This window comes from Amycolatopsis antarctica (assembly GCF_002262875.1).
GTDB lineage: Bacteria > Actinomycetota > Actinomycetes > Mycobacteriales > Pseudonocardiaceae > Amycolatopsis > Amycolatopsis antarctica.
Genome location: NZ_NKYE01000013.1, coordinates 56497 through 112234, shown reverse-complemented (window position 1 = coordinate 112234; position 55738 = coordinate 56497). Strand labels below are relative to the sequence as shown.

Annotated in this window: 57 protein-coding genes and 3 pseudogenes (1 of these 60 cut by a window edge); 27 read left to right on the top strand and 33 right to left on the bottom strand. The window is 70.8% G+C overall.

The features are described from left to right. The first annotated feature begins 173 nt into the window (after nucleotides 1-173). The 3 genes from CFN78_RS20130 to CFN78_RS20120 all read left to right on the top strand — a co-directional run bounded on the left by CFN78_RS20130 (nucleotide 174) and on the right by CFN78_RS20120 (nucleotide 1484). A complete protein-coding gene (locus tag CFN78_RS20130) occupies nucleotides 174-1064 on the top strand; it encodes a DUF5753 domain-containing protein (RefSeq protein WP_094864402.1) in 891 nt (296 codons plus the stop codon). Then, entirely contained in the window at nucleotides 1039-1215 is a 177-nt protein-coding gene (locus CFN78_RS20125; protein ID WP_094864401.1) for a DUF397 domain-containing protein, read from the top strand. The genes CFN78_RS20130 and CFN78_RS20125 overlap by 26 nt, the downstream gene beginning before the upstream one ends. Nucleotides 1216-1307: 92 nt before the next feature. Beyond that, the gene (locus CFN78_RS20120; RefSeq protein WP_094864400.1) at nucleotides 1308-1484 is read left to right on the top strand and encodes a DUF397 domain-containing protein; all 177 of its coding nucleotides are present in this window, start codon (nucleotides 1308-1310) and stop codon (nucleotides 1482-1484) included. A gap of 183 nt (nucleotides 1485-1667) precedes the next feature. Here the strand turns inward: CFN78_RS20120 and CFN78_RS20115 are convergent, their stop codons facing one another. Then, complete coding sequence (locus tag CFN78_RS20115; RefSeq protein ID WP_094864399.1) at nucleotides 1668-2585, bottom strand: sulfite exporter TauE/SafE family protein; 918 nt, start codon at nucleotides 2583-2585, stop codon at nucleotides 1668-1670. Between the two features lie 87 nt (nucleotides 2586-2672). Further along, nucleotides 2673-2771, bottom strand: a complete 99-nt coding sequence (locus tag CFN78_RS30225; RefSeq protein WP_338065544.1) for a putative leader peptide — start codon at nucleotides 2769-2771, stop codon at nucleotides 2673-2675. A 6-nt stretch (nucleotides 2772-2777) separates the two neighbouring features. Here CFN78_RS30225 and CFN78_RS20110 point away from each other — a divergent pair. Continuing rightward, nucleotides 2778-3548, top strand: a pseudogene (locus tag CFN78_RS20110) (SAM hydrolase/SAM-dependent halogenase family protein); the annotation flags it as partial. A 50-nt stretch (nucleotides 3549-3598) separates the two neighbouring features. On the opposite strand, the gene CFN78_RS29890 reads toward CFN78_RS20110, so the two are convergent. The 5 genes from CFN78_RS29890 to CFN78_RS20085 form a co-directional block, all read right to left on the bottom strand. After that, complete coding sequence (locus CFN78_RS29890) at nucleotides 3599-4426, bottom strand: MOSC domain-containing protein (protein WP_094864398.1); 828 nt, start codon at nucleotides 4424-4426, stop codon at nucleotides 3599-3601. Between the two features lie 30 nt (nucleotides 4427-4456). After that, on the bottom strand, nucleotides 4457-5890 hold the full coding sequence (gene purB / locus CFN78_RS20100; RefSeq protein WP_094864397.1) for an adenylosuccinate lyase: 1434 nt from the start codon (nucleotides 5888-5890) through the stop codon (nucleotides 4457-4459). Nucleotides 5891-5934: 44 nt separating this feature from the next. Beyond that, on the bottom strand, nucleotides 5935-6534 hold the full coding sequence (locus CFN78_RS20095) for a TetR/AcrR family transcriptional regulator (RefSeq protein ID WP_094864396.1): 600 nt from the start codon (nucleotides 6532-6534) through the stop codon (nucleotides 5935-5937). Between the two features lie 86 nt (nucleotides 6535-6620). Continuing rightward, the gene (locus CFN78_RS20090) at nucleotides 6621-7358 is read right to left on the bottom strand and encodes a hypothetical protein (RefSeq protein WP_094864395.1); all 738 of its coding nucleotides are present in this window, start codon (nucleotides 7356-7358) and stop codon (nucleotides 6621-6623) included. Between the two features lie 96 nt (nucleotides 7359-7454). Continuing rightward, on the bottom strand, nucleotides 7455-7976 hold the full coding sequence (locus CFN78_RS20085) for a SigE family RNA polymerase sigma factor (RefSeq protein WP_094864394.1): 522 nt from the start codon (nucleotides 7974-7976) through the stop codon (nucleotides 7455-7457). Between the two features lie 267 nt (nucleotides 7977-8243). Between CFN78_RS20085 and CFN78_RS20080 the strand changes: the two genes are divergently transcribed. Beyond that, the gene (locus tag CFN78_RS20080) at nucleotides 8244-9275 is read left to right on the top strand and encodes a threonine aldolase family protein (protein ID WP_094864393.1); all 1032 of its coding nucleotides are present in this window, start codon (nucleotides 8244-8246) and stop codon (nucleotides 9273-9275) included. An 18-nt stretch (nucleotides 9276-9293) separates the two neighbouring features. Here the strand turns inward: CFN78_RS20080 and CFN78_RS29255 are convergent, their stop codons facing one another. The 9 genes from CFN78_RS29255 to purD form a co-directional block, all read right to left on the bottom strand. Continuing rightward, nucleotides 9294-9467: a hypothetical protein gene (locus CFN78_RS29255; protein WP_165777631.1), complete on the bottom strand. Its 174-nt coding sequence runs from the start codon at nucleotides 9465-9467 to the stop codon at nucleotides 9294-9296. A gap of 161 nt (nucleotides 9468-9628) precedes the next feature. After that, the gene (locus CFN78_RS20075) at nucleotides 9629-10795 is read right to left on the bottom strand and encodes a pyridoxal phosphate-dependent aminotransferase (protein WP_094864392.1); all 1167 of its coding nucleotides are present in this window, start codon (nucleotides 10793-10795) and stop codon (nucleotides 9629-9631) included. Nucleotides 10796-10874: 79 nt separating this feature from the next. Continuing rightward, nucleotides 10875-12029, bottom strand: coding sequence for a WXG100 family type VII secretion target (locus CFN78_RS20070; RefSeq protein ID WP_094864391.1), 1155 nt, complete (start codon nucleotides 12027-12029; stop codon nucleotides 10875-10877). Nucleotides 12030-12063: 34 nt separating this feature from the next. Then, nucleotides 12064-12414 (bottom strand): hypothetical protein, encoded by a 351-nt coding sequence (locus tag CFN78_RS20065; protein ID WP_338065543.1) that lies wholly within the window; start codon nucleotides 12412-12414, stop codon nucleotides 12064-12066. 129 nt (nucleotides 12415-12543) lie between these two features. Then, nucleotides 12544-13317: an ESX secretion-associated protein EspG gene (locus CFN78_RS20060; protein WP_094864390.1), complete on the bottom strand. Its 774-nt coding sequence runs from the start codon at nucleotides 13315-13317 to the stop codon at nucleotides 12544-12546. 15 nt (nucleotides 13318-13332) lie between these two features. Beyond that, nucleotides 13333-15117, bottom strand: coding sequence for a hypothetical protein (locus CFN78_RS20055; RefSeq protein WP_094864389.1), 1785 nt, complete (start codon nucleotides 15115-15117; stop codon nucleotides 13333-13335). Nucleotides 15118-15126: 9 nt separating this feature from the next. Further along, nucleotides 15127-15738: a DUF3558 domain-containing protein gene (locus CFN78_RS20050; RefSeq protein WP_240519568.1), complete on the bottom strand. Its 612-nt coding sequence runs from the start codon at nucleotides 15736-15738 to the stop codon at nucleotides 15127-15129. Then, on the bottom strand, nucleotides 15722-16186 hold the full coding sequence (locus tag CFN78_RS20045) for a PE domain-containing protein (protein ID WP_110495015.1): 465 nt from the start codon (nucleotides 16184-16186) through the stop codon (nucleotides 15722-15724). The genes CFN78_RS20050 and CFN78_RS20045 overlap by 17 nt, the downstream gene beginning before the upstream one ends. 131 nt (nucleotides 16187-16317) lie before the next feature. Next, nucleotides 16318-17592 (bottom strand): phosphoribosylamine--glycine ligase, encoded by a 1275-nt coding sequence (gene purD / locus CFN78_RS20040; RefSeq protein ID WP_094864388.1) that lies wholly within the window; start codon nucleotides 17590-17592, stop codon nucleotides 16318-16320. Between the two features lie 253 nt (nucleotides 17593-17845). Between purD and CFN78_RS20035 the strand changes: the two genes are divergently transcribed. Next, the gene (locus CFN78_RS20035; protein WP_094864387.1) at nucleotides 17846-18973 is read left to right on the top strand and encodes a glycerophosphodiester phosphodiesterase; all 1128 of its coding nucleotides are present in this window, start codon (nucleotides 17846-17848) and stop codon (nucleotides 18971-18973) included. A gap of 140 nt (nucleotides 18974-19113) precedes the next feature. Beyond that, the gene (locus tag CFN78_RS20030; protein ID WP_205660587.1) at nucleotides 19114-19944 is read left to right on the top strand and encodes a S1 family peptidase; all 831 of its coding nucleotides are present in this window, start codon (nucleotides 19114-19116) and stop codon (nucleotides 19942-19944) included. 3 nt (nucleotides 19945-19947) lie between these two features. On the opposite strand, the gene CFN78_RS20025 is transcribed toward CFN78_RS20030, so the two are convergent. Beyond that, nucleotides 19948-20874 carry a TIGR03564 family F420-dependent LLM class oxidoreductase gene (locus CFN78_RS20025; RefSeq protein ID WP_094864386.1) on the bottom strand — a complete coding sequence of 309 codons (927 nt, stop codon included), beginning with the start codon at nucleotides 20872-20874 and terminating at the stop codon, nucleotides 19948-19950. A gap of 125 nt (nucleotides 20875-20999) precedes the next feature. Here CFN78_RS20025 and CFN78_RS20020 point away from each other — a divergent pair, with 125 nt between their 5' ends. The 3 genes from CFN78_RS20020 to CFN78_RS20010 all read left to right on the top strand — a co-directional run bounded on the left by CFN78_RS20020 (nucleotide 21000) and on the right by CFN78_RS20010 (nucleotide 24693). Further along, nucleotides 21000-22652 (top strand): Na+/H+ antiporter, encoded by a 1653-nt coding sequence (locus CFN78_RS20020; protein ID WP_094864385.1) that lies wholly within the window; start codon nucleotides 21000-21002, stop codon nucleotides 22650-22652. 187 nt (nucleotides 22653-22839) lie between these two features. Further along, on the top strand, nucleotides 22840-23340 hold the full coding sequence (locus tag CFN78_RS20015; protein ID WP_094864384.1) for an OsmC family protein: 501 nt from the start codon (nucleotides 22840-22842) through the stop codon (nucleotides 23338-23340). A gap of 72 nt (nucleotides 23341-23412) precedes the next feature. Continuing rightward, nucleotides 23413-24693, top strand: coding sequence for a hypothetical protein (locus tag CFN78_RS20010; protein ID WP_133116394.1), 1281 nt, complete (start codon nucleotides 23413-23415; stop codon nucleotides 24691-24693). Between the two features lie 25 nt (nucleotides 24694-24718). Here the strand turns inward: CFN78_RS20010 and CFN78_RS20005 are convergent, their stop codons facing one another. Further along, the gene (locus CFN78_RS20005; protein WP_094864382.1) at nucleotides 24719-26014 is read right to left on the bottom strand and encodes an adenylosuccinate synthase; all 1296 of its coding nucleotides are present in this window, start codon (nucleotides 26012-26014) and stop codon (nucleotides 24719-24721) included. A gap of 117 nt (nucleotides 26015-26131) precedes the next feature. On the opposite strand from CFN78_RS20005, the gene CFN78_RS20000 reads away from it, so the two are divergent. From CFN78_RS20000 to CFN78_RS19985, 3 genes are all read left to right on the top strand, one after another. After that, nucleotides 26132-26797 carry a hypothetical protein gene (locus tag CFN78_RS20000; protein WP_094864381.1) on the top strand — a complete coding sequence of 222 codons (666 nt, stop codon included), beginning with the start codon at nucleotides 26132-26134 and terminating at the stop codon, nucleotides 26795-26797. 186 nt (nucleotides 26798-26983) lie between these two features. Then, nucleotides 26984-27619, top strand: a complete 636-nt coding sequence (locus CFN78_RS19995) for an HNH endonuclease family protein (protein ID WP_094864380.1) — start codon at nucleotides 26984-26986, stop codon at nucleotides 27617-27619. A gap of 742 nt (nucleotides 27620-28361) precedes the next feature. Continuing rightward, complete coding sequence (locus CFN78_RS19985; RefSeq protein WP_133116393.1) at nucleotides 28362-29084, top strand: helix-turn-helix domain-containing protein; 723 nt, start codon at nucleotides 28362-28364, stop codon at nucleotides 29082-29084. A gap of 416 nt (nucleotides 29085-29500) precedes the next feature. Here the strand turns inward: CFN78_RS19985 and CFN78_RS19975 are convergent, their stop codons facing one another. Together CFN78_RS19975 and CFN78_RS19970 are read right to left on the bottom strand one after the other, a co-directional pair. Continuing rightward, nucleotides 29501-30523: a fatty acid desaturase family protein gene (locus CFN78_RS19975; RefSeq protein WP_094864377.1), complete on the bottom strand. Its 1023-nt coding sequence runs from the start codon at nucleotides 30521-30523 to the stop codon at nucleotides 29501-29503. 110 nt (nucleotides 30524-30633) lie between these two features. Continuing rightward, nucleotides 30634-31296 carry a TetR/AcrR family transcriptional regulator gene (locus tag CFN78_RS19970; protein ID WP_165777630.1) on the bottom strand — a complete coding sequence of 221 codons (663 nt, stop codon included), beginning with the start codon at nucleotides 31294-31296 and terminating at the stop codon, nucleotides 30634-30636. A gap of 68 nt (nucleotides 31297-31364) precedes the next feature. On the opposite strand from CFN78_RS19970, the gene CFN78_RS19965 reads away from it, so the two are divergent. Then, nucleotides 31365-32582: a lipase family protein gene (locus CFN78_RS19965; protein WP_094864376.1), complete on the top strand. Its 1218-nt coding sequence runs from the start codon at nucleotides 31365-31367 to the stop codon at nucleotides 32580-32582. 55 nt (nucleotides 32583-32637) lie between these two features. Here the strand turns inward: CFN78_RS19965 and CFN78_RS19960 are convergent, their stop codons facing one another. Continuing rightward, nucleotides 32638-33060: a DUF3151 domain-containing protein gene (locus CFN78_RS19960; RefSeq protein WP_094864375.1), complete on the bottom strand. Its 423-nt coding sequence runs from the start codon at nucleotides 33058-33060 to the stop codon at nucleotides 32638-32640. Nucleotides 33061-33349: 289 nt separating this feature from the next. On the opposite strand from CFN78_RS19960, the gene CFN78_RS19955 reads away from it, so the two are divergent. Continuing rightward, entirely contained in the window at nucleotides 33350-34585 is a 1236-nt protein-coding gene (locus CFN78_RS19955; protein WP_420807907.1) for a hypothetical protein, read from the top strand. A gap of 139 nt (nucleotides 34586-34724) precedes the next feature. On the opposite strand, the gene fbaA is transcribed toward CFN78_RS19955, so the two are convergent. Further along, entirely contained in the window at nucleotides 34725-35756 is a 1032-nt protein-coding gene (gene fbaA, locus CFN78_RS19950) for a class II fructose-bisphosphate aldolase (RefSeq protein ID WP_094864374.1), read from the bottom strand. Between the two features lie 101 nt (nucleotides 35757-35857). Next, entirely contained in the window at nucleotides 35858-36688 is an 831-nt protein-coding gene (locus tag CFN78_RS19945) for an LLM class F420-dependent oxidoreductase (RefSeq protein ID WP_094864373.1), read from the bottom strand. 176 nt (nucleotides 36689-36864) lie between these two features. Between CFN78_RS19945 and CFN78_RS19940 the strand changes: the two genes are divergently transcribed. Continuing rightward, the gene (locus CFN78_RS19940; protein WP_094864372.1) at nucleotides 36865-37782 is read left to right on the top strand and encodes an SDR family oxidoreductase; all 918 of its coding nucleotides are present in this window, start codon (nucleotides 36865-36867) and stop codon (nucleotides 37780-37782) included. Nucleotides 37783-37797: 15 nt separating this feature from the next. Here the strand turns inward: CFN78_RS19940 and CFN78_RS19935 are convergent, their stop codons facing one another. Beyond that, a complete protein-coding gene (locus CFN78_RS19935; RefSeq protein WP_094864371.1) occupies nucleotides 37798-38082 on the bottom strand; it encodes a YciI family protein in 285 nt (94 codons plus the stop codon). Nucleotides 38083-38361: 279 nt separating this feature from the next. Here CFN78_RS19935 and CFN78_RS19930 point away from each other — a divergent pair, with 279 nt between their 5' ends. The 4 genes from CFN78_RS19930 (at nucleotide 38362) to CFN78_RS19915 (ending at nucleotide 41292) form a co-directional block, all read left to right on the top strand. Further along, nucleotides 38362-38952: a SigE family RNA polymerase sigma factor gene (locus CFN78_RS19930; protein ID WP_094864487.1), complete on the top strand. Its 591-nt coding sequence runs from the start codon at nucleotides 38362-38364 to the stop codon at nucleotides 38950-38952. A gap of 83 nt (nucleotides 38953-39035) precedes the next feature. Continuing rightward, a complete protein-coding gene (gene nagA, locus CFN78_RS19925; protein ID WP_094864486.1) occupies nucleotides 39036-40184 on the top strand; it encodes an N-acetylglucosamine-6-phosphate deacetylase in 1149 nt (382 codons plus the stop codon). A 44-nt stretch (nucleotides 40185-40228) separates the two neighbouring features. Then, nucleotides 40229-40573, top strand: a complete 345-nt coding sequence (locus CFN78_RS19920; RefSeq protein WP_094864370.1) for a hypothetical protein — start codon at nucleotides 40229-40231, stop codon at nucleotides 40571-40573. Nucleotides 40574-40629: 56 nt separating this feature from the next. Then, entirely contained in the window at nucleotides 40630-41292 is a 663-nt protein-coding gene (locus tag CFN78_RS19915; RefSeq protein ID WP_094864369.1) for a DedA family protein, read from the top strand. Nucleotides 41293-41444: 152 nt separating this feature from the next. Here the strand turns inward: CFN78_RS19915 and CFN78_RS19910 are convergent, their stop codons facing one another. After that, entirely contained in the window at nucleotides 41445-42833 is a 1389-nt protein-coding gene (locus tag CFN78_RS19910; protein WP_094864368.1) for an FAD-binding oxidoreductase, read from the bottom strand. Between the two features lie 50 nt (nucleotides 42834-42883). Then, a complete protein-coding gene (locus CFN78_RS19905; protein ID WP_094864367.1) occupies nucleotides 42884-44434 on the bottom strand; it encodes an MFS transporter in 1551 nt (516 codons plus the stop codon). 97 nt (nucleotides 44435-44531) lie between these two features. Here CFN78_RS19905 and CFN78_RS19900 point away from each other — a divergent pair, with 97 nt between their 5' ends. Further along, entirely contained in the window at nucleotides 44532-45062 is a 531-nt protein-coding gene (locus CFN78_RS19900) for a TetR/AcrR family transcriptional regulator (protein WP_094864366.1), read from the top strand. 9 nt (nucleotides 45063-45071) lie between these two features. Here the strand turns inward: CFN78_RS19900 and CFN78_RS19895 are convergent, their stop codons facing one another. After that, nucleotides 45072-45494, bottom strand: coding sequence for a PPOX class F420-dependent oxidoreductase (locus CFN78_RS19895; protein ID WP_094864365.1), 423 nt, complete (start codon nucleotides 45492-45494; stop codon nucleotides 45072-45074). Between the two features lie 153 nt (nucleotides 45495-45647). On the opposite strand from CFN78_RS19895, the gene CFN78_RS19890 reads away from it, so the two are divergent. Next, nucleotides 45648-46850, top strand: a complete 1203-nt coding sequence (locus CFN78_RS19890; RefSeq protein ID WP_094864364.1) for a cytochrome P450 — start codon at nucleotides 45648-45650, stop codon at nucleotides 46848-46850. After that, the gene (locus CFN78_RS19885; RefSeq protein ID WP_094864485.1) at nucleotides 46847-47029 is read left to right on the top strand and encodes a ferredoxin; all 183 of its coding nucleotides are present in this window, start codon (nucleotides 46847-46849) and stop codon (nucleotides 47027-47029) included. The genes CFN78_RS19890 and CFN78_RS19885 overlap by 4 nt, the downstream gene beginning before the upstream one ends. A 98-nt stretch (nucleotides 47030-47127) precedes the next feature. Here CFN78_RS19885 and CFN78_RS19880 read toward each other — a convergent pair whose 3' ends face one another. Then, a complete protein-coding gene (locus tag CFN78_RS19880; protein WP_094864363.1) occupies nucleotides 47128-47892 on the bottom strand; it encodes an esterase/lipase family protein in 765 nt (254 codons plus the stop codon). A gap of 243 nt (nucleotides 47893-48135) precedes the next feature. Between CFN78_RS19880 and CFN78_RS19875 the strand changes: the two genes are divergently transcribed. The 3 genes and pseudogenes from CFN78_RS19875 (at nucleotide 48136) to CFN78_RS19865 (ending at nucleotide 51291) form a co-directional block, all read left to right on the top strand. After that, a complete protein-coding gene (locus tag CFN78_RS19875) occupies nucleotides 48136-48663 on the top strand; it encodes a MarR family winged helix-turn-helix transcriptional regulator (RefSeq protein ID WP_094864362.1) in 528 nt (175 codons plus the stop codon). Further along, nucleotides 48660-50274, top strand: a pseudogene (locus CFN78_RS19870) (MDR family MFS transporter); the annotation flags it as partial. The gene CFN78_RS19875 and the pseudogene CFN78_RS19870, both read left to right, overlap by 4 nt. A 252-nt stretch (nucleotides 50275-50526) precedes the next feature. Continuing rightward, nucleotides 50527-51291: a DedA family protein gene (locus CFN78_RS19865; protein WP_094864361.1), complete on the top strand. Its 765-nt coding sequence runs from the start codon at nucleotides 50527-50529 to the stop codon at nucleotides 51289-51291. Between the two features lie 17 nt (nucleotides 51292-51308). Here the strand turns inward: CFN78_RS19865 and CFN78_RS19860 are convergent, their stop codons facing one another. Then, complete coding sequence (locus tag CFN78_RS19860; RefSeq protein WP_094864360.1) at nucleotides 51309-51761, bottom strand: VOC family protein; 453 nt, start codon at nucleotides 51759-51761, stop codon at nucleotides 51309-51311. Nucleotides 51762-51963: 202 nt separating this feature from the next. Here CFN78_RS19860 and CFN78_RS19855 point away from each other — a divergent pair, with 202 nt between their 5' ends. Then, the gene (locus CFN78_RS19855) at nucleotides 51964-52407 is read left to right on the top strand and encodes a hypothetical protein (protein WP_094864359.1); all 444 of its coding nucleotides are present in this window, start codon (nucleotides 51964-51966) and stop codon (nucleotides 52405-52407) included. Here the strand turns inward: CFN78_RS19855 and CFN78_RS19850 are convergent. From CFN78_RS19850 to CFN78_RS19835, 4 genes and pseudogenes are all read right to left on the bottom strand, one after another. Continuing rightward, complete coding sequence (locus CFN78_RS19850) at nucleotides 52391-53134, bottom strand: SDR family oxidoreductase (RefSeq protein WP_094864358.1); 744 nt, start codon at nucleotides 53132-53134, stop codon at nucleotides 52391-52393. The genes CFN78_RS19855 and CFN78_RS19850 overlap by 17 nt on opposite strands. Next, nucleotides 53131-53769: pseudogene (locus tag CFN78_RS19845) on the bottom strand (nucleoside/nucleotide kinase family protein); the annotation flags it as partial. The pseudogene CFN78_RS19845 and the gene CFN78_RS19850, both read right to left, overlap by 4 nt. 30 nt (nucleotides 53770-53799) lie before the next feature. After that, nucleotides 53800-54654 (bottom strand): PfkB family carbohydrate kinase, encoded by an 855-nt coding sequence (locus tag CFN78_RS19840; protein ID WP_165777636.1) that lies wholly within the window; start codon nucleotides 54652-54654, stop codon nucleotides 53800-53802. 229 nt (nucleotides 54655-54883) lie between these two features. Further along, a protein-coding gene (locus CFN78_RS19835) for a glycoside hydrolase family 76 protein (protein ID WP_420807910.1) crosses the window boundary here: on the bottom strand, nucleotides 54884-55738 show its 3' portion. 168 nt of this gene lie beyond the right edge of the window; the window shows 855 of its 1023 coding nt (coding positions 169-1023); the start codon falls outside the window, past its right edge — the gene reads right to left on this strand; its stop codon occupies nucleotides 54884-54886.

Here is a 55738-nt window from a genome sequence, read left to right as displayed (position 1 = left end):
CCGTTCTGTGTGGCCGGATTCGGCGCGGTGACCGGTGCGCCGACGGGGCCGTGGCGGCTTCCGGGCCCAACCATGACCCCGTCGACACTTCTGACCGTATCTGATGCATTCTGCATTCACGACTGACCGATTGAGTGAATCCGTGAGCGACCCGAACTCGCTAGAGTGGGCGCATGGCTCTGGAGAAGACTCGGCGCAAGGTGAAGCTCGGGCGGTACATGCTGGCCTTGCGCAAGGCCGTGGACCCGCCGCTGCGACCGGAGGACATCGCGCCGCACGTGCGGATCGCGGCCACCACCATCACCCGGATGGAAGGCGGTCTCACCCAGCCCGGTTTCACGCTGTTGCAGGCGCTGCTCGGCATCTACGGCGTGACCGAGGAGCAGCGCACCGAGGCGATCCGGCTCTGGGAGAACGCCAAGCAGGGCAGCACCAGCGTGGAGCACGCCGCAGATCTGCCGAACAAGTACCGCGCCTTCCGGCACGACGAGGCCGACGCCGCACTGGAACGCACCTTGGAGATGACGGCGATCCCCGGCCTGCTCCAGACCCCCCGATACGCGGCGGCGGTCGGCGAGGCAAGCCGAAGGCTTCACCGGACCGAGGGCTGGGAGCGGCGCGCTGCGGACGAGCGACACAGTCGTCAGCGATTGCTGGATGGCGAGGCACCACTGCACCTGCACGCGCTCATCGATGAGGCGTTGATTCGCCGGATCACCGGTGGGCGCGAGGTGATGATCGAGCAGTTGGAACACCTGCTCAAGGTAGGCAGGCAGCGGAACGTGACGATCCAGGTGATCCCGTTCAGCGCTGGGGCCTACGGCAACATGTCCGGTCCGGTCACGATCCTGAGCTTCCCCGACGGGGCCGATCCCGACCTGGCCTACCTCGAGTACGCCGCCGGTGGTGAAACGGTGGAGAATGTCCGCGACGTACAGGCATTCGTGGACACCTTCGAGGACGCCAGCCGTCATGCGGCACTGTCAGCGACCTCGTCCACGAGGCTGATCCGGGCAGCACTGGACGAATTGAGGAACGATGAACGAGCAGCGGACCTGGCGTAAGAGCAGCTACAGCGGCGCGGAGAACAACTGCGTGGAACTCGCCGTGACCCCGGCCGAGACCGCGATCCGCGACACCAAGGACCGCGAGGGCGGCACCCTCACCGTCCCCAGCACCGCCTTCGCCGCCCTACTCACCGATATCCGCGCATAGCAAATGAACACACAGGGTGGTGGTCCGGCACCGGGCCACCACCCTCGCGCGCTCTGGCCACGGACACACCCCGCTCCGGACAATCGACAACCATGACCCCACACCACACCTGGCGTAAGAGCAGCCACAGCGGAGCACAGAACAACTGCGTGGAACTCGCCGTAACCCCGGCCGAGACCGCGATCCGCGACACCAAGGACCGTGCGGGCGGCACCCTCACCCTCCCCACCACCGCCTTCACCGCCCTACTCACCACCCTCCGCCCCTGACCCCAGCTCAGCCCGGCCTCACCCACCGCAATATGTCGACGTATTGCGATACCTCGTGCACAAGGCATCGCAATATGTCGACGAATTGCGGTCCCGGCGAGCGCAATACGTCGACATATTGCGGCCTGGTGCCAGTCACGTACCGCAAGAGGGCGTACCCGCGGAGAGAGCAGCGCGCCCGGCTCAGGTGGTGGCGGGCTCCCGATCGTCGTCATCCCCGTCCGCCTGCGCACTGACCCGTTTGTCCTCGCGCACCGAACGGATCGCCACGGTCAGACCAGCCGCCCAGAGAACCACGATGACCGCGTAGACGACGGTGCTGAGCGCGTCGCTCGCATCGGCGGAGGACAGCAGCGTGCGGGCGTTGGTGAGCACGATCAGCCCGCCGGCCGCCGCACCGAGCACCCGCGGCGGCATGTGCCGGACCAGCCAGGCCGCGAACGGCGCCGCGATCACGCCACCGATCATCAGGCCAAGCACCACCGTGTAGTTGAGGTCGTGCTCGGAGGACAGCGAGAAGAAGAAGCCGATGCTGGCGGCGAGCGCGACGATGAACTCCGAGGTGTCCACCGAGCCGACGACCTTGCGCGGTTCGAGACGCCCCGAGGACAGCAGCGTGGTGGTGGCCACCGGACCCCAGCCACCGCCACCGGTCGCGTCGACGAACCCGGCGACCAGGCCGAGCGGGCCGAGGAACTTCGCCCCGGGACGCTTCGAGGTGATCAGCTTGCCGAGCCGGAGGAAGGCGAACCGGATCAGCACGTACAGCCCGAGGATCAGCAGGATCGTGGTGATCCAGACCTCGGCGAAGTCGGTGGACAGCGAGGTCAGCACGTACGCGCCGAGCACCGCGCCGATCGCACCGGGAACGGCCAGGATGCCGACCGTGCGCCAGTCGATGTTGCGGAAACGCCAGTGCGCCACACCGGAGGCCAGCGAGGTGCCGACCTCGGCCATGTGCACGGCCGCACTGGCCACCGCGGGCACGGTGCCGAGCGCGACCAGCGTGGTCGTCGAGGTGACGCCGAAGGCCATGCCCAGCGTTCCGTCGACGAGCTGGGCCAGGAACCCGGCGATTCCGAACAGGATCAGTGTCTGCATGAAGACCTCGGCTTCACGGGCCGGACGCGGACGTCGGCAGGTGGGGAGAGCAGGGAGGGGACCGCTGCGAGAGAGCGCTCGCGGAGATCAGCGAGTGCGGCAGAGTGCGGAACTGACGCGCAGCAGATCGACGTGCCTGCGCTGGACCAGCGCGACCCGATCGACGATCACCACTCGCGTCACCACGAGTCGATGCTTACAGACGTCCACCTCGTGGGCCAACGCTTCCCAGATGGTGAACCGGCGGAGAATGGCCGGGTGACGCCTCGCCGGATCGCCTTCACCACCGACTACGGCCTGCGCGACGGCTTCGTCGCCGCCTGCCACGGCGTCATCGGCCGCATCGGCCCTGACCTGCGGGTATCGGACGTCACACACCTGGTGCCGCCGCAGGACGTGCGGGCCGGGGCGCTCGTGCTGGCGCGCACCGTGCCATACCTGCCGTCCTCGGTGCACCTGGCCGTGGTCGATCCGGGCGTCGGGACCGCGCGCCGGGGCGTCGTGCTGGTCACGCCGGGCGGGCTGCTCGTCGGACCGGACAACGGGCTGCTGCCGCCCGCCGCCGAGGCGCTCGGCGGCGTCCAGGCCGCCTACCAGCTCACCTCGCCCCGGTTCCGGCTGCCGGAGGTGTCGGCGACCTTCCACGGCCGGGACGTGTTCGCCCCGGCCGCCGCACACCTGGCACTGGGCGTGCCCCCGGCCGAGTTCGGGGCCGGCGTCGACGAACTGGTGCGGCTGCCCGAGCCCGCGGTGTCCGTCCGGCCCGGTGAACTGACCGCCGAGGTGACCGATGTGGACACCTTCGGCAACATCGCGCTCGCCGCGAACCGCGAAGACCTCGACGCCGCAGGGCTTTCCAGATCGATGACCGTCCACTATGGACGTTCGGCGCTCGCGGCCACCCTCGGGCGGACCTTCGCCGACGCCGCACCGGGCGAGGCCGTGGTGTACGTGGACTCGGCAGGCGCGGTGGCCGTGGCGGTCAACCTCGGTTCGGCTGCGCGCGCACTCGGCTACAGCTCCGACTCGCCCCAGGAGCTGACGATCACCTCGTCGCCCACCGACAGCTTTCCCGGGCGCAGCACCGCGAACTTCACCCCGAACGCCACCCCGCCCTCGGCCGCCCGCCGGTAACCCGCCAGCGTCCGCAGGGGCTCGGGTCCGGCCTTGCGGCCGGTCTCCTGGTCCACGGTGGTCACCGCGCAGCGGATGTCGAGTTTCGCGTAACCCAGCTCGGCCTCGCCCAGCGTCATCGCGCGAATGGCGTCCTCACGGTGTGGCTCCGGCCAGCCGTCGATCACCACGTTCGGCCGGAACCTGTTGATCGGCAAGGCTTCCCCGCCCGGCTCGGCGATCCGCTCGTTCAACGCGTCCAATGAGGACAGTGCGGCGAGGGTGCAGGCGTGGCCGTCCGCATAGCCCGCGGTACCCGCCACCGCGCCCGCCGTGACCCGGTCGTGCTCGGGTGGCACCCGCATCAACCTGCTCGGTAAACCCAGCACCCCGGACAGCCACTCGGCGACCGCGTCCCCCTGGTCGATCCCCTGGTAGGGGCGGCCGAACAGGGTTACCGCGGAACGCGGCGCGGACGTCAGCACCTCGACGGTCACCGGGTCCACGCCCGGGGCGCGCAGGGTGAGCCTGCCCGGCCCGGCATCGATGTCGGGCCGGATCACCGCCATCGACGGGTCCTTGCGCTGACTGCGGAACGTGCCGTCCGGGTCGGTGACCATGAAGCTGCGATCGTGCTCCAGCCCGGCGGGGGTCAGCAGCGCACCGGAACGGGAGACACCGGCACAGCCCTTGACCGGGTACGTGACGAGTTCGACGATGCGCGCCACCGGGTCAGCCTCCGGTTCCGCGAGCCCGCATCACAGGATCGGCGACGGCGCGTAGTTCGCCGCCTCCGGGAAACGTTCCAGCAGCACCCCTACCCGCTGCGCGACCGCCCGGACCTGTGCCGGAGCCGTGCCGGTGAAGGAGATCCGGTCGGTGAGCAGCTTGTCCAGCGCCTCCCGGTCCAGCGGGATCCGGTCGTCGGCGGCCAGCCGGTCCAGCAGGTCGTTGCCGGCCAGGCCCTGCTCACGCATCTCCAGCGCCACCGCGACCGCGTTCTCCTTGATCGCCTCGTGCGCCGTCTCCCGGCCGACCCCCTCGCGCACCGAGGCCATCAGCACCTTGGTGGTGGCCAGGAACGGCAGGTAACGGTCCAGCTCGCGGTCGACGACGGCGGGGAACGCGCCGAACTCCGCCAGCACCGTCAGGAACGTCTCCAGCAGGCCGTCGAGGGCGAAGAAGGCGTCCGGCAGCGCGACCCTGCGCACCACCGAATCCGAGACGTCACCCTCGTTCCACTGGTCGCCGGCCAGCTCCCCGATCATCGACAGGTACCCGCGCAGCACCACGGCAAGGCCGTTCACCCGCTCGCAGGAGCGCGTGTTCATCTTGTGCGGCATGGCCGAGGAGCCGACCTGGCCGGGCTGGAAACCCTCGGTCACCAGCTCGTTGCCCGCCATCAGCCGGATCGTCTTCGCCAGCGAGGACGGCGCCGCCGCCACCTGCACCAGCGCGGAGAGCACGTCGAAGTCCAGCGACCTCGGATAGACCTGGCCGACGCTGGTGAACGTCCGCTCGATACCGAGGTGCTCGGCCACCTTCCGCTCCAGCGTGTCCAAAGTGGACGCATTACCGCCGAGCAGGTCGAGCATGTCCTGGGCGGTGCCCACCGGGCCCTTGATGCCACGCAGCGGATAGCGGCCGATCAGGTCGTCCATCCGCTCGAAGGCCACCAGCAGCTCGTCGGCGGCCGTGGCGAACCGCTTGCCCAACGTCGTCGCCTGCGCCGCCACGTTGTGCGAACGTCCGGCCATCACCAGGTCACCGTGCTGCACGGCGAGCGCGGCCAGCCGGGAGAGCACCGCCACCACCCGGGAGCGCACCAGCGCCAGCGAGTGGTGCACCTGCAACTGCTCGACGTTCTCCGTCAGATCCCGCGAGGTCATGCCCTTGTGCACGTGCTCGTGCCCGGCGAGGGCATTGAACTCCTCGATCCGCGCCTTCACGTCGTGCCTGGTGACCCGCTCACGCTCGGCGATCGAGGCCAGGTCCACCTCCGGCAGCACCCGCTCGTAGTCGGCGACCACCCCGTCCGGCACCGGCACGCCCAGCTCCGCCTGCGCCTTCAGCACGGCGAGCCACAGTTCCCGCTCCAGCGTCACCTTGCGCTCGGGCGACCACAGCGCCACCAGCTCGGGCGAGGCGTAACGACCTGCGAGTACGTTCGGAACGGCGGGCTTCTGAGTCACCAGGCCAGGCTAGCGGGTGGCGGTGACCGGCTCCGGGGGCCCGCTCAGCTCTCGGGGCGCAGGGCGGCGCGCAGCATCCGTCCGGCAACCGCACGCGGGTCGGGATCGATCGCGATCAGCGCGTTCACCACGGCGCCGTCCACCAGGGCGATCAGCCGTTCCAGCTCCGTCTCGTCGATCGGCATGCCGGAGCGGGCGAAGATCTCCCGCATCAGCTCGTGCAGCTCGCCGGACAGTTCGCGCATCAACGGCCGCAGGTACGCCCGGCGGCCGGTGGCCACCAGCCGCTCGTAGCGCAGCAGTACCGCCTCGGCGTCCGCCTCGCGCTCCGGCTGCCGAGGACCGAGCAGCAGCTCCAGGACCAGGTCGACCAGCGAGTCCACCCCACGGTTGCGGGTGGCCAGGTCCTCCAGGCACCGGCGGCCGAACGCCAGCTCCGCGCGGGAATGATGCTCGACGGCGGCACTGACCAGGTCGTCGAGCGAATCGAAGTAGTACGTCGTCGAGGCGAGCGGCAGTTCGGCCCGCTCGGCCACCGCACGGTGCCGCACCGCGTCGAAACCGCCCTCGCTGAGCAGCGCGGCAGCGGCCTCGGCCAGCGCGGCTCGACGTCGTTCGCCCTTCGGCGTGCTGGCGGCGGTCACCGGGCGTCCTGCTGACACGGGTGCATGGCAGGACATCCTTTCAGGTCCGTGCCCTGCGGCGACGCGGTACCTCGGCAGGCGGCCGGTCAGTACCTTGCGGCCAGGGCGGCGGCGATCCGCGCCACCTCGCCGCCGAACGGCGCCGCGGCGGAGCCCTGCCCAGGAACGCTGAAGACGACGACGACCTTGCCCGAGGCGGTCGGGCGCTGGTCGCTCACCGCTCCGCTGATCCGCGGCGGAAGGGCGGAACCCGCCTCGTACACCGAGGCCGTGAGCACGCCGGAAGCGTCCTGCGCCTGCACCGGGAGCCCCGCCGAGCGGGAACCCTCGGGGCAGAAACGGCCTGGGGTCGGCTGCGCCTCGACGGTGACCGGGAGCTCGCCAGCGAGGGCGGTGGCGAGCTCCCGGTCGACCTTGTCGCACCCGGAGGTGCCGGCCCGAGGGCCGTTCTCCCCGGAATCCTCGCCCCCCTGCTTGGGCGAGGCCGGGAAGTTCTGTGGTGTGTCCGCATTGGGAGGACGTGCGGGCACCTGGCCGGGTTGCCCCGGAACGGCGAGAACCGAACCTGAAGCGTCCGGGACCGGCGCGTTCTCCTGCGCCGCGGTGCTGGTGTCACCGGTTCCCCCGGAGTTCTCCAGGACTACACCGGTCACACCGAGTCCGGCAACCACGACCACCGCACAAGTACACGCCATGGTGACGGCGTTGCGCTTGCGCACGGTGGCTCGTCTGGAGGCGGCGGCCACGTCGCTCGCGTCGAACGTCGGCGTCGGCGGTTCTCCCGCCGCGCCACGGAACATGGTCTCGAGTTCGCGGTCATTCATGCGTGTCCACCTCCTCGTCGCACATCGCTGTCTCCGGGCACCCTGCTGTGCCCGGACGAGCTGTGACAGGGCACGCGGTCGGCCGGGACACGGCGATCACCGCGTTTCCCGCTGCTCGGCGAGCTCGCTGCCGCCGAGCACCTCGCGCAGTTTCGCGAGGCCGCGTGCCGTCTGGCTTTTCACGTTGCCCTCACTGCATCCCAGCGCCTTGGCGACGCCGCCGACATCCATGCCCTCGAAGTAGCGAAGTACCAGGACGGCACGCTGCTTCGGCGGCACCTGACGGAGTCCGGCCAGCAGGTCCTCGCGGTCGACGATGCGCTCGTCGAACCGCGTACCCGCCGCCACCGATTCCGGCAAGACGTCGACATTGCGCTCCCGTCGCCACGGCCGGCGCGACTCGTCGATCGAGGCTCGCACCAGCGTCTTCCGCACATAGGCATCTGTGGCCGACCGGTCCCGGATCTTCCGCCAGCGCCGGTGCAGCGCGACAAACGCCGTCTGCGCGAGGTCATCCGCCTTGTGCCAGTCACCGCAGAGCATGTACGCGGTCCTTCGCACGGAGTCTCGCTTCGCTGCGAAATACTCCGCGAACTCCTGCTCTTCGTGCTGGTCCACGCGGTTGGCTCTCCGCTTCTTCGTGTGTCCATGAGTAATGACGGAACCCGGAGCGTCCACGGTTGCATGAGGAATCCGATGGATCCAACCATGCGGCCCGCTTCCGCTGCGAAAGTGTGCCCCGGATCCCGGACGGCGCAATCGGCATACGCGATCCGTGCACGTCGGGGCACCGTCCGTCGGCGTTCCGGCCGAACGGATCGCTCGTACGGCGGCAGGCGGCGAACCGGTTTGTCCACGTAACGAACAATGTGATGTGATCGAACCGTGACCTCCGCTGCGAATCCGGCAATCGACTTCCGATCCGACACCGTGACCAGCCCGAGCGAGGCGATGCGCTCGGCGATGGCGTCGGCAGAGGTCGGCGACAACGTCATCGACACCGACCCGACGATGCGGGCGCTGGAGGAACGCGCGGCCGGACTGCTCGGAATGCCCGCCGCGCTGTGGACGCCGAGCGGGACGATGGCCAACCTGGTGGCGCTGAGCGTCCACCTTTCCCGCGGTGACCGGTTCCTCGCGCCCCGTGACGCGCACGTCCTGTCGAACGAACTCGGCTCCGCGGCCTGGCTCGCCGGCGGTATGCCGGACACGCTGGAACACGACGCCGGGCCGGGCAGGCCCAGCCACGGCAACCTGCGCGCGTCGATCGGCGCCCGGCAGGGTCCGTACTACGCGCTGCGTACCACCCTGCTCTGCCTGGAGAACACGCACAACGCCTCGGGCGGCTCGGTCACCCCGCCGCACGAGCACGCCCAACTCGTCGCCGCCGCCCGCGACGCCGGGCTGACCGTGCACCTGGACGGGGCTCGGCTGTGGAACGCGGCCGTATCGCTGGACCTGCCGCCCGCCGCGCTGACGGTGGGCGTGGACACCGTCTCGGCCTGCTTCAGCAAGGGGCTCGGCGCGCCGGTCGGCTCGGTCGTCGCGGGCAGCGAGGAGTTCGTCGCGCGGGCCCGGCGGATGCGGCAGATGCTCGGCGGCGGCGTCCGGCAGGGCGGCGTGCTCGCCGCGGCCTGCCTGACGGCACTGGACCAGATGGGCGACCTCGCCGTCGACCACGAGAACGCGCGCAGGCTGGCCACCGGGCTCGGCGAGTTCGGCTGGGAGGTCGACGAACCGGAGACCAACATCGTGCTAGCCAGGGTCGCCGACCTGAACGTCACGCTCGAATGGCTCGGCAAGCTGGGCATCGCCGCGCTGCCGATGGCGGGCAAGGTGCGCTTCGTGACGCACCGCGACGTCAGCGCCACCGAGGTCGACGAGGCGATCCGGCGGATCAAGGCGGGCGAACGCTGACCGTCCGTCCGCGGGTGGTCAGGACCGGAGACGCTTCGGGTCGCTCTTGCCCTTGATGGCCGCGTACCCGGCCGTGGCGAGGAACAGCACGCCACCGACGATGGCCAGCCAGAACAGCGACTTGACCACGAAACCGAGCACGGTGAAGGCCAGCCAGACGACGATCAGCGTGCCGACGATCTTCCAGAACATCGTTGTGCCCTTCCTTGGGTACTCACGTTCAGCGGGAAGGGGCGCGCGGCCCCTCGTACGCACACTCCCACGTCCGAGCCCGATTCGGCTCGTGTATTCGGCAACGTTCAGGGCAATCTCCGGGTTCCCCCGACCCGCCGGCGGCGACGTCGGAGGGGGTGTCAGGGAAGCCAGCCGGCGAGGCGTTCCAGGCCTTCGCGAAGTTCGGATTCCGCGCCGGCGAAGGAGAACCGGACGAACTTGCCGCCGTCGACCGGATCGAAGTCGATGCCGGGCGTGATCGCGACCCCGGTCTCGGCGAGCAGCCGCCCGCACCAGCTCAGGCTGTCCGAGGTGTACGCGGAAACGTCGACGTAGGCGTAGAACGCGCCGTCCACCGGGGCAACGCGATCGAGCCCCAGATCGGCCAGCCCGCCGACCAGCAGATCGCGGTTCGAGCGGTAACGGGCGACGTGGCCGTCCAGCTCGGCGTAGGCCTCCGGCTCGAACGCGGCCACCGCAGCACGTTGCGACAACGCGGGCGCGCAGATGTTGAAGTTTCCGGTCAGCACGTCCACCGCCCGGTGCAGCCGCGGCGGCACCAGCATCCAGCCCAGCCGCCAGCCGGTCATCGCGAAGTACTTCGAGAACGAGCCGAGCACCAGCGCCTCGCGTGAGGTCTGCCAGGCGCACGGCGTCTCCGCCTCGTACGCGATGCCGTGGTAGATCTCGTCGCTGACGAGCTGCACCCCGTGCGAGGCGCACCAGCCGGCGATCGCGGCGAACTCCCCCGGCGGCAGTGTCGTGCCGGTGGGGTTGCTCGGACTGGCGACGATCAGCCCGTCCACCGGCCCCAGCTCGTCCAGCAGGTCGCCGGTCGGCTGGAAGCGGGTGCTCTCGTCGGTGGCGAACTCGACGACCTCGCACCCCAGCGCGGCGAGCAGGTTGCGGTACGCCGGGTAGCCGGGGCGGGCCATCGCCACCCGGTCACCCGCCTCGAACGCCGACAGGAACGACAGCAGGAACCCACCGGACGAACCGGTCGTGACGATCACCTCGTCCGGGCTCACGTCGAGGGCGTACCGGCGCTCGTAGTGCCCGGCGATCGCCTCCCGCAGCTCCGGGATGCCGAGCTGCACGGTGTAGCCGAGGTCGCCGCCGTGCAGCGCGCGTTCCGCCGCCTCCCGCACCGGGGCGGGCGCGCCCGCGGTCGGCTGCCCCGCGGCGAGCGCGACGACGTCGCCGTGGCTGCGCTGCCGCGCTTGCGCCGCCGAGAGCACGTCCATGACGTGGAACGGCGGGACGTCCGAGCGGCGGGAGGGACCGGGGAACGTGGCGGGTTCGACCATGCGCCCAGGGTAGGTCCGGCCGACGCCGCAATACCGACCGCCGCGACAGCGGCCACCGGCACGCCGTCAGCGGGCCGGCTCAGTAACCCTGGTAACCGCCACCGCCGGACATCGCCTTCAGACCGGGGTGTCCCTCGAAGCCGCCGTAGCGGTCGAAGGTGTACCGGACACCGGCGATGATGTTGTCGACCGGGTTGTAGATGTCGTCGTGGCCGGGCAGCTTGTGCGCGTCGAAGGTCGGGTCGATGCACTGCATCAGGCCCTTGGACGGGGTGCCCTTCGCGGCGTTGGAATCCCAGTCGTTCAGCGCGTGCGGATCGCCGCCGGACTCCTTCTCGATGATCGTCCAGATCTCGTCGATGTTGTCCTCGGTGACCGGAATCCCGTTCTCCTGCAGGATCTTGATCGCCTCACGGATCCACGAGTCGACGTTGCCGGGGGGTGGGCCACTGGACGGCGGGCCGCCACTGGAACCGAGACCGCCACCGCCACCTCCGTCGCCGGAACCCCCACCGCCGCCGGACGAACCGCCACCACCGGAGGAACCACCACCGCCCGAGGAACCACCGCCGCCCGAGGAACCGGAACCGCCGTCGAGACCGCCGGTGCGGCCGGGCGGGGAACCGTTGCCGCCCGGTGCCGGAACCGAGGCGTAACCGCCATCCAGGTCCTGCTTCATCAGGTCCTGGGCCTTGCGGACGGCGTCGTCGGCCTGGGTCAGCAGGCCCTTGATCTGCTCGTCGGCGCCCTTCGCGATCTCGCTGGTCGCCGTCTTCGCGTCGGCGAGGATCGTCTCCGCGGGCACCGGGCCGGGCGTGCCCTCGTCTGCCAGCCGCCGCGCCTCGGCGGCGGCCGCCTCGGCCTCCTGGTTCCTGGTGTTGATCTGCGATTCGGCGTCCGACTTGATGGAGTTGACCTGGTCGCGGATGCTCTGCAACTGCTCCTGCAGGGCGGCCAGCTCGTCGGACACCTCGCCGAGCCGCTGCTGAACCTTCGATCCCGCCTGCTTTACCTGCTCGACGTAGCCGAAGAACTCCTGCGACGCCGGACCGTCCCAGATGCCCTCGTGCAGGGCGGCGGTCGCGTTGTTCAGCTCGGCGGACTGGTCGCCCGCACCGTCCGAGGCGGCCCGGAACTGGTCGGCCGCGGTCTGGATCTTCGCCGGGTCGACCTTCGCGACCTGATCGGCCTTCTCGGTGACACCCTGCCACTCCGGCGGCATCCCCAGGCTCATGTTCCCGCCCCCTCGCCCGCGGCGCGCGACGCTCTCACGCCTTGTCCTGCCTGTCGTAGTGGACCGTCAGGTTGTCCATGTGCACCTGCTCGGTCTCCTGGAGCAGTCCGGCCGCCCGGCGCAGGAAGTCGCTCGCCGCCGTCATGTGCCCGGCGGCGGCGTCGAACTCGGAGTTCATCCCGTTCTGGAACGAGCCGACCGCGCCCTTCGCCCCCTCGGACCCGCCGGTCTGGCTGCCCTCCGGCGGCGTCATGCTGCCGAACGGGTTCTCCCCCTCCATCGGCGTCATCTTCCGCTTGGTCTCCTCGATCCGCTCCAGGATCTTCTCCACCTGACCAGCGGCGATGCCCATCGATTCCGGGTCGTACACAGGCACGGTCGTCATCCCCTCTTGCGAACACGCATCCGCCCGTCGGACGCTGTGCGCGCCGAGGCGGTTCCCCAGCACACTGTAAGACTTCGGCCACCCGGCGTGGGCGCTGCCGCGCGAGGTTCCCCCGGCGGACGCCGAGGCTCACACCTCGTCGACGAGTTCCCGTACCCGCTGCGCGAGGAGCTGGTTGTCGGCCGGGGCGACGGTGGCCCAGGCCTGCCGGTCGGCACCACGGCCGAGCTGGAACAGGTAGCGCCCGGCGTCGGTGTCGTGGAAGGCGACCACCCGGTCGGCACGCCGGACGGAACCGTCCCGTGTGGACCGCTGCGCGCCGAACTGGCCACGCGCCGTCATGCCGAAGAGCATCCCGGCGATCTCCTGCGCCTGCCACAGCACCACGCCACGGTCCTCCAGCGCCGTCACCAGTGCCTTGGCGTCACCCCTCGCCTCGGCGTCGGCCTCGACGAGAACGCCGTGCGGGATGCTCACCGAACGGCCGACGCCAGGGCGAAGTTCGCCGGTGACCGAGACGACGGCCTCGGCGAGCGAGTCCGGGGCGGCGGGGATCAGCCACACTTCGTCGCCGTCGACGACGCCGAGCAGGGCCTGCCCGCCGACGCCGACCGCCAGGCCCTTGATCTCCCGGTCGGCCCACATCCACACGTCGACGGCCACCTTCGGCCCGGCGAACAGGTTGAGCATGTCGACCAGTTCACCGGAGGCACGGTGCCCGCGAGCAAGCCCGCGAGCGGCCAGCGAGTCCCACGCCTTCGCCACCAGGTCCGCCCGCTCGGTGTGCGTCGTCCCCGGGCTCGGTACCTCCAGCGCCGGGGGGCGGGCAGGCAGCCGCTCGGTCTCCCAGAGCATGTCGAACTCGAGCAGGGACAGCACGATGCTGCCGTTCGGCGACCCCATCAGCAGGTGTACCCCTCAGGCCCGTTCGGAGTCGTCGTCGTGGCCGAGCACCTCGGGCGAGACCATGCGCCGGTCGTTGAACAGGTCGGCGTCGTCGATGCCGTACCTGCGCACGTGTTCGGCGTCCTCCTCGTCCGGGGCGTTCTGCTGCGCCGCGCGTTCCAGGAAGGCCGACTGCGGCTTGCCCTGCTTGGCGCGGACCGACTCGGCGTTGCGGGTGCTGGCCTGCTCGTCCGGCAGGGCGCCCATCGGCAACGGCCGGGTGCCGCCCCGCTGGGAGCGGTTGGCGCGTTCCTGGTCGCCGCCGCCGAACCCGGCGGTGGCCCCGCCGGCGGCACCGGCGGCCATCGCCGCGGCACCCATACCGAGTCCGGTGCCGCCTGCCGCCATCTTCGGCGTCACCGCGGGCGGTGGCTGCGGCGCGGAGCCGCCGGGAGACGGCGTGCCGGAGCCCGTCATCGACCCCTTGCCGAGCGGGCCTTCGGACGGCCCGGAGCCCTGCACCGGGGAACCCTGCACCGGGGCGTTCCCGCCACCGCCGCCGGAACCGCCCGGCGAGCCCGGGGTGACCGGGACGCCGGGCGCGGACGGGGATCGCCCGCCCGGCTGCTCCGGCGCGGCAGAGAACCCGGCCTTGCCAGGAAGTCCTTGTGTGCCACCGGGAACGGGCGGTCCACCACCGGGCGTGCCGAAGCCTCCCGGCACACCACCCGGCCGTCCCGCGGGGGCGCCGCCGTTGCCGGAACCGCCGCCGACGACGCCACCGACCGGCGCCGGCCCGCCATGGGACGGCGGTACCGCGCCCGGCTGCGGAGCATTGGGGGCAACCGGAACGCCGGGAGTAGGGCCGTGACCGGAGGAGTGGCCGGGTGCGGGGCGCACGCTGCCGACGACCCCGGCGACCGGAGCCGGGGACGGAGCGTGGGCGGGCAGCGAGCTGGGAGACGTACCGCTGGGCGCGGTACGTCCGGGTGCGGAGTGCTCCGAACCGGTCGCCCTTCCGGGTGCCACCGGGGCCACGTACTGCGGGGCAGGCGGGTGGTAACCGGCACCGCTGGACGTCGTGGGCAGGGGGACCGGCGGCGGCGAACCGGGTGCGAGCGGTGCACCGGCCGAAGGGCGGGTGTCACCGGGGGCCTGCGACTCGGTGAACGCGGCGCCCATGACGGGATCGACGCCGCTGCCCGGGGCGCCGCCGTACGAGGCGTTCTGCACGCTGTCCGGCTGCGAGATCGACTCGATCCCGGCCAGGTTCTCGCCGCTGTCGACGGCGTACCCGTTCAGCGCGTCGACGGCCTGCTGCCGCGCTTCACGGGCCTGCCCGACGGCCTTCGAGTGGTCGGTCTCGAAACCGATCAGACTGGCCAGCGAGTCGCCGAGGGTGAGGCCGCCGGAACCGGCGCGCAGGGTGTGCGAGTCCGGCAGTTTGTGCAGCGTCCGGTTGAACGCCTCGCCCTGCGCGAAGATCATCTCGGCCGACCGGTTCACCTTCTGGTTCGCCTCGTCGGAGAAACGGGCCTTCTCGTCGATCCGGGCGCCTGCCTGTTGCCCGGCGTCGCTCTGCCACTCGACGCCCAGCTTGCCCAGTTCCTCGCGCAGCGTCGCGTCGGTGCGGGCGAGTTCGGCGGCTACGGCGCGCAGCGCGTCGACCGCCTCGCCAAGGCCGGCCGTGCCGACGCCCGCGCGGAAGCTGTCGATCTCGTCGGCGAGCGTGCCGTCGGCGTAACCGTCGAAGCGGTGGTTGCGGATGCGCTCCACCTCGGCACTCAGGTCGACGTCACTCACTTCGGAGCCGTCCATGTCCACTCCTCACTTTGCCTGCAGGTTCGCCACGGCGAGCGTGGCCACCCGCTCGGACATGTCGCAGAGCTGCCCCTGGTCGAAGACCTTCTGCGTCAACGGGTACATCTGCACGCGCATCGTCTGCCCCGGGGCGAGGGCGACCAGCGTCTCGCAGTCGGCGGGCGCCTCGCCCGCGCGGTAGTGGTCGATGGCGGGGAAGCCGCCCACGTCGAGGGGCTCGCGGGTCATGCTCGACTTGAACCGGTCGCCGGTGACCCAGGCTTCCAGATCCGCCGTGGCGATCAGCTCGACGGCGTAGGAGTAGTACGGCTCGGTCAGGTCGACGTCGAAGGCGCAGGTCGGCCCCTCGCGCGGCTCGGCGTCCAGACGCGGTTTGCTGTTCACCTTCAGCTCGTCGAGCTGCGGCTCGGTGAGCAGGGTGCACGGATCGACCCCGTCGACGCGAACCTCCTCGGTACGCGGCGGAAGCTGTCCCGCCTCGGCCTGCCGGGAGGCGGCGGTCATGCCGGCCCGGTCCGGCGTGGCGATGCCGGGTTCGTTCGCCGAGCAACCGGTCAGGGCGACCAGTACGGCCGCCGTCGCGGCGGCGCGGACGGCCACGTCAGACGTGGTAGACACCGCGGTCCCCGAGGCTGTCGGCCCTGTCCTGCTCGCCGTCCGTGTACTGCTCGCCCGCGCCACGGAGCTGCTGGGCGAGCTCGCGCAGGCCGGTGACGTACGCCCGGACGCGCTGCTCGTACGAGTCCTCGCCGTCGGAGACGATCTTGTTCCACGCCTCGATCGCGTGTGTACTCACCACGTCCTCGGACGGGGCGTCGATGTGCAGGTGGCCGAGCTGGTTGCGCAGCTTCTCGTGCAGCGCGTTCGCCTGGTCCTCGATCACCTTGGCGACGGCGGCGACCCGCTCCGGCTCCACCTCGATGTCGACCGCGCCGGGTACGCCCGGCACGCTGCCCGCCAGCGCCGAGACCGGCGCGGGCGGCGTGTACAGGGCGTTGTCGGCGACAACGGCCCCCGGTGCCCGAAAACTATCCTGGCCGCCACGGGACCCCGTGTCGTCTGCCATGTGCTGCACACCCCCACACCTACGGTCGGTAGCCGGCCCGTGTCACATCGCAGGCTACCAACGCTGATGTGACGACAGGCTGAACTTCGACGAAGAAACGTGGCCGCCGGTTCCGCCGGATCCGCGCGGGTTTACGGGACCCGTGCCGCGACCGGTACGGCCACCTCGCCGTCGACGGCTCGCAGTGCGATGTCGGTGCGGTGGTGCGCCCCGGCCAGGTGCACCCTCGCCACGCGGGCGTAGGCCTCCTCGCGGGCGGCGGCGAGATCCGGGCCGGTGCCCACCACCGACAGCACCCGTCCGCCGCTGGAGACCACGGCGCCGTCGTCCCGCCGCCGGGTGCCCGCGTGCAGCACGCCCTCGCTGTCGCCGCCGGTGATCACGTCGCCGGTGTGCGGCTTGCCGGGGTAGCCGTCGGCGGCCACGACGACGGTGACCGCCGCGCCGTCCGCCCAGTCCAGGGCGGGCTGCTCGGCGAGCGTGCCGTTCGCGGTGGCCAGCAGCAGCCCGGCCAGCGGGGTGCGCAGCAGCGCCAGCACGACCTGGGTCTCCGGGTCGCCGAAGCGGCAGTTGAACTCGATGACCTGAACGCCTTCGGAGGTCAGCGCCAGCCCGGCGTAGAGCAGGCCGGTGAACGAGGCGTCCCTGGCGACCAGTTCCTCGGCCACCGGGCGCACCACCTCGCGGACGATCTCCTCGGCCAGGTCGGCGGGTGCCCACGGCAGCGGGGCGTAGGCGCCCATCCCGCCGGTGTTCGGCCCGCAGTCGCCGTCGCCGACCCGCTTGAAGTCCTGCGCGGGCAGCAGCGGTACCACCGTGGCACCGTCGACCAGGCAGAACAGCGAGGCCTCCGGACCGTCCAGGAAGGACTCCAGCAACACCGGGTGCCCGCCGTCGAGCAGCATGATCGCGTGTTTGCGGGCGGCGTCGTAGTCGGTGGTGACGACGACGCCCTTGCCGGCGGCCAGCCCGTCGTCCTTGACCACCCAGGTGGGGCCGAAGCGGGCCAGTGCCGCGTCCAGGTGGGCGGGGTTGTCCACGGTCTCGCTGCGGGCGGTGCGCACACCGGCCGCGGCCATCACGTCCTTGGCGAAGGTCTTGGAGCCCTCGATGCGGGCGGCCGAGGCGGACGGCCCGAAGCACGGGACACCGGCGGCGCGCACGGCGTCGGCGACGCCGGCGACCAGCGGGACCTCCGGGCCGACGACGACCAGGTCGGCCTTCCAGCTCGTGGCGAGCGCGGCGACGGCGGCGGGGTCGACGGCGTCCACCCCGAGCGGCTCGGCGACGGCGGCGATCCCGGCATTGCCGGGAGCACAACCGATCGCGGTGACGGTGGGGTCCTCCGAGGCTGCGAGGACGAGGGCATGTTCACGGGCACCGGACCCGATTACCAGGACGCGCACGCAGGAAAGCGTAACCGGGACGCGGGCTTCCCCCGTCGCCCAGGGCGCGTGACCCGTCCGGGTGGCGGGCGTGAGCGGGGTGGCAGGTCCGAACGGGGGAAGCCGGACGCCCGGGATCGGGCTACGGTGACGACGCTCACAGGCGGTCCACGCGGCGTTCACCCGGTCGTCGGCCCGCGGCCCTCCGGGAGTCGCCGGGCGGACGCGGGGGTGGTGAAGGTTGCGCGTACACCCAGTCCCTAGGAGGTCGTCCATGGCGCGCAGTCGTCTCGCCGTACTCACCCTGTCCGGGCTCGCCGTGCTCGGCGTCGTCGCGGGCACCGGCCCGGCCGCCGCCACCGGGAACACCACCGCCGGGGACCGGGAGGCGGGCGTCTCGGCGAACGGGCACCATGGCCCGGTGATCGTCGGCCACCGCGGCGCCTCCGGCTACCGCCCGGAGCACACCCTCGCCGCCTACGAACTCGCCTACCGCCAGGGCGTCGACTGGGTCGACGTCGACCTGGTGCCCACAAAGGACGGACAGCTCGTCGCCCGGCACGAGAACGAGATCGGCACCACCACCGACGTCGCCGAGCACCCCGAGTTCGCCGACCGCAAGGCCACCAAGACGATCGACGGCGTCGAGCTGACCGGCTGGTTCACCGAGGACTTCACCCTCGCCGAACTGAAGACGCTGCGCGCGATCGAGCGCATCCCGGACATCCGGCCGGACAACACCGTCTACAACGGACGGTACGAGATCCCGACGTACCAGGAGGTCCTGGACCTGACCCGGCGACTGGGCAAGGAACTGCGCCGGGAACTGGGCACGTATCCGGAGATCAAGCACTCCACGTACTTCACCCAGATCGGCAACCCGACCGAGCCGAAGCTGGTGGACGTGCTCAAGCGCAACCGGCTGGACAAGCGGAACGCGCCGGTGATCGTCCAGTCCTTCGAGGTGGCGAACCTCAAGGCGCTGGACCGGAAGCTGAAGGTGCGACTGGTGCAGCTCACCTCGGCCACGGGCGCACCGGCCGACTTCGTCGCGGCGGGCGATCCGCGCACCTACGCCGACCTGGTGACCCCGGCGGGACTCGCCGAGGTCGCGGGGTACGCCGACATCCTCGGCCCGGAGAAGGCGCAGGTCGTCGCGCTGGACGAGGCCGGCAACCTCGGCGAGCCGACCAGCCTGGTCGCCGACGCGCACGCCGCGGACCTGACCGTGGTGCCCTACACCTTCCGCAACGAGAACAACTTCCTGCCCGCCGACCTGCGTTCCTCGGACGATCCCTCCGCCTGGGGTGACGTGTTCGCCGAGTACGCGGCCTACCTGGCCACCGGCATCGACGGCCTGTTCGCCGACCAACCGGACACCGCGCTGGAAGCCGTTCGCTGACACCTCGCACACGTGGACGGCCTCGGCCGGTCGACCGGATTCTTTCCGGCCGACCGGCCGTTGTGCTTACCGGGCAACGAAGTACGTTCGCCTCTGTCCACTGCGGACAAATGTGGTGACGGAGACGACCGGAGGCAACCTTGCGAACACCCGCCCGACTGCTCGGTACCGCACTGCTCGCCGCGGCCTGCGCCTGGTGCGCCGCCCCCGCGTCGGCCATGACCGGCGGTACGCCCGTGCCGGAGGCGGCCGAGGCGCCGTGGATGGCGACCTTCGCGGTGAAGGGCACCGGGCCGCTGCCGGAGCGGGCGTCCTGCGGCGGGGCGCTGGTGGCACCGAACCGGGTGCTCACGGCGGCGCACTGCCTGGACGGCGTGGACCCGGCCGGGGTCGAGGTACACCTCGGAGCGTCGGTGCTGTCACAGGACCCCGGCGAGGTGCGCGACATCGGCGCGGTGACCGTGGCGCCGGGGTACGAGATCCTGCCCTCGCCGGAGGCCCCGGAGCAGCCGAGCCTGTCCAGTGCCCGCAACGATCTCGCCGAGGTACGACTGGACCGGCCGATCGCCGGCGTGCCCGTGCTGCGCCCGGTCGACGCGCCGCCCGTCGCGGGCACGCCCGCCGCGTTGTACGGGCACGGCATCACCGGCCCGGACGCGGGCGTCAGCGACGTGCTGCGACGCGGCGGGCTCACGCTGACCACCGACGAGCACTGCGCCGCGCAGACCGCCGCGACGGTGGATGGTCCCTCGGTGCTGTGCGCCCAGGACCTGCGGGAGCCGGGACCGGCGCAGCGCGTGCAGGCCTGTTTCGGCGACAGCGGTGGCCCGCTGGTGGTCCGCGACGAGCACGAGGTGCCACGGCTGGCGGGGATCTTCAGCTTCGCCATGGAGACGACGGGCGCACCGTGTGGCACGGCGGGCTTCAACGCCTTCGCGGACGTCGCCGCCCTGGTACCCGTCTCGCGCTGACGTTCAGGCCAGCGAGCCGAGCAGTTCCCAGGTGCGATGCCGGTCGGCGTCGCCGGTGAGCCCGGTTTGGGTGCCGACGATCTCGGTGGCCCCCGCGTCGCGGTAGTCGCGCAGGGCCGCCGAAACGGTCCGCTCGTCACCGATCACCGCGAGTTCCCTGGCGTGCGCGTAACCGCCCTCGGCTATCACCCGCTGGTACGACGGGATCCGGTCGTACAAGGCGAACGCCTCGGCCACCCGTTCCCGCGCACCGTCCACATCGGAGGTGACGATCACCGGGACGAGCGCGATGATCCGGGGATCCGGACGCCCCGCCGCGGTGGCGGCCTCGGCCGTTTTCGGCACGATCCGGTCGGCCAGCACCCGTGGACCGGCGAGGAAGGGCAGGGTGCCGTCGGCGAGTTCGCCGGTCACCCGGACCGCTTTCGGTCCCATCGCGGCGACCAGCAGTGGCACCGGATCGGCCCCGGCGACGGCGGTGGAGAACGGCGGATGGGAACGCAGCGTGTGCCCGTCGAAAGCGAGTTCGCCGCCGTCGACGACGGTGCGCAACGCCGTCAGGTACTCGCGCAGGTGGGTGGCGAATGGCGGCACCGGCGTGCCGTACGCCTGGCTCAGCAGCGCGTCCGACCCGGCGCCCAGACCGAGGGCGAACCGTCCGCCGGTCGCCGCCTGCGCGGTCTGCGCCAGGCTCGCCAGCAGCAGCGGGTGCCGCGGATGCAGTGGCACCACCGCGGTGCCCACGGCGATCCCCGGCACCTCGCGCCCGGCGAGGGCGGCGACGGTGACCGCGTCCACGTCCAGCAGTTGCGGGAACCAGGCGGAGGTGAGGCCGTGCGCGGCGGCCTCCCCGGCCAGCCGGACGAGTACGTCCACGGCGTTCGGCCCGATGTCGCGCGGACCCGGCGGAAGAGCTACCCCGATCGTCATGCCCTGATGGAACCGTCCCCGAACCCGCCGCATTCCCGTCCCACATACCGGGAGCGCACACCAGGCACCGGGCGAGGTGCGCGCGGGCGCGGCTGCGGCGAGGATCTTCCACCAGGAGGTCACCGATGGAGATCCTGACGTTGACGGCCGTGCTCGCGGGCTCCCTCGGGCTGACCGCCGTCGCGCGCCGCTGCAACCTGTCCGCGCCGCTGCTGATCGTCGTGGTGGCGCTGGCCGTGTCGTTCGTTCCCAGGATGCCGGCGATCGAGTTCGATCCCGAGCTGATCCTGACGCTGGTACTGCCGCCGCTGCTGTACTCCACCTCGCTGGACAGTTCGGCTGCGCAGTTCCGGGCGGGACTGCGCCCGATCATCGCGCTCGGCGTGGTGCTGGTCGTCGTGACGGCCGTGGTCGTCGGCTTCACCGTGCACCTGCTGCTGCCACAGCTCCCGCTGGCCTCGGCGCTGGTGCTGGGTGCCGTGGTAGCGCCACCGGACGCGGTCACCGCGGCCGCGATCGGCAGGCGGCTCGGCCTGCCCCGGCGGCTGATGACGGTGCTGACCGGGGAGAGCCTGGTCAACGATGCCGCCGCGCTGACGCTGTACAAGATCGCCCTCGCCGCCGCGCTCGGCACGGCCGGCTCGATCGGGCAGGGCTTCGCCGTCTTCGCGGTGGCCGCCGTGCTGGGTATCGCCGTCGGGCTGGCGACGGGGATGCTGGTCAGCCTGGTGCGCCGGAAGCTGGACGATCCGCTGCTGGAATCGACGTTCGGCATCATCGTGCCGTTCGCCGTGTACGTGGTGGCCGAGGAACTGCACCCGTTCTCCGAGTCGTTCAGCGGTTCCGGGGTGCTGGCCGTGGTCGCCGCCGGGCTGTACCTGGGCAACCAGTCGCTGCGTGCGGGCCCGGCGACCCGGATACAGGACCGGTCGGTGTGGGCGTCGATCGACGTGCTGCTCGAAGCGCTGGTGTTCGCCTTGATGGGCCTGCAGTTGCCGACGGTGCTGGCCGGGATGGACAGCTCCGGGATCGACAACACGACGCTGATCGTCGCCGCCGGGGTGGTGCTGGCGGTGACGATCGTGGTGCGGATCCCGTACGTCTTCGTCAGCGCCTCGCTGCCGCAGGCGCTGCGCCTGTTCGGCCGGGAACGCGCGGCGCCGTCCTGGCGGTACCTCAGCGTGCTGTCCTGGACCGGAATGCGTGGGGTGGTCACCCTCGCCGCCGCGGCCGGGGTGCCGCTGACCACCGCGTCCGGGGCGCCGTTCCCCGGCCGGGAGGAGATCCAGCTCTTCGCGTTCACCGTCGCCGTCGGCACTCTGCTGCTGCAGGGGCTGACGCTGCCCGCGCTGATCCGGCGGCTGGGGGTGCGCGACGCGGGTGAGGCCGAGCGGGACGAGGCGGAGGAACTGGCCGCCCGCTCGGCGGCGATGGACGCGGCGCTGCGCAGGCTGGACGAGATCCTGCCGGAGATGCTGGCCGGCCTGGACGTCTCGCCGGAACGGGCGGAGAAGCTGGCAGCCCGGCTGCGTTCGCTGGTGGAGACGCGCTACCGGGGTGCGGTGGCCGCCATCTCGCTGACCGCCGAGGAACGGGAGACCAGTCCGCACGCGGCGTTCGCCAAGGCACGCAAGGAACTTCTCGTCACCCAGCGGGAGGCGCTGCTGATCGAACGGGCCGAGGGCAGGCTCGGCGACGAGGTGCTGCGCAAGGTGCTGCGAGAGCTGGACCTGGAGGAGATGGCACTCTCGCAGACCCTGACCTCCCGGCTGTCCTGACCGTTCCAGCAGCGACGACTTTCGTGCACGTTGAAATCAATGTCCACATCAGACAGATGACGTTCGCGCAAGCTTTCCCTTCGGTGACAAGGGTTTTGCCCACGATGCAGGACGCCCGGCACGAAGCCCGCGAACGGCGGCACACTGCGACCGGCAGAGCAGTACCGGCCCGACGAGCGGAGACAACGTGTCCCTGACAGACGTCATCGAAGGCACCCGGACAGCCGTCGACAACGACCCGCGCAAGGCCGCGGCGAGCTTCACCACCCACGCCACCCTCGTCCCACACACCCGGACCCGGGTGGACGTCCGGGTACGGGACCACAAGGTCACGGTGGACGAACCGGCGGCGCTGGGCGGCGAGGACACCGCCGCCAACCCGGTCGAGTACGCGCTCGCCTCGCTCGGTTCCTGCCAGGTGATCACCTACCAGTTCTGGGCCGCCCGGCTCGGCATCCCGCTGGACGCCGTCGAGGTCACCGTCGAGGGCGACCTGGACCTGCGCGGATTCCTCGGCTTCTCGTTCAGCGCCCGGCCCGGCTTCTCCGGCATCAGCGTGCGCGTCGAGCTGTCCGGTCCGGCGGACGCCGAGCAGTACGCCGAACTGCGCCGCCAGGTGGACGAGCACTGCCCGGTGCTCGACCTGTTCCGCAACGAGACGCCCGTGCGCACCGGGTTCGCAACGTAGGGCGCGAAGGGGTCCGGCCGAGGGACGGCAATCGCCCCATTCGGGTGATTCGGTTGTGGTTAGGTGACGCGCATGTCGACACCACCGCCGTATCCGCCCCCTCCCGGAGCGCACGGTCCCGGCCACGGCCCGTACCCCGGACAGCAGCCGTGGGCGGGCTACCCGGCCGGGCAGCAGCCTGGCCACGGCGCGCCTCCGCCGCCCCGGCGACGGCGAGGGCTGATGTGGACGGTGGTCGGTCTCGTGGTGGTGCTGTTCGCCGGGGGCGTCACGTTCCTGGTGGTCCGCGACTCCGGGAACGACGGCGGCGGCCCCGGCGGGGGTGCCCAGGCCGGGGAGTGCGCCGGTGACTACTGCGTCGGCGGGTACCCCTACGTCAACGCCTGCGGCGTCTTCGACCCGAGCAGCGTGGCGTCGCTGATCGGGACGGCCGGCTCTGGCCGGCTGAACGTGCAGGAGACCTACGCCGACCCCCTGCCACCGGTCGCCGAGGGTGAGCGCGCCTCGTGGATCCACGGTGTGAGCTCGAAGTGCCACGTCTCGCCGGAGGACCGTGCGGATGCGGCTTTCCGTGCCGTGAGCGTGGAACTGAAGCACACCCCCGGCGAGGCACCCGCGCCCAGTGCGGAGGGACGGCCGCTGGAGGGCGCCCCGGACGCCATCGTCGAGGAATCCGACGGCCGGGCGATCGTGGCATGGCGACACCGGAACGTGTCGGCGAAGCTCGATCTGAGCTGGGGCAACGACAAGGCCCCGATCCAGGACGTCACGATGGCCGGTGCCGTCGAGTCGATCACCACCGCCATGAAGAACCCGCCGGGCGAACCACGCGGGCTCGGCGAACTCTCCACGGGTGACAAGCGAATCGTCACCGACGCCTGCGCGGTCTTCACCGGCGAGGACTTCCAGTCGGCGACCAAGTACGCCGTCGACCCGACGAACATCGACCGCTCCTACAACACCACGGCGGGCTCGCCGGTGATCACCAAGTGCAGGCGGACCTCCGCCTCGGAGAACACCGGCCTCCCCGCCCCGGAGGGCACCACCTTCCTGGACGGCGACATGACCCCGAACGTCACGGTGACCGCGTTCCCCGACGCCGGTGCCGCCCAGGAGGAACTCAGGCGCAACCGCGAGCGGATCGCCGAGGCCGTCGACGTTCCGGGCATCGGCGACACCGCCGTGTTCGGCGTGGTCCGAGCCGGCGGCGCGTTCAGCCTTCAGTTCACCGCGGGCTTCCACCTGGTGACCGTCGACTGCGGCCTGTCCAACGGCAACGCCGAATGGACCGGCGCCGACATGCGCGCCCGGCTGGAACCGCTGGCCAAGGCGATCGCCGGGCGCGTGGGCTGAGGCCGGCGGGTTTCGCGGGAGCGGGTCAGGCGCCCTTCATCCAGTCGTGCCGGACGATGGTCTGCTCCCGGCCGGGGCCCACGCCGATCGCGGAGATCCGGGCGCCGGAGAGTTCCTCCAGCCGCTCGACATAGCGCTGCGCGTTCACCGGCAGGTCCTCGAACGAGCGGCACTCGGAGAGGTCCTCCCACCAGCCGGGCAGCTCCTCGTAGACCGGGACGGCGTGGTGCACGTCGGTCTGCGTCATCGGCATGTCCTCGGTGCGGAAGCCGTCCACCTCGTAGCCGACGCACACCGGCACCCGCTCCAGCCCGGACAGCACGTCCAGCTTGGTGAGGAAGTAGTCGGTGATGCCGTTGACGCGCACGGCGTAGCGGGCGATGACGGCGTCGAACCAGCCGGTGCGCCGGGAGCGGCCGGTGGTGACGCCGAACTCGCCGCCCTTCTTGCGCAGCGCCTCGCCGGCATCGTCGGTGAGCTCGGTCGGGAACGGGCCGGAGCCGACACGCGTGGTGTACGCCTTGAGGATGCCGAGCACGGTGCCGATGCGGCCCGGTCCGATACCGGAACCCGCGGACGCCCCGCCGGAGGTCGGGTTGGACGAGGTGACGAACGGGTACGTGCCGTGGTCGACGTCGAGCAGGGTGCCCTGCGAGCCCTCCAGCAGCACGGTCTCGCCGCGTTCCAGCGCCTTGTTCAACTCCAGCCGGGTGTCGGCGATGCGGTGGGCGAACTTCTCGCCCGCGGCCAGCACCTCGTCGGCGACCTGGTCGGCGTCGAGCGCCTTGCGGTTGTAGACCTTGACCAGGATCTGGTTCTTGAGTTCGAGCGCGGCCTCGACCTTCTGCCGGAAGATCTTCTCGTCCAGCAGGTCCTGCACACGCACGCCGACGCGGGCGAGCTTGTCCTGGTAACAGGGCCCGATCCCGCGGCCGGTGGTGCCGATCTTGCGGCTGCCCAGGTATCGCTCGGTGACTTTGTCGATGGCCACGTGGTACGGCATGATCAAGTGCGCGTCGGCGGAGATCAGCAGCCTGCTGGTGTCCACGTCGCGGGCTTCCAGGCCGGCCAGCTCGTCGAGCAGCACGCCCGGGTCCACGACGACGCCGTTGCCGATGACGTTGGTGGTGCCGGGGGTGAGGATGCCGGAGGGGATGAGGTGCAGCGCGAAGTTCTCCCCGCCCGGCAGCACGACGGTGTGCCCGGCGTTGTTGCCGCCCTGGTAGCGCACGACCCACTGGACGCGGTCGCCCATCAGGTCGGTGGCCTTGCCCTTCCCCTCGTCGCCCCACTGGGCTCCGATGAGCACGATCGCCGGCATGTGACACTCCAGTTGTTCGGCGGCAGTTGTTCGAAGCTCGGACTCGGGCGCGGGCTGTCCGCACGGCGACAGCGGCGCAGGTGAATGCCGGTGCTTGAGCGTAACGGAGGACCCTCGGTGATCGGACAGGTGCTGGTGTGCGGGCGTGCCGTGCCCGCGCTCGCGGAGGTCGTCGCCGAGGGCGTGCACCACCTGCCGGAACGGCCAGGCAAGGCCGACGTCGACCCGCTGCTGCCCGCCGAGGGGCAGGCGCACCTGGTCGTGGTGGGCACCGACGCCGACCTCGCGGCCGTGGTGCTTCGCTTGCTGCGTAAGGAAAAGCTGGCCTCGACGACGATCGGCTACGTACCCGCGGAGGAGTCCTCCGCGGTGGCGAGTCTGTGGGACCTGCCCACCGACACCGACCGCGCGATGGCGCTGGCCAACACCGGCGACGTCGACCCGGTCCCGTTGCTGCGCGACGACGCCGGGGGTGTGCTGGTCGGACGCGGCGAACTGGGACCGGTGCGGGGCGTGGCGTACTGCGACGACGAGGTCGCCCTGCGCGGGCAGGCGAGCCGGATCGTCGTGGAGGCGGACGACACGGGCGGGCCGGGGCTCGTCGCACAGGTGACGCGGGGGGCTGTGTTCAAGCGCCGCATCACGTACTCGGGCCGGGCCTTCCAGCTCGGCTGCGTCCCGGCGATCCCGACCTACGACGGCGTCCGGCATCCGCGGCCGATGAAGCGCTGGACCTGGTACCGGCACACCGAGGATCTGCGCCTGGTGCGTGGGCTGGCCTGATCGCGGCCCGGTGCCCTCGCGGACACCGACGAGTGGCCGATTTCGGCCCTGACCAGCCAACTGGGCTACGACTTTCGTCTGCGTTGCACAGGAACATCCCACGCCGTTAACCCGAAGGTGTTGCCACAGTCACCCGCGTGAGTAAAGGTCGGAAAGTCCCCAACCGGCCCACAGAGAGGCAGCGCAGTGTTCACTCGTCGCACTGTTCGCAACTCAGTCACCGCTACCGGAATCGCCGCCGCCCTCAGCCTCAGCGCGGTGGGTGTCGCCGCCGCCGAGCCCCCGGGAATCCCGGACGCCGCCACCGCGAAGAGCCAGCTCGCCGAGCTGACCGTCCAGGCGGACGGCTCGCAGGACGGGTACGACCGCGAGAAGTTCAACCACTGGATCGACCAGGGCGAGGGCTGCGACACCCGGGACGAGGTGCTCAAGCGCGACGGGACCGACGTCAACGTCGGCGCCGACTGCGCGGTCACCGGCTCCTGGGCCAGCCCCTACGACGACGCCACCTGGACCGAGGCGGGCGACGTCGACATCGACCACGTGGTGCCGCTGGCGGCCGCCTGGCGCACCGGCGCCTCCGGGTGGACCGACGCCGAGCGTGAGGCCTACGCGAACGACCTGGAGGGCCCGCAGCTCATCGCCGTGACCGACAACGTCAACCAGGAGAAGGGCGACAAGAGCCCGGACGCCTGGAAGCCGCCGTCAACCGGTTACTGGTGCACCTACGCCTCGATGTGGGTGGGCGTGAAGGCCAAGTACGAGCTGACCGTCAACGAGGCGGAGAAGACCGCGCTCGACGAGATGCTCGCCTCCTGCTGATCGCACCCAGCACGCCACGAGGGGCCCGCCGGAGTATCCGGCGGGCCCCTCATCTCGTTCGCGGACACCCAGCTGTTGGTCTCGATGTGGATGCAGGCATGGTCGTAGCCGAAAACGCGCAGCACGAAACGAAAATCGCGCATGGGGATCCCCGGAATGGATGCGGTGGGTACCCGGTCACCGCACCGGTCGGGGTGAGTACGGCGACCGGGAGACTCAGGCGGCGGGCGAACGTGCGTCGTTGCCGGTGTGGATGTCCTCGCAGGCGGTTGCGTCAGCGGCCGTGAGGTACAGGGTCCGGCAGTGGTAACAGGATCTGTAGTCCCGCGTGTAGCGGTTCCAGTTTTTCGCGTCGGCCTTCGACGCCCGGCGCGTGGCCATCTCCGGCGGCGAGGACACCCGAAGGCGGGTCATCGGTCACCCGCGCAAGCGTCATCGGGCTCGGGCAGGTCGCCGTCCTCGATCGGTGCCGTGTCGTCCAGGTCGATCACGTTTCCGTCGCTGTCGATGTACCAGCTCATCGCTGATCACCCCCAGGCCGTCGGAGTTGGGCACGCGCATCCCGCACGGCATCCCAGATGCACCAGCCCACGGTCAGCAGACCGGCAGCGCCGATCACCGCCACCACCACGAATGCCTGGCCACTCATGCCCGCGCCGCGTTCTCACATTCGGTACGCGACAGCTCACAGGAGTATTCTCGTCAGCATCAGCAACCCTTTGAACAGTTACGGAGGCAGCAGGTGTCAGCAAAAGCGTCAGCATCTGTCAGCAAGATGACCGAGGGCGAACGCCTCCGTGCAGGCAGGGCCTACGCCGGGTACTCACTGCGCGGGCTGGCGAAGGAGACGGCGTACAGCGCTGGTTACCTGGGCCAGGTCGAGACCGGAGTACGTCCGGCCACACCCGATGTGATCGCGGCTTACGAGAGTGTTCTAGGAGGCGGCATGCGGCGACGCGACATCACACACCCGAAACTCCGCAAGATCGAGAACGACGAGCACCTGGACGAGATCCGGCGCGCGGTCGAGAGCGGAGACCCGAGCATCTTCGCGGACGGGCCGACGTCGAGCACCATCGATGCGGCTGTGGCTCCGATCATCAGTGAGGCCGGGGTCGAGCACTTTCGCCGCTGGGCGAAGGACGGCAAGACCAGCACGCTCCGCGCCAACGCCGTGTCCATCGTCGGTTTCCTGCCCGGCCGGGACAACGCCGAGTTGGTGGCCGAGATACTGACCGACGATGACAGGGTCCGGCGCTTGTGCCTTGCCTCGGAAGTCTCGCGGCTCATGCAGTGGGATTGGGAGACCTCACTGCGGGTAGCTGAGGACCCGGTGACCGCGCCCGACCCCGGGAAGCTGGCAGGCAAGCTGTCCAAGGAAGCGATCGACCCCAAGGACAGCGAGAGCCGCTGGTGCGCAGGGTGGCTCCTTCAGCGGCTCGCGCCCGCACTGGCCCAGCATTGATTCCTGGGGACGTAGCCCTGCTGGTACCCGTACTCGTGCTGGGTCTCGCCGGAGGACTTGCCACCCTCGTACGGGTACCCGTCGCCTCGTATTAGAGGTCGGCACCGCACTCGATCGGCTCGTCCCGCTGCCACCAGGTTTGCTTGGGCGTGGTCTTCTTCGTGCTGTTATTCGTGGCCTTCGGCTTCGCCTTGGTGGTGGTCGTGGAAGCCGCCGTCAACCGGTTACTGGTGCACCTACGCCTCGATGTGGGTGGGCGTGAAGGCCAAGTACGAGCTGACCGTCAACGAGGCGGAGAAGACCGCGCTCGACGAGATGCTCGCCTCCTGCTGATCGCACCCAGCACGCCACGAGGGGCCCGCCGGAGTATCCGGCGGGCCCCTCGTCGTCTCGTCGTGCGTACCGGGCGATGACGGTCAGCCGCGTAGTGGCGCGCCGACGCGGTGCAGGTGCCCCAGCGCCTCGGACCAGGAGCCGATCAGTCCGCGCTCGTGGTACGGAATGGACAGTTCCGCGCAGTACTCCCGCACGATCGCCTGCGCACGGCGCAGGTGTGGCGTCGGCATGCTGGGGAACAGGTGGTGCTCGATCTGGTAGTTCAGCCCGCCCATCGCCGTGTCGATGAACCAGCCGCCGCGGACGTTGCGCGAGGTGAGCACCTGACGGCGCAGGAAGTCGACCTTCTCGCCGGGCTTCATCGTCGGCATTCCCTTGTGGCCGGGGGCGAAGATCGAACCCATGTAAACGCCCCAGAGGGCCTGGTGGATCGCGAAGAAGACCAGCGCCTTCGCCGGTGAGAGCACGACGAACAGCGCGGAAAGGTACAGGGCGCAGTGCAGCACCAGCAACGTCGCCTCGACGCCGCGGTTCTTCAACGTCGGCTTGCGCAACGCCTTGAATCCGGAGACGTGCAGGTTCAGGCCCTCGAGCGTGAGCATCGGGAAGAACAGAAACGCCTGCCAGCGGCCGATGAAGCGCGGCACACCACTGCTCGCCTTGGCCTGGTCGTCCGACCACACGAAGATGTCCGGCTCGACGTCCGGGTCCAGCTCCTCGTGGTTCGGATTCGCGTGGTGGCGGGTGTGCTTGTCCATCCACCAGCCGTAGCTCATGCCGACGCACAGGTTGCCCGCGATCCAGCCCGCCACGGCGCTCGGCCTGCGGGTGCGGAAGACCTGCCGGTGCGCGAGGTCGTGTGCGACCAGCGCGATCTGGCCGAACATGACCGCCATGAACCCGGCGATCGCGAGCGTCCACCAGGAGTCGCCGATCAGGAAGAAGGCGACCCAGCCGCCGGCGAAGAGGGCGGCGATCACGCTCAGGCGGACGAGGTAGTAGCCCGGCCTGCGGTCGAGCAGGCCCGCGCCGGCGACACGCTTGGAGAGTGCGGAGTAGTCGCTAGGGGCACTCCTGGCCCGCAGCGCGTTGTCGACTGTCATTCGTCAAGTTTGTTGGGCGGCGAGCGGTACGGGAATCCGGTCCGCCCCCTGCCCGCACTACGGCCCGCCCCACCACGCCCGTACCTGCGACGGAAGCGCGAGGGTGTGACTCATGTCTCCTGTCCGCGCAACCGGTCGAGCACGCCGGGCGCGTGCTCGTAGAGCCGCAGCACCCCGCCGACGGTGAACTCGGTGAGCAGGTCGATGAACGCCTCCCGTTCGGCCGCGTCACCACCGTCCGCGAGCCCGACGAGCGCCTCGGTCATCGCGAAGTACATCGCGACCAGCGCCCGGTCACCGCCTCCTGTCCGTACGCCGTGTGCCGCGAAGCGGGCCCGGACGGCCTTGGCGTAGACCTCGGCCAGCCTGCCGCGCAGCCGGGTCAGCGCGGGATCGCCGGTGCGTTCGGCTTCCTGGAGCAGCGGCATCGCCTCGGGGTGCTCGGCGACGAAGGTGAACATGGCGGCGTAGTTGGCGCGGGTCCACGCCCGCAGGTCCGGATCCGCCCAGCGCGCCGCCGGTGCGCCGATGGCGGCGAAGGCCTCCTCGCCGATCTCGCGTACCACGGCGTCGACGAGCGTGGCGCGGTCGCGGAACCGGTCGTAGACGGCCTGCCTGCTGACCCCCGCGGCGCGGGCGATCTGCTCGATCGTCCCCGCCCTGGGGCCGTGCTCGGCGAATACCCGCCGGGCGGCGCCGAGCACGATGACGCTCTGTTCGGCGGCCGGGATCTTCCGCGGCCTGCCCGGCCGCCTGCGGGCGGGGGTTGACACAGCGACTCCCTCACCAGTTATCTATTTCCGACACTGTTGTCGAAAATATCGCTCGTCGAGGAGCCAGTATGCGTGCCTCCGGCCGCCGGACCTTGCTCACCATCGTGATGTCGCTGGCGCTACTGGCCACGGGCGCGACCCAGGCCATCGCGGCGCCGCCGTTCTACGAACCACCGTCACCGCTGCCGCCGGGCGAGAACGGCGACATCGTCCGCAGCGAGCCCGCGGACTTCTTCCTCGACCCGCTCAAGCTCACCAGGGCACCCGCTCACGTGCAGCGGATCATGTACCGCAGCACGGACACCGCGGGCGAGCCGATGGCCGTCACCGGCACCGTCCTCACCCCGCTCGTCCCCTGGATCGGCGCGGGCGAGCGGCCGATCGTCGGCTACGCCCCCGGAACGCAGGGCATCGGCGACGACTGCGCGCCGTCGATCGCCGCGGCGGCCGGGATGGAGTACGAGGGGCCGTTCATCGCGGGCCTGCTCGCCCGCGGTTACGCGATCGCGCTCACCGACTACCAGGGTCTCGGGACACCCGGCGACCACACGTACACGAACCGGCTCGCCCAGGGCCACGCCGTACTCGACGTAGTACGCGCGGCCCAGCGGCTGCCGGAGGCGAACCTGCCCGACGCAGGACCGGTCGCCACGGCCGGGTACTCGCAGGGTGGCGGCGCCTCGGCGGCGGCAGGTGAGCTGGCCGCCGAGTACGCACCGGAACTGGACCTCAAGGGCGTCTACGCCGGAGCCGTCCCGGCCGAACTCGGGGCCGTCGCGAAGAACCTGGACGGGGCGTACGCGGCCGGGTTCCTCGGCTACGCGCTCGCCGGGCTGAGCGCCGCGTACCCGGACCTGGGCATCGAGAACGTGTTGAACCACAAGGGAAAGCGACTGCTCGACGAGGTACGGCAACAGTGCACCATCGAGGTGATCGCCGGGCAGGCGTTCACCCGCACCGCCGACCTGACGGTGGACGGGCGGCCGTTGTCGGCGTACCTGGACGAGGAGCCGTACGCCTCGGTCGTCGCGGAACAGCGCATCGGCGACTCCGCGCCGGAGGTGCCGACGCTGGTGGTGCACAGCGCGCTCGACGACATCGTGCCCTACGCCCAGGGCCGCGACATGGCCCGCGACTGGTGCTCCGGCGGGACGCGGGTGCAGTTCAGTACCTCGCTGGTGCCGACGCACGTCGGCGGCGCGATCCGCGCGTTCCCGGAGGCCTTCGCCTGGCTGGAGGGCCGCTTCGCCGGCGTCCCCGCACCGGGCAACTGCGGCAGCTTCTGACCACGCTCACCCGGCGGGCGGGCTGCCCGCCCGCCGGTGAACGTGACGTCCGGGTTCAGCCGAGGCCGAGTTCGCCCGCGGCTGCCGGGTCGGAGTCGTCCAGAAGCTGCTTGCACCGGTCGTACTCGGCCGTCTCGCCGATCCGCTGCGCGGCCGTCGCCAGCGCGGCGACGGCACGCAGGAAACCCTGGTTCGGCCGGTGCGCCCAGGGCACCGGGCCGAAGCCCTTCCAGCCGGAACGGCGAAGCTGGTCCAGACCGCGGTGGTAACCGGTGCGGGCGTAGGCGTACGCGGCGACCACGTCGGCCTGGTCGCCGTCGGCGAGGGACTTCTCCGCCAGCACCGCCCAGGCCTCGCTGAAGTCCGGGTGCTCCGCGACGACCCCGGCCGGGGCGTTGCCCGCGTCGAGCGCCGCCTGCGGTTCGGGCCGCTCGGGGAGAAGGGTCGGTTCGGGTCCGAGCAGGTTGCCATGCGTCATGTCCGCCATCCTGCCAGCGGCACCCGGGTCACCGGGGTGCGGGACGGACGGGGCAGCTCAGAGCACCAGGGAGAGCACGACGCTCGCACCACCGAGCACCAGCGCGAAGACCAGCAGGGCGGCCACCACACGCTTGGGATCCATCGTTCGCTTCGACCGCATGGGCGGCACCTTTCCGCAGCACTCCCTACGGGCGCAAACACCTGCCCCCTACGGGTGAACCCTGGGATTATGTCCCGATTGGTCGGGTCTCTACCCGCGAGGAGGCTTGACACGCGATGATGGGCCGGTGACGAAGGCAATTCCCGCCAGGAACTCCACCGGGGACCTCAGCGAACCCGAGGTGATCCCACGCAGTCCGGTCGCGAAGATGAAGCTGTTCTTCCGGCTGCACTGGAGACGCGGCGCGCCCGGTCAGCCGACGCCCCCGTGGGTGATGCGGTACTGCTACCGCACGTGGCTGGTCGCACTCGCGTTCAAGCTGGTCGGCTCGTCCTGGGACATGTCATGGCACTTCAAGTGGCTGCGCGACGACCTGGCCCCGCCGCACCTGATCAACTCGGTCGGCACGGTGATGGTCTGCGTGCTGGTCGCGATCCACAGCTTCACCGGCATGGGCGTCGACCGGCGAGCGCTGCGGCTGATGCAGGTCGGCACCACGATCTTCCTGATCGCCGCGCCGCTGGACGTCATCAATCACTCGCTCAACGGGCTGGACATCACCTCGTGGAGCCCCACCCACGGCCTGCTCTACCTGGGCACCGCGATCATGACGCTGGGCGCGATCGACGGCTGGCTCAAGGGCACCGAGCCGGGCAGGCTGCGCACTCTGGTCAGCACCGGGTTGTGGATCTTCTTCCTGGAGAACATGTTCTTCCCGAACGGCCAGCAGGAGTACGGCATCCTCTCGCTGCGCGCCTGGGACCGGGGCGCGCCCACCGGGGAGCAAACCCTGCTGCAGTTCGCCGCCGACGACATCGGCAGGCCGATCGACCGGGAAGCGATCCTGCACTTCGCCCTGCCGATCGACGACTGGGTGTATCCCGTGTGGGGCATCGGCGTGATGGCGCTGGTACTCGCCGCGGCCCGGCACACCATCGGCAAGATGTGGGCGGCGACCGCGGTGGCCACCGGGTACGTGCTGTACCGCGCGGTGATCTGGCCGCTGCTGATGTGGAGCGACTTCCCGACCTCGACCGTGCCGTTCTACCTGATCGGCGTCGGCCTCGCGGTGGATCTGGCGTTCCGGGTGGCGCGGGGGCACCGGACGTTCGGTGCCGGCGTCGGGGCGCTGCTGGTGACGGCGTTCGGCTTCGGGGCGCTGTGGCTGCAGGGCCAGTTGCGTCCGTGGCTGCTCGGTGACGCCGTGACCGAGTCCGCGCCGCCGATCGGCTACTGGACGGTGCCGGTGGTGCTCGCCGGCGTCGCCGTGTTGTGGGCCCTCGCCACACCGGTGGCCGGCTGGTGGGAGGCACGCACCCGGAAACGGCGCGCCGCCGACCTGCTGCCCGGCGCCGTGACGTGAATTCTCGAATCGGCCGGGATTGGAGGGAACCGTTCACGGTCCCGCTGCGCCATATGGTCGCGCCAGTTCGATGAACACCACGAAGGGCTCGTCACCTGCCACCAGGTGACGAGCCCTTCGTGGTGCGTGGAGCGGGTACTCAGCCGAGCTTCTGGCCGGCGGACTTGAGCGAGGTGGCCGCCTCGACGACGCGCTTGGCCATACCGCCCTCGGCGGCCTTGAGGTAACTGCGCGGGTCGTAGACCTTCTTGTTGCCGACCTCGCCGTCGATCTTGAGCACGCCGTCGTAGTTCTTGAAGAAGTGCTCGGCGATCGGGCGGGTGAAGGCGTACTGGGTGTCGGTGTCCACGTTCATCTTGACCACGCCGTAGGACAGCGCCTCGTGGATCTCCTCCAGCAGCGAGCCGGAACCGCCGTGGAAGACCAGCTCGAACGGCTTCGACCCCTCGGCGAGACCGAGCTTCTCGGACGCGACGCGCTGGCCGCCCTGCAGCACCTCGGGGCGCAGCTTGACGTTGCCCGGCTTGTAGACGCCGTGCACGTTGCCGAAGGTCGCGGCCAGCAGGTAGCGGCCGTTCTCGCCGGAGCCGAGCGCGTCGATCGTCTTCAGGAAGTCGCCCTCGGCGGTGTACAGCTTGTCGTTGATGTCGTTGGCGACGCCGTCCTCCTCGCCGCCGACGACGCCGATCTCCACCTCCAGGACGATCTTGGCGGCGTGCGCCTGCGCGAGCAGGTCCTTGGCGATGCCCAGGTTCTCGTCCAGGTCGATCGCCGAACCGTCCCACATGTGCGACTGGAACAGCGGGTTCCTGCCGGCGTCGACGCGCTCCCGGGAGATCGCGATCAGCGGGCGGACGAAGCCGTCCAGCTTGTCCTTCGGGCAGTGGTCGGTGTGCAGCGCGATGTTCACCGGGTACCTGTCGGCGACGGCGTGCGCGAACTCGGCGAGCGCGACCGAGCCGGTGACCATGTCCTTGACGGCCTGCCCGGACGCGAACTCCGCGCCGCCGGTGGAGAACTGGATGATGCCGTCGCTCTCCGCCTCGGCGAAACCGCGCAGGGCGGCGTTGATGGTCTCCGACGAGGTGACGTTGATGGCCGGGTAGGCGAACTCGCCGCCCTTGGCCTTGTCCAGCATCTCCGCGTAGACCTCGGGTGTGGCGATGGGCATCGTTGCTCCTCCTAGAACCGGTGTCCGCCTTCCGCCGCATCGTACGAGTTCACCGGCCGGGAGTGGTTTCTCCCCCGCGAGGGAGAAACCACTCCCCGGCGTCAGAGCAGGACGGCGGCCAGCGCCCGGTAACCGGGCAGCGGGTCGGCGTCGATGGGCAGCACCTGCACGTTGACGTGGTCGGCCCCGGCGTCCAGGTGCGCACGTACTCCGCCCGCGACGGTGGCCGCGTCGCCGTGCAGGGCGAGCGCGTCGATGAGAGCGTCGCTGCCGTCGTCGTCGATCTCCTCCCGCGAGTAGCCGAGGCGTTCCAGGTTGCGGGTGTAGTTGCGCAGCCGCAGGTACGGGTTCGCCACGGCCGGGCGGCCGATCGCGCGGGCCCGCTCCGGATCGGTGTCCAGCACCACCTTCTGCTCGGGCGCGAGCAGCGGGCCGTCGCCGAGGATCTCCCGCGCCCACCGGGTGTGCTCCGGCGTGGTCAGGTACGGGTGGGCGCCCGCGGTGCGCTCGCCTGCCAGCCGCAGCACCTTCGGGCCGAGCGCGGCGAGGGCGACGGCGTCCCGGGGTACGCCCGCGCCATCGAGCTGGTCCAGGTACTCGACGATCTTGTCGTAGGGCTTCTGGTACGCCTGCGTCGCCTCGGGATGCCCGATGCCGACGCCGAGCAGGAACCGATCCGGGTGTTTGGCCGCGATGCGGCGGTACGAGGCGCCGACGGTCGCGGCGTCGTCGCTCCACATGTTGACGATGCCGGTGGCCACGGCGATGGTGCCGGTGGCGTCGAGCAGGTCCTCGACGAGGTCGAGGTGCCCGGGGGGCGAGCCGCCGATCCAGATGGCGCCGTAGCCGAGCTTCTCCACCTCCACGGCGAGTTCCGGGCTGAGGCCGCCCGCGTTGCGCCAGATGCCGATGCGTCCGAGTTGGACCGTCATGTATCGCCTTCCGAGGAGTGCCGGGCGTCGAGTACCGCTGCTCACTGCCAACCGCGGGGGGCGGCGGATTCATCCCCCGGCCACCGGGACGTGTGACCTACTCATGGGTAGCCTACTGGGAGTAAGTTGAGGTACCGTCCGATTCGACGAGCACCGCGGCCGCCGAGGAGGCACCCATGACGAACCCCCTGACCAAGCTCACCGGCGGCTCGGCCACGCAGTCCGTCCGGGGCAAGGTCGTCGTCATCACCGGCGCCGCCCGCGGCATCGGTGCCGGGCTGGCCGAGCGGTTCGCCGCCGACGGCGCCAAGGTCGCCCTGGTCGGCATAGAGGCCGAGGAGCAGCGGAAGGTGGCCGAGCGGATCGGACCGAACGCCCGCTCCTGGGAGGCCGACGTCACCGACTGGGACGCGCTCGAGCTGGCGTTCGGCGAGGCTGCGGCGCACTTCGGCGGCATCGACATCGTCATCGCCAACGCCGGCATCGCCACCGCCGGATTCGTCCGCTCGGTCGACCCGGTGGCCTTCGAGAAGGTGCTCGAGGTCGACCTGCTCGGCGTCTGGCGGACGTTCCGCGTCGCGCTGCCCCACGTCATCGAACGCGAGGGCTACCTGCTGGCGATCTCCTCGCTGGCCGCCATCACGCACGCCCCCGGCATGGCCAACTACGCCGCCGCGAAGGCCGGCGTCGAGGCGTTCTGCAACAGCCTGCGCGCCGAGGTCGCGCACCTGGGCGTCCGGATCGGAGTAGCGCACCCGACGTGGATCAAGACCGACCTGGTGGACAGCGCCGACGCGCACCCGGTCTTCGGCAAGCTGCGCGCCGGGATGCCCGGACTGCTCGGCAAGACGTACCCGTTGAGCGTCGCGCTGGACTGCCTGGAGGACGGCGTCCGCAGGCGTGCGCGCACCATTCACGCCCCGCGCTGGGTCGGCGCGCTGAAGTTGGTGCGGGCGTTCATCCCGCCGATCATCGAGTTCGGTTCCCGCTCGCGGGTGCCCGCCGCCGACAGGGCCGCGCTGGAGGACATCGCCGTGCGCGGGGCCCGCGAGGCCTCGGTCACCGGGCACGGCGGCCGCGCCGCGACCCGCTGACCGGTTCCGCGACTTCTACGACGCCGGGGGTACCCAGGCGCCGATGACCGGGGAGAACTCACGGACCGTGCGTTCCGCGATGGCGCCCTCCAGGTGGTACGGATCGGCGTCGATCACCTCCTGCAGCGCCTCGCGGTCGGCGGCCTGGTAGAGCGTCACGCCCCCGCTGCCGTCGCCGAGCGGCCCGGCCACGGCCACGGTGCCCTGCTCGGCCAGCGCGGCCAGGAACTCCCGGTGCCGCGGTCGCACCTGCCCGAACTTCTCCTGCACATAACGGATTTCCACCAGAAACCAAGCCACGGGTCCTCCACTGTTCCGACACCGGCCGATCCGCGTAACGTACCCAGCGGAGGTCGGGCAGCGGGCGAAGGTGTCCCGCTCGGCGAGCGAGTGGCGACGAGGCCGCAACCCGATACGCTTCGATGCGTCAGTGTTGTCGAGGGCGGTCGCCGGGGCGCTTGCTTGCCGGTCGATCGTCGCGAGCGGAGCGGTTCCGTGCGCGCGACGAAGCGCGACGCCTCCGCCGGCCGGGCGCACGGCCATGCCGGCGTAACAGCGATCGAGGACGGGCAGGTATCCATGCAGGGCAGCGCTCAGCCCCTACCGGAGCGCGGCGCCGAAAGCAGCGTCGAACGCACTCTCGGACACCTGCGCACGCTCGACGGGCCGGCCCGCCCGGCGCAGCCGAGCGAACCGCTCAACCTCGAGGACCTGTACCGGACGCATCGGATGCGGCTGGTCCGGCTGGCGATTCTGCTGGTCGACGAGCCCGCGACCGCCGAGGACGTGGTCCAGGAGGCGTTCACCGGCCTGCACCGGAACTGGGGCAAGCTGCGCGACGCCCAGGCCGCCGTCGGCTATCTGCGCACCGCCGTGGTCAACGGCTCACGCAGCGTGCTGCGCCGCCGCAAGACCGCACGCGAGTACGTCCCGCCGCACCCGGTGAACGCCCGCTCCGCGGAGAGTCTGGCGATGCTCTCCACCGAGCACCAGTCCGTGGTGAACGCGCTGGCGAAGCTGCCGCCGCGGCAGCGTGAGGTACTGGTGCTGCGGTACTACGGCGGATTGTCCGAGGCGGAGATCTCGGAGGCCGCCGGCATTTCCAAGGGCACCGTCAAGTCCACCGCCAGCCGGGCGCTGGAGGCACTGCAGAAGGCGATGCACGGCTGAATCCTGCCGGAAATTCGTACTCTCGCAGGACCCCCCGATGGTTTAGACCAATATATGCTGGCGGAGTGACAACCGAGACCTTCGTGATCACGGGCGGAACCGTCGCCGCACCGGACGCACTGCTCGCCGACGGCTGGGTGGCCGTCGAGAACGGGCTGATCAGCGCCGTGGGCACCGGGAATCCGCCCGCGGGCGAGCAGGTGGACGCCGCGGGCGGCCTGATCGTCCCCGGCTTCGTCGACACGCACTGCCACGGCGGCGGCCGGGGAACGTTCTCCACCACCGACCCCGGCGGCATCAGCACCTCGATCCGCACCCACCGCAGGCACGGCACCACGACCATGCTGGCCAGCCTGGTGTCCGAGCCCGTCGACTCCCTGCGCGACCAGCTCGGTGCGCTCGGCGAGTTCGTCCAGGACGGCGAGCTGGCGGGCGTGCACCTGGAGGGGCCGTTCATCTCGGCGGCGCGCTGCGGGGCCCACGATCCGGGCGCGCTGCGCGAACCGGACACCGACACCGTCGCGATGCTGCTGGAAGCCGGTGGCGACCACGTCCGGATGATGACGCTCGCTCCGGAGTTGCACGGCGGGATCAAGGCGATCCGGCAGCTCGCCGAGTCCGGGGTCATCGCCGCCATCGGGCACACCGACGGCGTCGAGGAGGAGATCCGCGCCGGTGTCGACGCGGGCGCTACGGTCGCCACCCACCTGTTCAACGGCATGCGCCCGCTGCACCACCGCGAACCGGGGCCGATCGGTTCCCTGCTCGACGACGAGCGCGTCACCGTCGAGCTCATCTGCGACCTGGTGCACGTCCACCCCACCGTGCTGCGGCTGGCCGCGCGGCACGCGGGGCTCGGGCGGACCGTGCTGGTCACCGACGCCATGTCGGCCACCGGTTCGGCTCCCGGTACCTACCGGCTCGGCGAGCTGGAGGTGGAGGTCGCGGACGGCGTCGCCAGGCTCACCAGCAACGGTTCGCTGGCCGGCAGCACGCTGACGATGGACGAGGCGTTCCGCAACCTGGTCGGCGCCGCGGGCCTCGACATCACCGAGGCCGTGCGGGCCACCGCGACCCGGCCCGCCGAGCTGCTCGGCCTCGGCGGGCGGACCGGTGCCCTGCGGGCCGGGCTGGACGCCGACCTCGTCGTGCTCGGCGAGGACAGACGTCCGGTGAAGGTGCTGCGTCGGGGAGCCTGGGTGCCGGACATCGGGTTGCCGGCCGGCGGCTGACGGCCGCGGCGGCGTACCCGGACCGGACGGGATAGCGTGACCGCATGAGCGAGCCCGAGGACCCGGAACACCTGCTGGCGCAGGCGTTGCGTGCCCAGGCGACCCGCGCTCCACACCGCGATCCCGGGCAGCCCGCCGAGGGGACGCGCACCGGTGGGGAAGCGACCGTCGAGCCACCCGGCGCGTACTCGTACGGCCTGCTCTCCGGCGACGACGCGAGTTCGCTGGAGGCGGAGAACGCCGCGCTCGGCCCGGCCGAGCCGGACACCGTCCGGCATCCGGCCCCGCGTGCGGCGGCCGGTCCGGTCGCGATGCGCTGGGTGCTGCTGCTCGCCGTGCTGCTCGGGCTGGCCGCGGGCGCCGTCGTCGGCGTCATCACGCTGGTCTGAGCCCCGGACCGCACTGTGCGCGGGCACAGCCGGTGAACCCTGTACCGTCAGTCGCCGTGATCCTCGCGCAGACCACCACGACGATGAGCCTCCTGCCCGACTGGCTGGACCCCGAGAAGCTGCTGTCCGGCCTCGGTCCGACCGTCGTGGCCGTCCTCTGCCTCATCCTGTTCGCCGAGAGCAGCGTGTTCCCGGTGCTGCCCGGCGACTCGCTGCTGTTCACCGCGGGCCTGTTCGTCGCCCAGGGCAGCCTCGACGTGCCGCTGTGGCTGGTCTGCCTGCTCGCGACGATCGCCGCGATCGTCGGCAACGTCGTCGGCTACGGCATCGGCTGGAAGGTCGGGCCCGCGCTGTTCAAGCGTCCCGACTCGAAGATCTTCAAGCAGGAGTACGTCGACCAGACGCACGCGTTCCTGGAGAAGCACGGTCCGAAGGCCGTCGTGCTCGCGCGGTTCGTCCCGTTCGTCCGTACCTTCATCACCTGGATCGCCGGCATCGGCCGGATGGACCCGAAGAAGTACTTCACCTACACGATTCTGGGCGGCATCCTCTGGGCCGCCGGGTTGATCGTGCTCGGTTCGCTGCTGGGCAACATCCCGATCATCCGCGACAACGTCGACGCGATCTTCATCCTGATCGTGCTGATCTCGGTGCTGCCGATCGCGTTCGAGTACCTCAAGGCGCGCAAGGCGAAGAAGGCCACCCCCACCGACGGCTGAGCCCCAACCCCGGCACCCGTTCCGCAATTCGTCGACATATTGCGATTCATCGTGCACAAGGCATCGCAATATGTCGCCATATTGCGGTCGCCCGGAGCGCAATACGTCGACATATTGCGGCGGGGGAGGCCGCGTCCGTCGATGGTGGCCGGTCAGCTCGGGGAGAACATGGAGCCGGGGTTGAAGACGCCGGTGGGGTCGAGGGCGTTCTTGATCTCCCGGTGCACCCGCATACCGACCGGGCCGATCTCCTTCTCCAGCCACTCACGCTTGATCTTGCCGACGCCGTGCTCGCCGGTGACCGTGCCGCCGAGTTCCAGCCCGACGGCCAGGATGTCGTCGAACGCCTGCTGCGCGCGAGCGAACTCGTCCGGCGAATCGGGCTGGTAGACGATCGTCGGGTGCATGTTCCCGTCGCCCGCGTGCCCGACGACGGCGATGCGCAGGCCGACCTCCCTGCTGATCCGGTCGCAGCCCGCGATCAGCTCGGCGATCCGGGTACGCGGCACGCAGACGTCGTCGGTGAGCCAGATCCCGTAGTGCTCCAACGCGGTCAGCACCACCCGGCGGGCCTGCAGCAGCATGTTGCCCTCGGCGATGTCGTCGGTCGCGTAGACCATGTCGGCCCCGCAGTCGGTGCAGATCTGCTCCAGCGCCGCGAGTTCCCGGCGGGCCACCTCGCCACCGGAGTCCGACTGGCACAGCAGCAGGGCCTGGCAGTCCGAGCCGGTACCGAGGTCGGTCTTCAGGTAGGCCTCCGAGGCCTTGATCGAGGTGGCGTCCATGATTTCCATCAACGACGGCACCAGGCCTTCACTCACCACCCTGGCCACCGCCTCGCCCGCGGCCTCGGTACTGCTGAAGCCCGCGACGAAGGTGCCGGGCGCCTGCGGCAGCGGACGTAGTGCCAGCGTCGCCTTGGTGATCACGCCGAGCGTGCCCTCGCTGCCGATGAACAGCTTCGTCAGGTCGTATCCCGCGACGCCCTTCACCGTCCGCCTGCCGGTGTTCAGGATCTCCCCGTCGGCGAGCACGACTTCCAGGCCCAGCACGGAATCGGTGGTGACGCCGTACTTCACGCAGCAGAGTCCGCCCGCGTTGGTGGCGAGGTTGCCGCCGATGGTGCACCAGTCGTAACTGGACGGGTCCGGCGGATAGAACAGGCCGTGCTTCTCCACCGCACCACGGAAATCCAGGTTGACGACGCCGGGCTGGACGACGGCGAGCCGGTTGCCGGGGTCGATCTCCACGATCTCGTTCAGCTTCGTCAGCACCAGTACAACGCAGCCGTCGATCGCGTTGGCGGCACCGGAGAGCCCACTGCCCGCGCCCCGGGGGACGATCGGCACCCCCGCCTCGTAACAGGCGCGGACCACGGCGCGCACCCCCTCGGTGTCGACGGGGAGCACCACGGCCAGCGGGGTGCCGACCGGAGCGAGCGGCATCATGTCGCGCGAGTAGCCACTCGTCACGTCGGCGTCGGTGATCACGGCTTCCTTGCCGAGGGCCGCGCGGAGTTCGGTCAGCAGGGCGTCACTCATGCCTCCCACGGTAAGCCCCGGCGCCGGGTTTTACTCGTGTTGGCCCGGCGTCAATCCCGGTGATCCTCAAGACGACCGGGCTCGCCATCCGCCCGGCCCAGGGCGCTCGCCCGCCGGGGCTGCCGGAGCAGCAGCAGCGCCTGCACGCCCGCGTAGACGAGCAGCGCGCCGCCGAGTACCGCGGTGAGCTGCATACCGTGCACGAACGCCTCCCTGGCACTGCCCAGCACCTGCTCGGCGAGCGGACCGGGGAGCACCTGCGCGGTGGCGACGGCGCCGCCGAGTGTCTCCCCAGCGGCACCCGCTGCCTCGGCGGGCACCCCCTCCGGCGCGGCGAACTGCCCGCGGTAGACGGCCGTCGCGATGCTGCCCAGCACGGCCGTACCGAGTGCCCCGCCGAGTTCGTACCCCGTCTCGGATATCGCCGAGGCGGCACCGGCCCGCTCCGGCGGGGCGATCGAGATGATCAGGTCGTTGGTCAGCGTCTCGGCGAGCGCGACGCCGACGCCGACCACCACGAAACCGGCCACCACCGCGGCCAGCCCGGACTCGACGCCCACCTGCGTCAGCGCCAGGAACCCGGCGGCCGACACGAGCAGCCCGCCGCCGATCAGGGTGCCGACGTCGACGTGCTTGGCCAGTTGCGCCGCGAGCAGCGCACCCGCCACCCCGGCCGCGGTCGTGGGCAGCAGCCACAGCGCCGCCTCCATCGGCCGCATCCCGAGTACGAGCTGAAGGTACTGCGGGACAAGGAAGAACAGGGCGACGAGGGCGAAGACGCCGAGCACGTTCGTCACCACGGACACGGTGAACGCCCGGTTGCCGAACAGCCCGAGGTCGATCATCGGATCGGTGAGCGACCGCTGCCTGCGGACGAACAGCGTGCCGAGGACGAGGCCGAGCAGCACACCGCCGACGCCGATCGCGGTCAGCCCGTGCTCGGCGAAGTCCTTGATCCCGTAGACGATCGGCAGCATCGTGCCGAGCGAGAGGACGGCGGAGAGCGGGTCGAAGCGGCCGGGCGCCGGGTCGCGCGCCTCCGGCAGCAGGAACGGACCGGCCACCAGCAGCAGCACCATGACGGGGACGTTGATCAGGAAGACCGAGCCCCACCAGAAGTGCTCCAGCAGCCAGCCGCCGACGACGGGACCGAGCGCCATGCCGCCGGAGAAGCCCGCGCTCCAGACGGCGATCGCCAGCCTGCGTTCCCGCGCGTCGAGGAAGATGTTGCGCAGCAAGGAAAGCGTGGACGGCATCAACGTCGCCCCGCCGAGGCCGAGCAGTGCGCGAGCGGCGATCAGCAGTTCCGGCGTGCTCGCGAAGGCGGCGACGACCGAGGCCACGCCGAACGCGACCGCGCCGAAGAGCAGCAGTTTCCGCCTGCCGATCCGGTCGCCGAGGGTGCCCATCAGCACCAGCAGTCCGGCCAGCACGAAGGAGTAGATGTCGACGATCCAGAGCTGCTGTGTCCCGCTGGGCGCGAGGTCCTCGCTGAGGTACGGGAGAGCGAAGCCGAGCACCGTCATGTCGACGCTGATGAGCAGCACCGGCAGTACCAGTACCGCAAGCGCGAGCCAGCGCCCGCGCCGTGTTCCGACCACGATTCACACTCCCCGGAGAAGTCCGTACTAAACAGTCCGGACGGTACAGTTGCCGTCTCGTTCGAAGGTAAACAGTCCGGACGGTACAGTCAAGTTCGTGGCGAAGAGTTCAGCGCGCGAACGGGTACTGGACGCCTACGAGGCGATCCTCATCGAGGGCGGCGTCGACGCGGTCACGCTCGACGCCGTCGCGGCAAGGGCCGAGGTGTCGAAGGGCGGCCTGCTCTACCACTTCGGCTCCAAGGAAGCCCTGCTCCAGGGCCTGCTCGACCGAATGCACGCGCTCTACGACGCCGACCTGGAGGCGGCGCGGTCGGCGCCGGAGGGCGTCGTCGCGTACTACCTGCAGACCTCGGTGTCCGAGGTGACGGAGAACTCCGCCCTGCACCGCGCCACCCTGGCGCTGGTACCGCTGGCGATGGCGGACCCCCGGGTGGGCACGGCGGTCCGCGAGTGCAACGGACGCTGGCGCACCCTGCTGCACGAACACGTCCGCGATCCACTGAGCGCCGACCTGCTCGCGGTCATCGGCGACGGCCTGTACCTGCGCGCGGCGATCGGCGACCACAGCGCCGAGCTGAGTTCGGACTGGCCGGGCGTACTGCGCAGGCTCGGCATCGAGGCCTGAGGCCCGGCCTCAGGCCATCCCGTAGACGCGCTGCACGGCGATCCGCAGCACCAGCCTGCGGTCGGCGACCATCGCGGCGCGGTACTCGTCCCAGTCCGGATGCTCACCGGCCAGCCTGCGGTACAGGTCGATCAGCTCGTCGACGGCCGCGTCCCGCGGGTCGCCGGCAACAGGGCCGAGCCGCGCCTCGCCTTCGGCCACCGCGTAGCGCCAGCCGTCCTCGCTGCTGACGTGAAAGCTCGCCTTCGGGTCCCGGCGCAGGTTGCGCGTCTTCGCCCGGCCGTCGGTGATCGACACCAGGATTTCGCCCGCCTCCCGGTCGTAGAGGTGGTTGACGTTGGAGAGCTGCGGCCTGCCGTCCTTCTTGAGCGTGGCCAGTACGCCCAGCGGGCGGTCCGCGAGCAGTGCGTGCAGTGCGGTCGCATCGGTCATACCCGCACAACGCGCCCGCCGGTCCGGCGAATTCCCGCCTGTCCATCAACCCATCAGAGCATTCACAAGTTTGTGAAACTTCTGTAGCGTTCGAACGAGGGCGTCGTCCCACCGGGCGCGCCGGCCACCGCCGCACCAGCGAAGGAGAGCGACATGACCGTCCATGAAGGCCTTCCCCGAACGCGGACCAGCCCGTTCGACCCACCTGCCGAACTCGGCAGGATCCGCGAGTCCGAGCCGGTGACGACGATGACCTACCCGGACGGCCACGAAGGCTGGCTGATCACCGGTTACGCCGAGGTGCGCGCAGCGCTCGCCGACCCCCGGCTCAGTTCCCGGCCGGAGAACGCCCACTCGCCCATCCCGATGGACCTGGGCGAGGGCAAGGCCGAGCCGCCGCGGCCCGGGATGTTCACCTCGATGGACGACCCGGACCACGCCCGCTACCGCAAGCTGCTCACCGGCGCGTTCACCGTGCGCAGGATGCGGCTGCTGGAGTCGCGCGTCGCCGAGATCACCGCGTCCTGCCTCGACGAGGTCGAGCGGACCGGCCCGCCCGCCGACCTGGTGCCCACGTTCGCGCTGCCGATCCCCTCGGCGGTGATCTGCGAACTGCTCGGCGTTCCGGCGGACGAGCGACCGTACTTCCAGCGGCGCTCCGCGGAGATGTTCGACCTCGACATGGCGTTCGAGGAGCGGATGACCGCCCTCGGCGAACTCGGCGCCTACCTGGCGAAACTGACCAGGGACAAGCACGCGGAACCGGGCGACGACCTGCTGGGCGACCTGCTGGCCGGTGGGCAGCTCACCGACGAGGAGCTCGGCAACATCGCCGTCATCCTGCTGATCGCCGGGCACGAGACGACCGGGAACATGCTGTCCCTCGGGGCCTTCACCCTGCTGAGCAACCCGGACCAGCTCGCCGTGCTGCGCGCCGAACCCGAACTGGCTGGCAACGCCGTCGAGGAGCTGATGCGCTACCTGAGCGTGATCCACATCGGCCCCATCCGGACCGCCACCGAGGACGTCGAGATCGGTGGCAGGACGATCCGGGCGGGCGATTCGGTGACCTTCTCGGTCCCCGCGGCGAACCGCGACCCACGACGTTTCGACGACCCGGACACCCTCGACCTGCGGCGCAGGGCGACCGGTCACGTCGGGTTCGGCCACGGGGTGCACCAGTGCCTCGGCCAGCAGCTCGCCAGGGTGGAGATGACCACGGCGCTGCCCGCGCTGTTCCGCCGGTTCCCGGACCTGCGGCTCGCGGTGCCCGCCGCCGAGGTGGTCACCAACAACGAGGCGGCGATCTACGGCGTGGGCCACCTGCCCGTCGAGTGGGAGACGGTGGCGCGATGACCGTGCGGGCGGACCGGGACCGCTGCATCGGCGCCGGAATGTGCGTGCTCACCGCACCGGAGGCCTTCGACCAGGACGAGGAGGGAATCGTGCTGACGCTCCTCGACCGGCCGGACGGGGAAGCGGCCGAGGAGGCCGCGCGGGCCTGCCCCTCGGGCGCGCTGGTGATCACGAACTGACGGAACCGCGCGGGCACCCCCGTCGTCGTAGTCGCGAATCGGGCCGGCACGGCGTGCCTGGGGGTGACACCGTGCCGGTCCGATTCGCCACCGGAGCCTCAGACGGCCACGCAGTTCAGCTCGACCGGGTCGCCGCGCAGCGCGTCGCTCACCCCGTCGTAGACGGTGCCGTCGGTGGCCAGTCCGACATGCGCCACCACGCGGGCGGGGCACTGGGACTGGACGCGCACGTTGGCCGCGCCGTCCTCGAGCGCCGCGTTCTCCACCGGGCGGACGAGTTCGTCGAGCGAGGTGTAGATGTTGGTGTAGCGAACATCGCCGATGGTGTCGTCGCCCTCGTTGAGCGAGTTCACGAAGTTCGAGTCGACCGCCATCTGCTGGCAGGCAACGATTTTCAGGCAGTCACCGCCACCGAAGAACTCGGCGATGTTCGCCACGGCGGTTCCGTACTGCGGCGCACCGAGACTGACCAGACTGTCTACTGTGGACTCACCGCCTTCGGACTTGACGTACTGCCGGGCGACCAGGCCGCCCTGCGAGTGCCCGACGAGATCCACCTTCGCGGCACCGGTGTCCCTCCGGACGCCGTCGACGAAGGCGGCGAGGTCCTTCGCCGTGTCCGCGATGTCGCCGGTGCCGAGGTTGGTGAGCTGGAAGATCGACACCGAGTAGCCCTCGGCCCGCGCCCGGGCGGCGAGCGGCTCGTAGAAGACGGCTGGACCGAAGGTTCCGGCGACGATCACCACCGGGTCCTTGGCGGCCGCATCCTTGGCCGGCGCGGCACTCGCCGCGGCAGGTACGAGCAGGCCTGCGGTGAACATGCCGAGTGCGGCAGTGAATGCCGCCGCGAGACGTCGAGTCATCGGAATCCTTCGATCCGGGCGGCAGGTTACCTGCCGGTAACAACAGTGGTGTGGGTCACAGTAGTCAGCGCCGTTGAGGACCGTCAATCCGCCGTTCGTCGTGGTGGAACCTTCACCAGGAGCGTGCGTTCGCCCACAGCCGGGGAAATCGAGTTGCACCGATCGGCCAACCGGGGACATGCTTGCCTCAAGCAACTAGTTGCACTCGTCAAACAAGACATTCAGTACGAAAGAAGCAGGTCGATGACCTCTTTGCTCAATCGGGACTCCGCGCCCACGGACGCCGAACTGGCCGACGCCGACGAACTCGGCCGCCAGCTCGTCCGCCTGCTGCGCCTGCTCACCCGCGCCAAGGCGCAGGTGGCCAGGCAGGACCCGGACGGCATCGAACGGGCCGCCTACGCGATCCTCGGCACCCTCATCTGCGAGGGCCCGCAGCGCACCAGCAAGCTCGCCGAGTCGCTCTACTCGGAGATCTCCACGGTCAGCAGGCAGAGCAGCGCACTCGTCCAGCACGGCCTGGTCGAACGCCAGGCGGACCCCGAGGACGGCCGGGCCTGCCTGCTCGCCGCCACACCCGAGGGCCGCCGGGTCTTCGAGCAGAACCGGCAGCAGCGCAACCTCTGGATCGCCGGCGCACTCGCGGACTGGCCCCAGGAGGAGCGCGCGGCGCTCACCGTCCTGTTCGAGCGCTTCAACACGGCTATCGAGACGCACTCACCACAACACGCCGCGGCGGACACCACCGCGGCCAGGGGGGACAAGGAATGACCACCGCAGACGTGGCCAAGGCGGAACCGCCACCACGCGACGAGCAGGGCCCGAACCTGTCGCACAAGCAGATCGTCACGATCCTGATCGGGCTGATGACGGGGATGTTCCTCGCCGCCCTCGACCAGACCATCGTCGGCACCTCGATCGTCAAGATCTCCAACGACCTCGACGGTTTCGACCTCCAGGCGTGGATCACCACCGCCTACCTGATCACCGCGACCATCTCGACGCCGCTGTACGGCAAGCTCTCCGACATCTACGGGCGCAAACCGTTCTATCTGGCGGCGATCTCGATCTTCGTGGTCGGCTCGGTGGCGGCGACGTTCGCCACCTCGATGTACGAGCTGGCCGCGTTCCGCGCGATCCAGGGCATCGGCGCCGGTGGCCTCATGTCGCTGGCGATGACCATCCTCGGCGACATCGTCCCGCCTCGGGAACGCGCCCGTTACCAGGGCTTCTTCCTCGCCGTGTTCGGCACGTCCACCGTGCTCGGCCCGGTGCTGGGCGGATTCTTCGCCGACTTCGACACCCTCGGCGGCATCGACGGCTGGCGCTGGGTCTTCCTGATCAACGTCCCGATCGGCGCCATCGCGCTGTTCGTCGTGGCGAAGGTGCTCAACGTCCCGCACGAACGGCAGGACCACCGGATCGACTGGTGGGGCAGCGTCGCGCTGGCCGTGGCCGTCGTCCCGCTGCTGCTCGTCGCCGAGCAGGGCAACAAGTGGGGCTGGGCGGACTCGAAGTCGCTGGCCTGCTTCGCGATCGCCGCGGTCGGCGTGGTGTGGTTCCTCGTCATCGAGAACCGGATGAAGGACGCGGCGCTGATCCCGCTGCGGCTGTTCCGCAACTCCACGTTCAGCGTGGCGATCCTCGGCGGCGTGATCGTCGGCGTGGCGATGTTCGGCTCGATCATGATGATCCCGCAGTACCTGCAGGTCGTTCAGGGCTACTCGCCGACCGAGTCCGGTCTGCTGATGCTGCCGCTGATGGTGGGCATCATGAGCGGATCGATCCTGTCCGGCCAGATCACCGGCAGGACCGGTCGCTACAAGGTCTTCCCGGTCGTCGGCACCTTCCTGATCGCCGTCGGCGGGCTGCTGTTCGCCCAGATCGAGTACGACAGCGCGCTCTGGCACCCGCTGGTCTACGCCGGCATCATCGGCCTCGGCCTCGGTGGCTGCATGCAGACGCTGATCATCGCCGTGCAGAACGCGGGCCCACGCCGGGACATGGGCGTCTCCACGGCCACCGCGACGTTCTTCCGGCAGATCGGTGGCACCGCGGGTGTCGCGGTCTTCCTGACGATCCTGTTCAACGTGCTGCCCGGCAACATCGAGAAGGCGTTCGGCGGGGCACTTCCCGGTGGCGCCGGCGGGCAGCTCGGCGACCTGCAGTCCAACACCAGCGGCATCGCCAACCTGCCGCCGGAGATCCAGACGCCGGTGCTGATCGGCTTCACCGACTCCATCACCACGGTGTTCTACGTCGCCGCCGGCTTCGCGCTGCTGGCCTGCGTGGTGCTGATGTTCATGAAGGAGATCCCGCTGGCCGAGAGCGGCGGCGCCCCGGCGTCGGTGCTGGAGGGCGGCGAGGCGCTGTTCGACGAGAACGGGGCGGACGCGGGCACGGACGGCAGTGCCCGCGAGGCCGGGGGTGCGACGGCGGGCGAGCCCGTCGGAGCCGCTCCGGCGGAGAGCCCTGGCAGGCACCACGCGGAGGCGAACCCATCGCGCCGCTGACCCCGTGCGGTGCGGGGACGGGCTCCGGCCCGTCCCCGCGTCCGCGCGTCCGTACCGCCCGGGAAGTGCCGAAACGCCCCTTCCACCCGAAGGCGGCAGGCATGGGCCGTATGGTTCCGGTGTGAACGTGGCGCAGGTGGAGGTGCTCGGCTTCGATCTGGGCTGGCTGACGACCGCCGGCCCATGGCTGGTCTGGGCCGTGGTGCTCAGTTTCGTGTTCATCGAATGCGCCCTGATCGTGGGCCTGTTCCTGCCCGGCGACTCGCTGCTGTTCGGCGCCGGGGTGATCCTCGCCCAGCAGAGCGCAGGCGACTGGCACGCCTGGGGACTGTCCGTCGGGGCGCTGGTCATCGCCGTGGTGGGCAACCAGCTCGGCTACCACATCGGCCGCAAGACCGGGACCGCGCTGATCGCAAGGCGCGGTGGCCGGGTACTCAACCAGGCCAGTCTCGACCGGGCGCAGTCCTTCCTCGACCGGCGCGGCTTCTTCGCGATCGTGGCCGCCCGCTGGATCCCCTGGGTCCGCACGCTGGCCCCGCTGTTCGCCGGTGCCGCCAAGATGGACCCGAGGCGGTTCATGCTGGCGACGGCCCTAGGCGGGCTGCTCTGGGTCCCCACCCTGGTACTGCTCGGCTACTACGGCGCCGGCATTCTCGCCCAGGTTCCCTGGCTGCTCACCGCCGTCGTCTGGATCTGCGTGGCCTGCTTCCTGCTCGGCACCATCTGGGGCGTCTGGCGCTACCGGCAGGAGATCCGCAAGCCGGTGGCCGCCACCGACGCGGCGACCGGCGAGCCGGCTGCCGGCGAGACCGGGGCCATCACCGGTGCCGCCACGGCGGACCTCACCACCGGCACCGACGCCCCGGAGCGCGACCCTCGCACCTGACCAGCCCCGCCAGGAGGTCAGGAGTCGGGGTCGGCCCAGACTTCGAGCTGAATGCCGTCCGGGTCGCGGAACACGACGACCTCGGAGCCCGGCATCGTCCGCGACTCCTTGCCCGCGCTGTAGGTGACGCCGTAGTCGGCGAGCCGCTGTTCCCAGTCGCGCAGTTCGGCACGGGAGGACACCCGGAACGCGACGTGGTCGAGCCCGGTGCGGCGCTCGTCGAAGTCGGACGCCCAGCGCACGCCGGTCTCGCTCATCGGCGCGCCCGGCCGGACCACCTCGGGATGCTGGACGAGCACGACCGCGAAACCGTCGCCCGGCGCGCGCAGCACCACCTTGCGGATCCCGGTTCCGGCGTCCTCGCGCCTGCTGATCTCCTCGAGTTCGAGAACCCGCTCGTACCACGGAACGCTGCGGTCCACGTCCGTGACCGTGAGCGCCAAATGGTGCACGTTCGTCAGCTTCGCCACGCGGCGCACCGATCCCTTCCCGACATGTGGACGGGGCCATCCGGGCCCCACGGGCAGTCAACGCGAATACCCGCCCCGAGGACTCCCTCCGTTACCGCCTTGTTGCGGCGAGGAAACACGGATCAGACGCAGGTACCCACTTTCCGGACATTTCACGCAAAGGCCTTCCGGAACGTTCCGGAACATAGGATCGTGGGACCGCATGAACGGTGGCGCGTACAGGTCCCAGTCGAGCGTGCTCAGCCACGACGCCGCACCGTCGGTCCCGGAGCCGCGTACCGAGTACACCGCGCTCGACCACCGAATCCGCGACATTCTCGCCGACATCGAGGCGAGCACCGCACAATTCACCGCCTACCTGGTGAACGTGAACACAATTCGTTTAATGGTCACGATTCACGACCGGGAGACATTCGGATTCGACCTGGCGATCACCGGCGGCGAGGAACACGTCGTGCGCACCCTCGCCGACCGGTTGCAGGACCACGCCACCGAGCGGTTCCACCACGGGACGCCACTGGTACCCGGCACGAACCGGCAGGCCGCCGCCCGCATCCGCGGCGGGACGGCCTGCTGGGCCGACCCCACCACCACCTGGTGCTGCCCCATCGGCAGGCACCCGGCCGGGGCTAAAGGCCACCGCTGACCGTCAGCACCGAACCCGTCGCGTACGAGGCACCGGCACCGAGCAGCCAGATGATCGCCTCCGCGATCTCGCCCGGCTCGCCGACCCGCCCCGCCGGGGTCAGCGCCGCCATCCGCTCCGGACGGTCGGGCATGCCCGCCGCCGCGTGCAGATCCGTACGCACACTGCCCGGCGCGACGACGTTCACCCGCACGCCCTCCCGCGCGACCTCCCTGGCCAGCCCGAACGACATCGTCTCCACCGCCGCCTTCGAGGCCGCGTAGTGCACCCACTCGCCCGCCGACCCCAGCCGCGCCGCCGTCGAGGTGACGTTCACGATCGCGCCACCCGCACCGCCGTACCGGGTGGACATCCGCCGCACCGCCGCGCGGCAGCACAGGAACACCCCCGTCACGTTGACCTCCAGCACCCGCCGGACCGTCGCCGCACTCTGCTCGTCCAGCCGTCCCGGCGAGTTGCCAGTGATCCCGGCGTTGTTCACCACCCCGGTCAACGGCCCGAGCTCCCCCGCCGCGTCGAACAGTGCCTCCACGTCCCGCTCCACGGCGACGTCGCCGCGCACCGCGACCGCCGCCCGGCCCAGCGACCGCACCCGCTCGGTGACGGCGTCCGCGGCCGCGGAGTCCGAGGTGTAGCCGAACACGACGTCGTGGCCGCGCTCGGCGGCCAGCACGCAGGTCGCCGCCCCGATCCCGCGGCTGCCCCCGGTGACCAGTACGACGCTCATACCGCGAACGGTTCGAGCTGCATGTTCTCCACCACCAGATCCGCCCGGATCGCCGTCGGGGCGATCAGGTCGGCGTTGCGCTGGTCCGAGCCGAGAGCCCGCTGCTTGGCCTCCACCAGCGAACGGCCGTAGCTGCGGTGCCGGTTCACCAGCCGCTCGACCCGCTCGTCCTCGTCCGGGCGCAGATACCAGACATCGGCGAGCAGCGGACGCAGCGAGGTCCACGGTTCCGAGTCGAGCAGCAGGTAGTTGCCCTCGGTGATCACCAGCGGCACGTCCGTCGGCACCCGCACCGCCCCGGCGATCGGCTCCTCGATCTCCCGGCGGAACTCCGGCGCGTACACCGTCTCGACGCCCTCGGACAACCGCCGCACCAGGTGCGCGTAGCCGTAGCCGTCGAAGGTGTCCGGCGCGCCCTTGCGCTCGGCGCGGCCCAGCCGGTTCAGCTCGACCTGCGCCAGATGGAACGCGTCCATCCCGACCACGACCGCGCGAGTACCCAGCGCGTCGGCGAGCCGCCAGGCCAGCGTCGTCTTGCCCGCCGCAGGAGGGCCGGTGATGCCGAGTACCGTCCGGTCGCCCGTGGACAGCAGGGTCTGCGCCCGGCTCAGCAGATCGTCGAAGGATGTCATCGCACTCTCTTCCTTTCGCTCACAGGCCGGCCCTCACCGGCCGAGCCCACGGACCGGCCGCACCCAGGCGCGCGGACCGGCGTGCCGCACCCGCTCCGCGGCCACCGAGTTCGCGAACCCGATCAGTTCCGGCACGCTCGCACCCATACTGCTCCTGGCGACGGCGAACGCCAGCGCCCCGTGCCACACGTCGCCCGCACCGAGCGTGTCCCTTGCCCGGACGGCCGGCACCCCGACCTCGCCCGTCGCGCCGCCGGAGGACCACCGGACCGGGTCCGCGCCCGCCGTGGTGATCACCGTCGCGACCCCGCGATCATGCGGATCCGGACCGCGGAACTGGGCCGAGCAGGCGGCGATGTCCACCAGCGGCAGCAACTCGTCGAAGACCGGTTTCCAGCTCCCGGCGTCCAGCACGACCGGCACACCCGCGGCACGGGCCCGGCGCGCGACACGCAACGCCAGCTCCGGGTGGTGTCCGTCGACCAGCACCGCGTCCGGCGAGCCCGGCGGATCCGGCGGATCCGCATCGGGCAACGCCATCGGCACCGCACCCGCGTTGTGCGAGACCACCGTCCGCTCGCCGTCCCGCTCCCGCACGACGACCGCGCTCACCGCAGGCGGCTCGGCATGCCCTGGCAGCAGATCGTGCACGTTCACGCCGTGCTCCGCGAGATCGGCGCGGGCCAGTCCGGCGAGCGGATGCCCGCCCAGCACCGTCACCAGCGTCGCCGTGCCACCCAGCGCCGCGACGGTCACCGCGGCGTTCGTCGCCGGGCCACCCGCCGCCACCGCGACCGAGGACGAGCGCACCTTCACCCCCGGCTCCGGCAGCTCCTCGACCCGCTGCACCACGTCCACCGTGCACAACCCGGCCAGCAGCACCGTCACGCTCACCAGGACACCGGTCCCCACCGGGACACCGGTCGCCACCGAAAGAGAACAGCCCGCGCGAGCGGGACTTCGCCACCATCGCTCACGCGGCCCCGGCCCCAGCGGGACACCCGCACCCGGTCGGCCCGCGCAAGCGGGACTTCGCCACCATCGCTCACGCGGCCCCGGCCCCAGCGGGACACCCGCACCCGGTCGGCCCGCGCGAGCGGGACTTCGCCACCATCGCTCACGCGGCCTCCGTCAGCCTTGCCGCCGCTTCCAGCAGCATCCACGATCCCACCTGCACCGAAAGGCCCCGCGCCGGATCGGAGTCGACCACGGCCAGCGAAGGCGCGGGCCGCGACCAGTCGGCGCCGAACACCGGACCGCCGGGCCCGCGCAGGGACGTCGACCAGCACGCCCGCGCCGAAGTGAGCACCAGTTCCCGCGCGGCCGACGCGGCCGGGCCGGACAACGTCAGCGCCGCCTGTGCCAGATACCGGGCGAGAATGCCGGCGAACAGGCCACCGTCACCACCGCCCTGACCGCGCAGCACACCGCCCGGCGCGCAGTGCCCGGCCACCGCGCGCACCGTCCGCTCGGCAGCGCCGGTTTCGGACAGTTCGAGGCAGGTGCCGAGGTAGACCCCTTGGCAGTACGTGTAAATCGCCCGGACCAGCTCGCCGGTGTCGGTACGCAGACCATCCAGCACCAGTCCCGTATCCGGGTCGACCAGCGTCTCGCTCATCCAGCGGAACAGTTCCGCCGCACGTTCCCGCTCACCGGCCCTGGCGTGCATGATCGCCGCCGGACCGTTGGCCGGGGCGTTCTTGAACGCGTCGCCGCGCCGCCACCAGATCCCGCCGCCCGCGTCCGGGGTCCAGCCCTCCCGCAGCCTGGCCAGGATCACCCGGATCGGTTCGTCCACCGGACGCCCACCGGCCGAGCGCACCCGTTGCAGCGCAAGGCCGAGCCACGCGATGTCGTCGTAGTAGTCGTTCGTCCAGCCGCCCCGGTTGCGCAGCCGCACCGAGCGGACGAACCGGTCGATCCGGACCAGCCGCTCCGGTCGCGGATCGCGTAGCTGGGCGTCGACGAGACA

Bases quoted from the DNA above. Each gene is read 5' to 3' on its own strand.
- CFN78_RS29255 (WP_165777631.1), bottom strand. From the start codon at position 9,467: ATGTTCTGGAAGATCGTCGGCACGCTGATCGTCGTCTGGCTGGCCTTC.
- CFN78_RS19875 (WP_094864362.1), top strand. From the start codon at position 48,136: ATGACCTCTTTGCTCAATCGGGACTCCGCGCCCACGGACGCCGAACTG.
- CFN78_RS20060 (WP_094864390.1), bottom strand. From the start codon at position 13,317: ATGGGGTCGCCGAACGGCAGCATCGTGCTGTCCCTGCTCGAGTTCGAC.
- CFN78_RS20130 (WP_094864402.1), top strand. From the start codon at position 174: ATGGCTCTGGAGAAGACTCGGCGCAAGGTGAAGCTCGGGCGGTACATG.
- CFN78_RS19885 (WP_094864485.1), top strand. From the start codon at position 46,847: ATGACCGTGCGGGCGGACCGGGACCGCTGCATCGGCGCCGGAATGTGC.
- CFN78_RS20045 (WP_110495015.1), bottom strand. From the start codon at position 16,186: ATGGCAGACGACACGGGGTCCCGTGGCGGCCAGGATAGTTTTCGGGCA.
- CFN78_RS19945 (WP_094864373.1), bottom strand. From the start codon at position 36,688: ATGACGGTCCAACTCGGACGCATCGGCATCTGGCGCAACGCGGGCGGC.
- CFN78_RS19890 (WP_094864364.1), top strand. From the start codon at position 45,648: ATGACCGTCCATGAAGGCCTTCCCCGAACGCGGACCAGCCCGTTCGAC.
- CFN78_RS20035 (WP_094864387.1), top strand. From the start codon at position 17,846: ATGGCGCGCAGTCGTCTCGCCGTACTCACCCTGTCCGGGCTCGCCGTG.
- CFN78_RS20075 (WP_094864392.1), bottom strand. From the start codon at position 10,795: ATGGTCGAACCCGCCACGTTCCCCGGTCCCTCCCGCCGCTCGGACGTC.
- CFN78_RS20055 (WP_094864389.1), bottom strand. From the start codon at position 15,117: ATGGACGGCTCCGAAGTGAGTGACGTCGACCTGAGTGCCGAGGTGGAG.
- CFN78_RS19930 (WP_094864487.1), top strand. From the start codon at position 38,362: ATGCAGGGCAGCGCTCAGCCCCTACCGGAGCGCGGCGCCGAAAGCAGC.
- CFN78_RS19965 (WP_094864376.1), top strand. From the start codon at position 31,365: ATGCGTGCCTCCGGCCGCCGGACCTTGCTCACCATCGTGATGTCGCTG.
- CFN78_RS20065 (WP_338065543.1), bottom strand. From the start codon at position 12,414: ATGACGACCGTGCCTGTGTACGACCCGGAATCGATGGGCATCGCCGCT.
- CFN78_RS20010 (WP_133116394.1), top strand. From the start codon at position 23,413: ATGTCGACACCACCGCCGTATCCGCCCCCTCCCGGAGCGCACGGTCCC.
- CFN78_RS19895 (WP_094864365.1), bottom strand. From the start codon at position 45,494: ATGACCGATGCGACCGCACTGCACGCACTGCTCGCGGACCGCCCGCTG.
- CFN78_RS19880 (WP_094864363.1), bottom strand. From the start codon at position 47,892: ATGACTCGACGTCTCGCGGCGGCATTCACTGCCGCACTCGGCATGTTC.
- CFN78_RS19975 (WP_094864377.1), bottom strand. From the start codon at position 30,523: ATGACAGTCGACAACGCGCTGCGGGCCAGGAGTGCCCCTAGCGACTAC.
- CFN78_RS20115 (WP_094864399.1), bottom strand. From the start codon at position 2,585: ATGCAGACACTGATCCTGTTCGGAATCGCCGGGTTCCTGGCCCAGCTC.
- CFN78_RS19940 (WP_094864372.1), top strand. From the start codon at position 36,865: ATGACGAACCCCCTGACCAAGCTCACCGGCGGCTCGGCCACGCAGTCC.
- CFN78_RS19960 (WP_094864375.1), bottom strand. From the start codon at position 33,060: ATGACGCATGGCAACCTGCTCGGACCCGAACCGACCCTTCTCCCCGAG.
- CFN78_RS20120 (WP_094864400.1), top strand. From the start codon at position 1,308: ATGACCCCACACCACACCTGGCGTAAGAGCAGCCACAGCGGAGCACAG.
- CFN78_RS19850 (WP_094864358.1), bottom strand. From the start codon at position 53,134: ATGAGCGTCGTACTGGTCACCGGGGGCAGCCGCGGGATCGGGGCGGCG.
- CFN78_RS20005 (WP_094864382.1), bottom strand. From the start codon at position 26,014: ATGCCGGCGATCGTGCTCATCGGAGCCCAGTGGGGCGACGAGGGGAAG.
- CFN78_RS20125 (WP_094864401.1), top strand. From the start codon at position 1,039: ATGAACGAGCAGCGGACCTGGCGTAAGAGCAGCTACAGCGGCGCGGAG.
- CFN78_RS20025 (WP_094864386.1), bottom strand. From the start codon at position 20,874: ATGACGATCGGGGTAGCTCTTCCGCCGGGTCCGCGCGACATCGGGCCG.
- CFN78_RS19855 (WP_094864359.1), top strand. From the start codon at position 51,964: ATGAACGGTGGCGCGTACAGGTCCCAGTCGAGCGTGCTCAGCCACGAC.
- fbaA (WP_094864374.1), bottom strand. From the start codon at position 35,756: ATGCCCATCGCCACACCCGAGGTCTACGCGGAGATGCTGGACAAGGCC.
- CFN78_RS20020 (WP_094864385.1), top strand. From the start codon at position 21,000: ATGGAGATCCTGACGTTGACGGCCGTGCTCGCGGGCTCCCTCGGGCTG.
- CFN78_RS19910 (WP_094864368.1), bottom strand. From the start codon at position 42,833: ATGAGTGACGCCCTGCTGACCGAACTCCGCGCGGCCCTCGGCAAGGAA.
- CFN78_RS19920 (WP_094864370.1), top strand. From the start codon at position 40,229: ATGAGCGAGCCCGAGGACCCGGAACACCTGCTGGCGCAGGCGTTGCGT.
- CFN78_RS20090 (WP_094864395.1), bottom strand. From the start codon at position 7,358: ATGAATGACCGCGAACTCGAGACCATGTTCCGTGGCGCGGCGGGAGAA.
- CFN78_RS20070 (WP_094864391.1), bottom strand. From the start codon at position 12,029: ATGAGCCTGGGGATGCCGCCGGAGTGGCAGGGTGTCACCGAGAAGGCC.